This is a genomic window from Leadbetterella sp. DM7, assembly GCF_040829825.2.
In the GTDB taxonomy this organism is placed as follows: domain Bacteria; phylum Bacteroidota; class Bacteroidia; order Cytophagales; family Spirosomataceae; genus Leadbetterella.
Map to the genome: position 1 here is coordinate 361,402 of NZ_JBFOLH020000001.1, position 57,671 is coordinate 419,072.

The window sequence follows — 57,671 nt, forward strand, 5'->3', positions numbered from 1 at the left end:
CGGAAGTATTTCGAAAACGTTTTGGGATTATTAAAGCCTGCTTCATAGGCCACTTCAGCCACGGTCATTCCCGTTTCTTCGAGGAGCCGGGCCGCCCGCTTCAGGCGGATGTTCCGGATAAATTCAGAGGGAGAATAACCGGTTAAGCTGAATACTTTTTTGTAAAGTCCCACCCGGCTGACATTCATTTCATCGGCCAGCATCTCTACAGAGAACAGTGTGTTGGAAATATTTTTTTCGACCACTTCCAGGGTTTTCCGCATAAATTTTTCGTCAAGTGACTCCAGCTCTGTCTCTGCCGGTTCCACCACAAGCTGCTTTTTATAGGTTTTTTCAAAGGAAGTTTTCTGCCGGATATGGCTTTTGATCTTGGAAAGCAGCAGCTCCACATTAAACGGCTTCACAATATAATCGGCCGCCCCGGCCTCGGTTCCCTCCAGCTGGTAATTGTCGGCTGTCAGCGCCGTCAGCAGGATCACCGGAATATGCATGGTGCGCGCATCAGATTTCAGCTTCCGGCAAAGCTCAATGCCCGTATTCCCGGGCATATTCACATCCGAAACAACGATATCCGGGTGAAAAGCCAGGGTCTTTTCCCAGCCTTCGGTGAAATTCCGGGCCTCTTCCACCTGGTAGTGCTCACGGAGGTTATCCAGGATGTAGAACCGGAAATCCTCGTTATCTTCCACCACCAGCACCCGTTTCCCGGTTATCCCGCTTTTAACCTCGGGTTTTACCGGGAACACCGGAGAATTGCCGGCCGTGGCGGGTCCGTTTCCATGCACAGGAAGCGATACCGCAAACCGGCTGCCGGCATCTACTTCACTGTTTACCTCTATGGTTCCGCCCATCAGGTGAATATATTCCCGGGTAATTGACAGCCCTATCCCGCTTCCCTGGTTCAGCAGCGACTGCAGGATGTCATCCTGGTAATACCGCTCAAATATCCTGGAGCGCGACTCTTCCGTAATGCCTATGCCGGTATCCTCCACTTCCAGTTTCAGGCGGTAAGCATCCGTTCCATCTTTTTCCAGTGCTGCGGTAAGGCTTACTTTTCCTCCCACAGGAGTGAACTTAAAGGCATTGGAGAGGAGATTGAACACAATGCGCTCCAGCTTATCCTGGTCAAAGTAACACCTCACGCCTTTGGCAGAGATATCAATAAAGTACTCAATTTCCTTACTTTCTGCCATATCCCGGAAAGAACGGGCATGATCATCTATCTGCGCCATGATATCTCCTTCCGTATTCTGAAGCTGCAATGAGCGCGTATCGATCTTCCTGAAATCCAGCAGCTGGTTTACCAGGTTCAGCAGGCGGCGGGCATTGCGGTGCACCAGGTCAAGGTGCATTTTCCGGGCAGCGTCTTTTTCTTCCCGCGCCAGCTTCTCTATAGGCGAGATAATCAGGCTGACAGGTGTTCTGAATTCGTGACTTACATTGGTGAAAAACCGGGTCTTCAGCTGGTCCAGCTCCTTCAGCCTCCGGGCTTCTTCGCGCTCCTGCTGCAGCACAAAACGGGTGTACTGTCTTCTTCTTTCCATAAGGCGCACGGCAAGCAATACTCCGCCGATGCACAGCAGGTAAAACGCGTAAGCCCAGCCTGTCAGCCAGAAAGGTGGCCGGATAACAATTTTAAGCAGGGTCACCGGCTCGCTCCATTGTTCCCCGTCGGTAGAAGTAATTACTTTAAAGATATATTCCCCGGCATTGAGGTTGGTAAACGTAGCTACCCTTGAACTGGGGTCCAGCTCCAGCCACTCCCGGTTAAAGCCGTCCAGGGTGTACCTGATCCTGACCCGTTCAGGATGCAGGAAATACAGGGGAGAAATACGTAGGCTGAAAACATTCTGATCGTACTTCAGCACAATCTCATCCGTATACTCCATGGCCTGTTTCAGCAGTACCCGGCCCTCCACCACCTCGCCCACACCTACACTCCTGTTAAAAAGAAGCAGATCAGAAATAACGGGACGCGGGAACACCTCTTCATGTGAAATATCTTCCGGACGAATCCGGTTATAGCCTGCAGGCCCGCCGAAAATCAGCTCACCCGACCGCAGCTTCACCGCTGCATTTTCATTAAAGGCTACTGACTGCAGACCGTCATGCTGGTCAAAATTGCGGATCACCCACCCTCCTTCACGGCTGTCTGACAGCACGGAAAGGCCTTTCGAAGTGCTCATCCAGATTTTACCGGCATTATCTTCCAGGAGGGTGTGAATGGTATTGTCACGGAGACCGTCTGTATCTTTAAAAACACGGAATGTTCCGCGCTCAAACAAATTCAGCCCGTCGCGGGTGGCTACCCAGATCCTGCCTTTCGAATCCTGGAGCAGATCGGAAATATAATCATTGCTCAGCCCCCCTTTTTTAGCAGGCTCATACGCGTAACGGGTGATCTTTTGTCCTGATTTATCGCGCACTTCAATGCCGGTAGCCGAGCCAAACCAGAGGTTTCCCTCCCGGTCTTCCATCATGGCGCAGATATAGGTGGCAGAAGGACCGGTAAAATCACCCGGCGGTTTCAGGAAAGTACCTTTACGCCGGTCCATGAGATTGACCCCTCCGAAGAGCGTGCCTACCCAGAAACGCCCCTCTGAATCTTCAAATAGCTCCCATACACTGTTATTACTGATACTTTCCGGGGTCGCAGGGTCATGGACGTAACGTTTAAACCGGCCGTTTCTGAACAGGTTCAGCCCGCCATGGTAGGTACCCACCCAGAGATTATCTTCCCGGTCAAGAAGAAGGCTCACAATCACGTTACTGCCCAGGCTGGAAGGATCATCAGGTGAATGAAGATATTGCCTGTAGGTATTTTTCTGCTTGTCATAAAAGATCAGTCCTCCTCCGTTGGTGCCTATCCACAGGTTTCCGTTCCGGTCTTCGATCACACGGTTCACATCATCATAAGGCAGACTGGCAGGGGCGGTGCTGTGGTGCCGGTACACCGGAAACTGGATCAGGTTATCGTGATAGTAATTCACACCGCCCTTATAGGTTCCTATCCAGATCATGCCGTCAGAGTCGCAGATAACGGTAGACGTGCCGTTGTGGCTCAGGCTCCGGTCATTAAACTCCTCATACATGAGGTAGCTCATTTTCCGGTTTTTAGGATCAAAAAGATTTACCCCGCCATGATCCGTGGCAATCCATACCCGGCCTTCCTGATCCTGGGCCAGGCCCATTACCGTATTATTATTCAGGCGGGCACCGGGCGTGTTAACGGAAAAATGTATGGGAGGCTGGGAAAAATCAGGCCACCAGTACACCCCTGAGGGTGTATTGGCCGTATAAATCCAGGGGTCCTCATTCCGGTCAACCAGGATGCGGAATTCCGAATTCTCCGGGTTGCCGGGTCTCCTGACTGACATGGTCTCCAGCGTAAGCGCATTGACCGTTTCAAACGTGCCATCAGCAAAAATAACCCACACGGTATTTTTCCCTCCGAGTGCCATACCGGTAGGCCGTGAATCCCTCCGGCCGCGGTACGGTATGCTGCGGTTTTGTTTTTCATCATAACGGAAAAGCCCTTCCTCTGCATGCAGAAACCAGAAATAACCGTTTTTATCCCTGCAGATATCCAGGATATTCCCTTCCCTGATCCCCATAGTGCGCAGCAGGCTGTCTGTATTTCCTGAAAAGGCATCCCTGCGGATATCCAGCACATTCAGCCCCAGGCCTGTACGTACCCAGAGGTTCCCTCCGGGCCCTTCAAAAATCTGGGAAACGGAATTGTCTTTCAGAGTGGCCGGACTGCCTGAGCGGTTTTTATACATCCGCACACTGTGGCCGTCAAAGCGGTTCAGCCCGGCCGGGGTACCTATCCAGAGAAAGCCGTCAGACGCCCTGTAGAGGCTGGTGACGTGATTATGGGTCAGCCCTTCGTTAACGGTGATATGCTTGAATTGAACCGACTGCCCGTAACCGGCATAAAGGCCGGATACCAGTAAAAAGAATACGGTATATTTTGCACAAAGGGATGACATGAATTGAATTAGACCCGGAACCCGGAACTCTCCACCCGGAACTCGGAACTCGGAACTCTCCACTCGGAACTACCAATACACCGAATACAGCGCCACCAGCATCAGCACAATGATCAATGAGCCGGCAATGAAGCCCGGATGTGCCCTGAACATACGCTTATCTATTTCCAGGCCTTTCGGTACAATGCCCCTGCGGTTTTCTATTGTACTGATCATGTACATGGCAATAACACAGATCAGGAACACAAAGCCCATCCGGTCAAGGAACGGAATTTCAAATACACCCTCTGCATTCGGAACGGCAAAGCCCATTCCGCTCAGGAAGGAAAGATCGGCAAACTGGGGCAATACTTTAAAGAAAACAGACAGCAGAAATCCTCCCACCGTAGCAAACAGGGCGGCATTTGATGTGGTTTTCTTCCAGAAAAAGCCCAGCAGGAACATCGCAAAAATACCGGGAGAAACAAAACCCGTATATTCCTGGATGTACTGGAAGCCTCCTTTCTTATCGATACCCATATGAGGGGCGATCAAAACCGCCAGGATCATAGACACCACTACGGTGATCTTACCCACATTTACCAGCGACTTCTCGGAAGCTCCCGGGTTAATTTTCTTCCCGAAAATATCCAGCGTAAAGATCGTGGCAATGCTGTTGGCCTTACCCGCCAGCGAAGCCACAATAGCAGCCGTTAATGCCGCAAACGACAGCCCCTTCAGGCCTGACGGCAGCAGGTTCAGCAACACCGGGTAGGCCCGGTCGGGATTCAGCTCTCCGCCTTGCAGCATCTCTGTCTGGAAAAGCCCTTTCTGGTACAGGAAAAAAGCCGCTATCCCCGGCAATACCACAATTACCGGCATCAGCATCTTTAAAAATGCCGCAAAAAGAATCCCGTTCCGGGCAGTAGGCAGGTCAGCACCCAGGGCACGCTGGGTAATATACTGGTTACAACCCCAGTAATTGAGGTTCACGATCCAGAGACCGCCCAGCAGCATGGTCAGCCCGGGAATATCCAGGTAATGCGGGTTGTCGCGTTTAAAGATCATGTGAAAATGATCCGGAACTTCTTTGGTAAGGATAGAAAACCCTTTCATTGCCCCTTCCGCTCCGTGCTTATCGGCCACCAGGTTCAGGGCCAGATACGTGGTGATCAGGCCTCCCAGGATCAGGAAAAACACCTGGATCACATCGGTAAAACCAATAACCTTCATGCCGCCCAGGGTAATAAAGATGGCAAAAACGGCCAGTCCGTACATGCACATGGTGATATCCAGGCCCGATATACTGTTGATGGCCAGCGCCCCCAGGTACAGGATAGACGTAAGGTTGACCACCACATAGAGCAAAAGCCAGAAAATGGCCATGATCATGGCTACCGTACCGTTATACCGCTGATGCAGGAACTGCGGCATGGTAAAAATCTTGTTCTTCAGGTAAACCGGTATGAAGAAGAGGGCCACAATAATCAGTGTTGCTGCGGCCATCCATTCGTATGCTGCAATAGCCAGCCCGAAATTGAACCCCGAACCGCTCATGCCGATAAACTGCTCTGCAGAAATATTGGAGGCAATGAGCGAGGCCCCGATGGCCCACCAGGTCAGCGATCCCTCCGCCAGGAAGTAGTCTTTGGTGCTGCTGCTTTCTTTTTTCTTACGGTTGTAGATCCAGAAACCATAACCGGCTACTATAACAAAGTAGATCAGGAATACGATGTAATCCCGGGCGCTAAGGGAGTTCATTCAGGTTGAATTGGTTTAAAAGATATATCGGTTCACCAGGTTTTCCAGGTACTCCTGCCTGCCGCTCACCAGCCGGGGCTCTCCGTTTGAAGCGGCATAGTCGCGGAGGTCTTCCAGCGACAGCCGGCCTTCTTCAAACGCTTTACCCTGTCCGGAGTCAAACGAAGCGTACCTGTCTTTCCTTAATTTCGCATAATCTGATTTTTGCAGAATTTCCTCTGCCACCAGCAGCGACTTTGCAAATATATCCATTCCTCCGATATGTGCATAAAAAAGATCCTCCCGATCGGTAGAATTTCTTCTGATCTTGGCATCAAAGTTAATTCCACCGCCCTGGAAACCGCCGGCTTCCAGGATGATCAGCATGGATTCCACCAGCTCATTGATATTATTCGGGAACTGATCGGTATCCCAGCCGTTCTGGTAATCGCCCCGGTTGGCATCAATGGAGCCCAGCATTCCCGTGTCTGCAGCTACCTGCAGTTCATGCTGGAAAGTATGCCCGGCCAGGGTGGCATGGTTCACTTCCAGGTTAAGCTTGAAGTCGCCCAGGAGGTCGTACTGCCGCAGGAACCCGATCACCGTTTCCGCGTCGTAATCGTACTGGTGCTTGGAGGGCTCACAGGGCTTGGGCTCAATGAAGAAAGTACCCTTGAACCCATTTTTACGGGCATAGTCTCTGACCGTATGCAGGAAACGGGCAAAATGTTCTTTTTCCCGCTTCATATCGGTATTCAGCAGGGTCATGTACCCCTCTCTTCCCCCCCAGAAAACATAATTCTCACCGCCCAGGGCAATGGTGGCGTCCAGTGCGGCCTTTACCTGCGCTGCCCCGTGACTCAGTACGTGAAAATCGGGGTTGGTGATGGCCCCATTCATGTATCGCCGGTTAGAGAAGAGGTTGGCTGTGCCCCAGAGTAGTTTCACGCCCGATTCCTCCTGCTTCTTCAGCGCATAGTCGGTCAGTACCCGGAGCCGGCGTTCGTTTTCGGCTACATCCGGGCCATAATCCACCATGTCTACATCGTGAAAACAATAGTACGGCAGGTTCATCTTGGTGATGAACTCAAACGCGGCATCCATCTTATCTTTTGCCCGCTCCACCGGGTCGCTTTTTACATCCCAGGGGAAAATATGGGTGGGCTCACCAAAAGGGTCTGACCCGTTGCCGTTAAACGAATGCCAGTATGCACAGGCAAACTTCAGGTATTCTTTCATGGTTTTCCCCTGTACGATCCTGTTTTCATCGTAATACCGGAACGCCAGCGGGTTATCGGTGTCTTTTCCTTCGTATCTGATCTCTCCTATGCCTTCGAAATACTCTTTTTCTCCTTTAACGATTGCCATTTTTTTGTAATTTAAGATTTAAAATTTCTTTCCATTCTTCGTATAGCTCATCGTAGCACCCGGTGGCTTCGGGTTCTACGGTTTTGATTTTTTTCAGGTTGGAAAAGGCCTCTGCCGGCTCTTTAAAATACCCGGTTCCCAGTCCGGCACCCAGGGCGGCCCCCACGCTGCCGTCATTTTCGTAGAGCTCTACCGGTACGCCCGTAGCCCCTACAAAGTCTTTCCGGAAGACCTCGCTCAGGAAGAGGTTGGAATGACCGGCTTTGATCACGGAAGGGGGATACCCGTTGTCGCGCATGATATCCAGGCCGTAGCGGAACGAAAAGGCAATGCCTTCGTTAATGGCTTTCAGGATATGGGCTGCCGAATGCCGGTTGAGATCAATATTTTCGATATGGGCGCCGATGGTCCGGTTCCGGAGAATGCGCTCGGCACCGTTTCCGAAAGGCAGCACGCGCAGGCCGTCTGCTCCCGGGGGCGCCTGCGCCGCCAGGCGGTTCAGCTCGGGGTAGCTGAAATTGCCGGCCAGGATTTTCCGGGCCCAGCTGTACAGGATGCCCGTACCGTTAATGCACAAAAGGATACCCGTACGGATGTGACCGGGCAGGTAATTCACATGGGCAAACGTATTCACCCGCGAGGCCGGGTCATACACCAGCGCGTCACTCACCCCGTAGATCACCCCGGAAGTACCCGCCGTGGCAGCCACTTCGCCCGGCTCCAGCACGTTCAGGGAGAAGGCATTATTGGGCTGATCACCGGCCTTGTACCCGATGGCCGTACCGGGAGACAGCCCCAGCTCTCCGGCTACCTTTTGCGAGACCTCGCCATGTACTGAAAATACGGGTTGTATTTCGGGAAACAGACCGGCAGAAAAACCAAAATAATTCAGGATGCTTTCCGAAAGGGTGTTGGAGCGAAAATCCCAGAATACCCCTTCCGACAAGGCGCTGATGCTGGTGGTCAGGTGACCCGACAGCTTATACGCGATAAAATCACCCGGCAGCATGACCTTGTCGATCTTTTCGTACAGGCCGGGCTCATGTTCTTTTACCCATGCCAGCTTGGCCGCCGTAAAGTTACCCGGAGAATTGAGGTGATGCTCCAGCGAGAAGGCATGGCCCATGGCATCAAAGGCCCGCTCACCGGTTTCTACCGCCCGGCTGTCGCACCAGATAATGGAATTTCTTAACGGGTTTCCCGCAGCATCGGTAATCACCAGCCCGTGCATCTGGTAAGCAATACCGATGGCTTTTATCTGCCGGGGATCGTATGTACCCGTAGCGTGCGACTTCCTGATCGCATTTTTGGTATTCTCCCACCAGGTTTCCGGATCCTGCTCGGCCCAACCGGGCCGGGGACTGAGAATTTCCGCTTCGGTTTCCGGATACCGGACCGAGGAAACAGCCTGCCGGGTTGCAGCATCAATCACTGAAATCTTAACAGAGGAGGTTCCGAGGTCTATTCCTAATAGAAACATACGATAAAAGGCAAGGTTGAAGCGATATTACGCAATCGATTGCATAAAAGTAGCAACGATTTTTTTTTAATCCAAAAGGTTACGGTTTTTTTTAGGTTATTCCTTTCCGGAGATCATTAACGGCCCTGTCATAAAAGTAAACATGTCTCAAAAGTCCACACACCGCTTCCGTATTTTCAGGCAGGGGAGCCTTCTGGCCAGCCTCTTCCCCGGCAATTGCCTTTTCACTCACCCGGTCCGGATCGGACTATGATCAGGGTCGCAAAAAGTGCTTACGCAATCGATTGTGTATAATTTACAGGAAACCGTTACTTTTGTTAAAATTATCTACTTATTTTCAGCGTATCTTTTGAAAAAGAAAGTCACCATCTACGATATAGCCCGGGAGCTGAACATCACCGTTTCTACCGTTTCACGAGCGCTGAACGATTCGAGGAGCATCAGCACCGAAACCAAAGACCAGGTGCGGGCCATGGCCCAGAAGATGAACTACAGCCCCAACAAGCTGGCGGCCTCACTGAAGTCGGGCAAAACGTTTACCATCGGGGTAATCGTGCCGAGCGCCCGCGTCCAGTTTTTTGCCTCGGTGATCCACAGCATAGAGCTGAATTTAAAAGCGGCCGGGTACGGCATTCTTCTCTACCAGACCAACGAAAGCCTGGAGAACGAAAAACAGGGGGTTAAAACGCTGCTGGAAGCCCAGGTAGACGGCATTTTTGCTTCCTTGTCGCTCGAAACATCAGCAGACATCAGCCATTTCGAAGCGGTGGTCAGGCAGGGCAAGGCCCTGGTTCTCTTTGACCGTACCATGGAAAATTTTAATGTGCCATCGGTTACCCTGAACGACTTCAAGGCCGGCTACATGGCTGCTGAGCATTTGCTTAAAAAGAATTTCCGGAACATCACCTTTATTGCCCCGCCCCAGAAGATCAGCATCTTTAAACAGAGGGTGGAAGGCTACCTGGCGGCCCTGCACGATCACTGCATTCCGGCTCATGCCCATACCGTACGCTACGGAACCTTATCTATAGAAGGCGGTAAAGCCCAGATCAAAAGCATGATGGCCGGATGCCCCCTGCCCGATGCGGTAATTGCCGGTGATGACTTTACGGCCCTGGGAGTGCTGCGGCAGCTGAAAGAAGAAGGTGTGCCGGCCGGACGGGTAGCGGTAATGGGGTTTGCCAACGAGGTATTTTCCGAATTCATTACTCCTTCGCTGACCACCATTGAGCAGCAGCCGCACAAAATGGGGGCCGAGTGCGCCCGTATTTTCCTGGCCATGGTCAATAAGAAAAACCCGTATGACAACCCGGAGAAGGTAGTATTAGAACCGATACTGGTGGAGAGAGAAAGCACGGGAGAGTTAAAAGTGAAAAGATAAAAGTGAAAAGTTGCGGTACATTAATTTTAATACTAATTGTACCGCAACTTTTCACTTTTAGTTTTTAGTTTTTAACTAAATCCTCATTTCGCTGCCGAAAACCTCTTCGCTACCGCATCCCAGCTCACCACATTCCAGAATGCATCAATGTAGTCCGGGCGTTTGTTCTGGTATTTCAGGTAATACGCGTGCTCCCACACGTCGATACCCAGGAGAGGTGTTCCTTTCACTTCTGCAATATCCATCAGGGGATTGTCCTGGTTAGGCGTGGAAGTAATGGCCAGGGAGCCGTCAGCTTTTACAATCAGCCAGGCCCATCCTGAACCGAAACGCGAAGTACCAGCTGCTTTAAACTGGGCTTTGAACTCATCTACCGAACCAAAAGCCGCTTCAATGGCTGCTTTGAGATCACCTGAAAGCTCACCGCCTTTACCGGCCGGTGCCAGGATGTTCCAGAACAGGTCATGGTTGTAATGGCCACCACCGTTATTTCTTACGGCAGGTGATGCCTTACTCACGTTGGCCAGGATTTCTTCAATACTCTGCTTATCTAAATCGGTGCCGGCAATGGCTGCATTCAGATTGGTAACGTACGCATTGTGGTGACGATCATGGTGGATTTCCATGGTTTGCGCGTCAAAATAAGGCTCCAATGCATTGTTTGCATAAGGGAGCGGTGCTAATGTAAAGGCCATAACTCGTTTATTTTAATTAATTTGAATCTGTATTACTTATAAAACAACCCCATTCTTTAATCCGTTCCCCTTCACCGTGTCTTCTTACCCGGGTCTCAGCTTCTTAAAGAACGCCTTCATCAGCTGACCGGCTTCATCAGCCAGCACCCCGGAAATCAGGTTGGTTTTCGGATGCAGAACACCCGGCGACCAGAGAGAAAATCCCCGTTTGGCATCGGAGGCTCCGTAAACCACCGTACTGATCTGCGACCAGGCCAAAGCGCCCGCGCACATCAGGCAGGGTTCTAAAGTAACGTACAAAGTACAATCTTTGAGATATTTTCCGCCTAAAAAGTTGGAAGCGGCAGAAAGGGCCAGCATTTCGGCATGTGCGGTAACATCCGTCAGCTTCTCGGTCTGGTTGTAGCCTTTCCCGATAATCTTCTTCCCGTCAGCCACTACAATAGCTCCCACGGGTATCTCATCCTGCTGAAATGCCTCTTCTGCCAGCACAAGTGCTTTATGCATGAAGTATTCATGCGAGAATACCGGGTATGCATTTTTTGCCAAAATCAAAACGGCTTAAAAACAAAGGCTGGCTGCTCCCAGCAGGCCGGCATCATTGGCCAGTGTAGCCCGGCGGATGTCCAGCGTTTTGGTATAATAAGGTGTCAGCCAGTAATGCAGCTGGCGGTTAACGGCCGGCATGATGTATTCAAAAGAAGCCGAAAGTCCTCCGCCGATCAATACAGTGGTGATATCCAGGATACGGATCATGCTCACCAGGCCATCGCCCAGCAGCGAGCCTACCTTATCAAAGATCTTCAGTGCCAGCTCATCGCCTTCTGAAGCGGCCGCTACGAGTCCGGTGGTAGAAATGCTGCCGTCGGCCGGGAGCTTCGTTTCACCGGTAAATTCGCTGCGCATTCTGTTGGCCATGTCAAGGAGCTCATTTTTACCGATATTCCTCTCCAGCACTTTCCCGTTCTCTGAAGGCATGTGACCGGGCTCCATAGCGTTACCGCCCCCGCCTTTGAACACCCGCTTGTCAATAATGGCCGCACCGCCCACACCGGTACCCAGGGTAACAAAGATGTAATCTTCGGGAAGCTTCTCTTCTCCGAAATAATATTCGCCCAATGCCGCTGCATTGGCATCATTTTCCAGGAAAAAATCATGGTCCGGGAACCGATCTTTTAATACCGGGATGATGTGAATACCGTTGGTTTCCGGGATAGCCGTGATCTCTACGAGGGTATTCCGGTCTCTGGTAATCAGGCCGGGTACGCCGATACCCACTTTCTTTACTTCCGGGTTTTCTTTCAGCTGAAGCACAATGGCATCGCCCAGGCGCTCCACAAACCTCCCGGAGGCCCGCCATGAGCTGGTCTCATGACTATAGAAGTTCTTAATATTACCTGTTTCGGAATCTACGATTCCCATTTTTACATTTGTTCCTCCAATATCTATTCCAAGGTATTCTGTCGCCATTATTTAGTTGTTACTGTAGAACACAAATATATATTAAAATAATTTAAAAACTACTGAATACAATCTCTTCAATTAATCCGAGCATTTCAATTTTCCCGCTTTTCTTCTCGGAAGAGGTAATAAAATACTCCGGAAGTATGCCCCAATCCCGGCTAAGTGCCTCTCTGAAAGCGGTTATATTGCGTTGCCCTTCCATTGTTTTCACTTTATCTTCTTTCGTAAAAATTATTTTAATGGCAATCCCGTTTTCCCCCAGTTTCCGGATAAACTCAAGGTCGCTTTTCTGCGGACTTACCCGGATATCTACCAGCACAAAAACATACAGGAGGGTTTTTCGCTCCAGGATATAGTCCCAGGTCATCTTTTCCCATTTGGCTTTTTCAGACAACGGCACCTTGGCGTAGCCGTAGCCGGGGAGGTCAACCAGGTACCAGGCATTATCTACCAGGTAGTGATTGATCAGCTGGGTCTTTCCCGGCGTGGAGGAGGTCTTGGCCAGGTTTTTTACCCCTGTCAGCATATTGATCAGGGAAGATTTTCCTACATTGGATCTCCCGATAAAGGCAATTTCCGGCAGGTTGTCCTGCGGGCACTGCTCTATTTTGGTGGAACTCTTGCTGAAAACGGCGCTTTTAATCTGGTACATACGTGACTTTATTTACAATTCGGGCATATCCCCTGCACCAGGATATTCACTTCTTCTTTTTGGTAACCTTCGGGCAGGCTGATTTCGGGGATCAGGTGGTTTTCAAGACAGGTGGTTTCCTGGCACACCGAGCATTTGAAATGCAGGTGATCATGGTGATGATGCCCGGGATGGCACTCTTCTTTGCACAAAGCATATTTGACCCCGCCTTTATCGTCCAGTATTTTATGGATGATCCCTTTTTCCACAAAGGTTTTCAGTGTCCGGTAAACGGTTACCCGGTCAATGTCGTCGCCCAGCTCGTTTTCCATATCGCTCTGCGAAATGGCAGCGGTTTTCTCCCGGAAACGTTCCAGGATCACCTGCCGGGTTTCGGTTACCCGCAGCCCGGTGCTTTTCAGTATTTCATTCAGCTCACTCATACCTTTTCTTTAGGGTTTACGAGAACATCAAATTGCATCTTAACCAGCTGCGCATAAACGCCCTCTGAATCAGATAACAAATTTTCATGGGTTCCGGATTCCACAATGCGGCCTTCTTCCAGAACATAAATGCGGTCAACATGCTGAATCGTGGCCAGCCGGTGCGCTATAATAATGGAGGTCCGGTTTTTCATCAGCTCTTTCAAAGCCTCCTGGATCAGCCGCTCGGAGTGCGAATCCAGTGCGCTGGTGGCTTCATCCAGGATCAGTACGGCCGGGTCTTTCAGGATAGCCCGGGCAATGGCGATCCGCTGCTTCTGTCCGCCCGAAAGCTTGATTCCCCGCTCGCCCACACGGGTCTCCAACCCTTCCGGGAACCGGTCAATGAATTCGAGGGCATTGGCCTTACGGGCCGCTTCCCTGATTTCTTCTTCTGTAGCGCCGGGCTTACCGTATTCAATGTTTTCCCGGATAGAGCCGCCGAAAAGCAGCACCTCCTGCGGAACAATGGCCATATTGCTTCGCAGCTCGGTAACATTGATCTCGCTTATGCTTTTCCCGTCCATCAGGATATCCCCTTCTTCGAGGGGATAGTATTTCATCAGGAGCTGTACAATGGTGGATTTCCCGGCCCCTGAATGCCCCACCAGGGCTATCTTCTGCCCTGCCGGGACAGAAAGATCAATATCTTTAAGAACCGGGACATCTTTTCTGGACGGGTACGAAAAGCATACATCCCGGAAACGGATCTCTCCTTTATACCTCAAGCGCTGCGGTTCGTCGTCCATATCTACTTCCGAAGGCTCTTCCAGGATCTCAAACAACCGCTCCGATGCCCCGATAGAACGCTGTACCGACGCATAGATTTCGCCCAGGCCTGCCAGTGAGCCGGCTATAAACAGCGACTGCAGCAGGAAAGCCACCAGGTCTGAGAGGATCAGGTGCCCTTCGAGCACCAGGTTACCACCAAACCAGATCACCAGGCAGACCCCGCCGAATAATCCTACAATAAAAAACGAGATGAAAATACCCCGGTAACGGGCCAGCTTGATCGAAAGCTTCACCACTTCACCGATCAGGCCGGAATAGCGGTTGTATTCCAGCTTCTCATTGGTATAGGCTTTTACGGTAGAAACCGACTGAAAGCTTTCATCGACCACAATATTGGCCTCCGCCAGCCGGGCCTGCACCTCGCGCGACAAGCGGCGCACAAACCGGCCGAATATCAGCGCCGCCAGTACCGTAACCGGGAAAGTGGCCAGCATAAACAACGTAAGCTGCCACGAAACGTAAAACAGGTAGGCCAGGCCCAGTACCAGCGTAGCGATCTGCCGGAAAAACTCGGCCACCGTGGTAGTCAGCACGTTCTGTATGGCCGCTACATCTGACGACAGGCGGCTGATAAGATCGCCCACCCGGTTGTTTTCAAAAAAGGGAATCGACGTGGTAATAATTTTTTTGTAGACCAGCTTACGGATGTCGGCCGTTGCCTTTTCACTGACCACAGCAAAGAACACCACCCGGAAATAGGAAAAAACACCTTGTGAAAGCAAAACTATACCAAATACCATGGCCACCTGGTTCAGGCTGAAGCCCGATTTCCCCTCCAGCACCTTGGTCATTTCACCAACCAGGATAGGAAACAGCAATGTAGTGAGAGTAGAAAATACCAGCATCACCATACCGACCAGGTACAGTGCTTTATAAGGGCTTAAAAACCGGAAAAGCTTTAAGGCTTCTTTCATGCCCTTAAGGCTGAGCCGGGGCTTGTTGTTTTCAGAGGAAGGGTTTGTCATTTATTTGTCTTTTTGGCCGCGGTATTTTGAGCCTCTCAAAATAGCCTGGGCATCTTCATTTTGCATTAATTCCGGGATGCTTACCTCCGGATGGTTCATCCGGTACATCTCTACTATTCTCCATCCCAGCCACTGGCCTATGCGGCCGGGGCAATCGGGCCCGATCTCTCCCATATACGGCCTTTCGCCGAAATACCGGACATTTACCGCCGGGTTCTTACTGTTCAGCAGCTCCCGCTCTATGACATGCGCCCAGATCACGTCCTGGTGCTCATAGGCATTCTGCATTTCCCGGTTGGTATAGCCGATAAGGAGAGAGTCTTCTACATGCGGCAGCACGGCACGGCTGAATTCCAGCGACTTCCCGAAAAAGATCATGTCGGCCGTGAAGGAGTCGTTGCTGAAGTCTGTTTTATTAAAGCGGTTGGATAAGAACCGGATCACATTGGGCACTATATACTCCGGGGCAAACCGCCGCAGCATGTATTCGGGCTGGTCGGGCCGGTAGAGGGCTTTGGGACCGATGAACGACTCAAGCGATATGACCACCAGCGAGTCGGTCACCGCCATATCATTCCTGAGCCCGCTGAAGCCGGCCACAATACGGGGCGGTGTGAAATCGGGATACAGCCTCCGGATCTCACCAAACGCCCGGGCAAAGCTCTGCTCCATAGCCTTCAGATCACCGAAAGTTTCCCCTACCTGCCCGTAAAGCTTCCGGGCGTCAGCATGCTGTGTCATGTGAAAAACATCGCCCGTGAAAGACGTATCAGACGGAGAGGCCCCAAACAGCAGATCACATACCGAACGGTTCTCTTCCAGCAGCTTTTTAAGTTCTGCTTCCGACTTCACGTCCATGAGCTGCCGGTCAAACCGTTCAATGGTTACCGCAGCCTCCGGCGTATCCGACCCCCTGCCGCATCCGAACACCACAGCGGCCAGCAGCAACAGGAACACTCTTTTAAACATCTCTGTGTAAAATTATAAAACGCAAATTTACGGATTTAATGGCGAATGGTGGCAAAACAAATTTACGGAAGCAAATACTTGGTCTTTTCAAAAGAATTTGTATCTTTGTATGGAAACACACAGCGTTTATGAAATTTGAAATTATATTCCTGACCGAAGCCAGAGAGTTTCTCTTACAATTAGATGAAAAAGCCGCGATAAAATTATCTTTAATATCGATAAGGCAAAAGCAACCCTTGACAAGGAATTATTCAAAAAACTAAAAGATGAAATCTGGGAGTTCAGAACTTTTTACAATAAAACGTATTACCGGATTTTTACATTCTGGGATAAAGAAAACAAACACAACACTTTGGTACTGGCAACGCATGGGATCGTAAAGAAAACCGCCAAAGTCCCTGAAAAAGAAATAAAAAGGGCCCAGCAAATAAGGCTGAATTATTTTGAGTTAAAAAACAACAGAAAAAAATGAAAGAGTTAAAAATGTTCACTTTTAGCCAGATAAAAGATGAGTTTATCGGTAAAATCGGAACGGATAAAAGAACTGCTTATGAGCAGGAGCTTCAGCTGGAAATCCTTGGAGATATCATACGTAAAGTCAGGTTGGAAAGAAACCTCACCCAGGAAGAGCTGGGCAGGCTTATAGGGGTTCAACGGGCGCAGATATCAAAACTGGAAAACAACACTACCAATATTACTATGGAAACATTGCTGAGAGTTTTCAAAGCACTCAATGCAAAAGTAAACTTCAACGTGGAACTTTTAAACAATGGAGTTTCTATAGCACAATAATCAATCAATCCGCCTATTCAAAAGCGATTTCCGGCCCTACAACTCATTCAGCCGCTTCCCCTCCAGGAACGAAAACCGCTCATGCTTGGGCTCACCGATAACCTGTTTGCTGTAAATACTGTTATGCCCGGATAGCAGATAGGAAACCACGCAGGCCAGGGCCACATATACGCCGCATTCGGCACCGAACAGCTCCAGGGCCATTAAGCTGCAGGCAATGGGCGTATTGGTAGCGCCGGCAAATACCGCCACAAATCCCATTCCGGCCAGGAGCCCTACCGGTAAAGGGATAAAAAAGGCCAGGGAGCTTCCCAGTGTAGCCCCAATAAAAAACAGGGGTGTCACCTCTCCGCCTTTAAAACCGGCCGACAGCGTAATGATGGTAAAGATCATTTTCAGGGCAAAATCATAGGCCGGCAGGGGCTGCTCAAAAGCGCTGAGTATGGTAGGAATACCCAGGCCGATGTATTGGGGGGTACCCATCATCCACACAGCCAGGGCCACAATAATCCCGCCGGCTACCGGGCGCAACGGCGGATAAGCGATTTTTGCTTTAAAAAACCGGCTGGTGCGATGAATTAATTTACTGAACGTAGCGGCACATAATCCGAAAAACACACCCGCAATGACTGCATAAATGATGTTGACAAATGAAATATCCGGGACCAGGCTGATCGAATAATGCGTATGACGGGCCTGCCAGAGCCGGGTAACCCGGTCGGCAATAACGGCGGTCATCAATGCCGGGAAAATGGCATTGTAGCGGATCCGGCCGATCAGGAAAAACTCCAGGCCAAACAGCGTGCCCGCCAGCGGTGTGCCGAATATAGAACCAAAGCCCCCGGCAATGGCTGAAATCATCAGCAGGACCCTGTCGCCGGAAGAAAGCCGGAACGGCTTCGAGAACTGGTCGGCAATGGCACCGGCCATCTGCAAAGCCGTACCTTCCCGGCCTGCCGAGCCTCCGAAAAAATGCGTAACAATGGTTCCGATATACACCAGCGGGGCCATACGGAACGGAACCACCTTCTCCGGGCGGTGAATGGTATCAATCAGGAGATTATTCCCGGTTTCTGCCTCTTGTCCGAAATAATAATAAAGCAGGCCCACCAGGAACCCGCCCACCGGCAGTAAGGCGATCAGCCACAAGTGGCTTTCCCGAAAATGGGTGGCCCAATCGAGTGAAATGAGAAAACCGGCGGAAGCACTGCCAATGCAGGCACCGATAACCAGGGAAATGCCTGTCCATTTAAGAATATACGGGAAGGCCGGATATTTCCGGAAAAAGAATTGAGTAGAGATCTTTGCTTTTTTACCGAATGATTTAGACATAAGAGGCCTGATTAAATTGGTTAACATTTAATTAATCAGGCGTCATCAGCTCCGGAGAAGCGGTTGGGTAAGGAAGAACACCATTTCCTTTTTTATCTGCTGCAAAAATATGAAATTATATCGGAGTATGTAACAAAGAAAACCCCTTTACCCGCAATAATTACAGATTTTTTTTGTAACTTACACAGGATATTTCAAACTTACGTGCTGTGAGTTAATCCGCGATACGAAAATGAATGTGGAAACAGAGAAAGTGACTACGGAATACTATTCCGAATCCGAGAAGAAAGAGATTGCCAAGCGCTACAGGAAGATCCTGAAGGCCGCCAAAAGCCTTATTAAAGACGGCGATGCCAAAATGATCCGGAAGGCCTTATCGGTCAGTATGGATGCACATAAGGAAATGCGGCGCAAGTCGGGCGAGCCCTACATTTATCATCCGCTTGAAGTAGCCCTGATCTGCGTGGAGGAAATCGGTCTGGGCCCCACTTCGCTGGTCTGCGCATTGCTCCATGATGTGGTGGAAGACACCAGCATTACGCTGAAAGATATCGAGAAGGATTTCGGCCCGAAAGTAGCGCAGATTATCGACGGGCTCACCAAAATCAGCGAAAGCTTCGAGCAAACCCAGTCGGCACAGGCCGAGAACTTCCGGAAAATGCTCCTGACACTCTCGCAGGATGTGCGCGTGATCCTGATCAAGCTGGCCGACCGCCTCCACAACATGCGTACGCTGGACAGCATGGCCAGGAACTCGCAGCTCAAGATTTCCAATGAAACCATTTATATCTATGCGCCCCTGGCGCACCGCCTGGGGTTGTACCAGATCAAGTCGGAGCTGGAAGACCTGTACCTGAAGTATACCCACCCCGAGGAGTTCAAAGACATCACCGCCAAGCTGAGTTCCAGCAAGGCTTCAAGAAAAAGGCTCATCGACAATTTCATGAAGCCCATCAAAAAAAGGCTGGAAGAGGCCAGCCTGGATTTTTACATCAAGGGCCGGCCCAAGCACATTTATTCGATCTGGAAAAAGCTGCAGAACACCAATATCCCTTTTGAGGGCATTTATGACCTTTTCGCCATCCGGATTATCCTGAAGGGGATTCCCATTGACGAAAAAGACAAGGAAAAAGCCGCCTGCTGGCAGGCGTATTCTATTGTTACGGACGAATACCGCCCTAATCCCGACCGCCTGAAAGACTGGATCTCCACGCCCCGGTCTAACGGGTATGAATCGCTCCATACCACCGTTATGAGCAACGCAGGGGTGTGGGTGGAAGTACAGATCCGAACCGAGCGTATGGATGAAATAGCTGAAAAAGGTTATGCTGCCCACTGGAAATACAAGGGCAACAGCACCTCGCTCGACAAACCCCTGGATCAGTGGATCAACCAGGTGCGCGATACGCTGGAAAGCGGCGACTCTTCGGCCATTGAGTTTATTGAAGATTTCCAGAGCAACCTCTTTAACGAAGAAATTTTCATTTTCACCCCCAAAGGTGACCTGAAAGTGCTCCGGAAAGGAGCTACTGTACTTGATTTCGCTTTTGATATTCATACCGAAATCGGCAGAAGGTGCACCGCCGGTAAGGTAAACGGCACCCTTATGCCGATCAGCCATGTGCTCCAGAGCGGCGACCAGGTGGAAATCCTGACCACCAAAAACCAGAAACCATCAGAAGACTGGCTGCGTTTTGTGGTGACCTCTAAAGCCAAAGCCCGTATCAAAGACCTCCTGAAAGAATTTAACAAGGGCTATATCAGTGAAGGAAAAGAGATCATTGCCCGGAAGCTGAAAAACCTGGGCATGGAAAATAACCTGGAGACGATCAACCAGCTCCGGGCCTACTTCAACAAAAAAGATTACAACGACCTCTTCTATGCCTTTGGCAAAGGGCATAACCTGCCTGACGAGATCAGCAAGTTCAAAAAAGAAAAAGAAGCCCAGGCCAACCGGCAGAAAAAAATTGAGCTTGATGAGAAGGCGTTCAAAGATGCCAAATCTTTTGAGCGGGAATTTAAGAAAGTTCAGGGAAATGACACGCTGCTGATCGGTGACGACATGCAGCAGATTGACTATACCCTGGCGCGCTGCTGCAACCCCATTCCAGGTGATAATGTTTTCGGTTTCCTGACCATCAACGAAGGCATAAAAATTCACCGGAACAGCTGTCCCAATGCCCACCAGCTGCTTTCCAATTACGGCAACCGGGTAATCAAGGCCCGCTGGGCCAGCCAGATTGAAAAATCATACCTGGTCACTATTAAGTTGAATGGTATAGACCGGGTAGGACTGATCCAGGACATTTCAAAAGTTATCTCCAATGAGCTTCATATTAATATGCGGGGTATTTCTGTTGAAACTTTTGATGGTATATTTGAGGGAAAAATCAAAGTTTACGTTTTTGACACCAAACACCTGGATGAGCTTCTTCACCGCCTTGAGATCATAGAAGGCGTCAGCAATGTATCAAGAGATGAAACCGCATAACCCGAATGAATAAACGCATAATTCTTTCATTACTCCTGTTTTTATCCGCAGAGCTGGCTGCCCAGGAAACCTCGGATACGCTTACCGTAAAAAGGAGGGTTTTTACTTCAACAGCCTACCGGCAGGGGATCAGGCAGAACAATTCCATGCTTTATGATCTCTATGCAAAATCAAAAGCCTACGACGCCGAAAGGCAGATGAAGCACGCCCGGGTTCTGACCCCGGCGGGGGCTGCCGTTTCTGTTGCCGGCCTTGCCCTCAGCATTAATGCCCTCATAGGGGTAAAAAAGACCACCGTTATTGATAATGTGGAGTACTCCTACTTTAAAAGGCCGGTGGCAAACGCCCTGGGCGGGGTAGCCCTGCTGGCAGCCGGGGTCTGCCTGATGGAATTCGGCAGCGACAAAAAGGAGCAGTCGGTTGATTTATACAACAAAAAGAAAAAGCACGATGCCCTTACCACAAGCGTTGGCCTGAACAAAGAAGGCCGGCTGGGCTTAAAGCTGTCGTTTTAAACCCCGTAAGCCCTCTGACCAATAACATGCAGATATTTAGATCAATTCTAAGTACTTAATTATTAATTTTGTAAGACCATCTATATAAAATTATATATGATCGCTGAAAAAAATAATATTCAGGCGGTAAAGCAAATTTTTACGGCATATCTGGAAAACAAACAACTTCGGAAAACTCCCGAGCGCTACGCCATTCTCGAAGAGATCTACAGCAGAGACGATCACTTTGATGTGGAAGATCTGTATATTTCCATGAAAAACAAGAAATACCAGGTGAGCCGCGCTACGGTTTACAATACCTTGGATCTGCTGGTAGAGTGCGACCTGGTGACCAAACACCAGTTCGGGAAGAATCTGGCACAATATGAAAAATCCTACGGATTTAAGCAACATGACCACTTAATTTGCCTAGATTGCAACAAAGTTTTGGAATTCTGTGACCCCCGGGTTCAATCCATTCAAAACATGGTGGGTGATCATTTGAATTTCAACGTTTTACACCATTCCCTGATTTTTTACGGCTCTTGCCGTAATTCAGAATGTGAAAACAAAATTGGCAAATAAATTAAATAACTGGTTTCAAAAATGGTTGATATTCTGCTAGGCCTTCAATGGGGAGATGAAGGTAAAGGGAAGATTGTGGATGTTCTGGCTCCGGAGTACAAAGTGGTAGCCCGTTTTCAGGGCGGTCCCAACGCCGGGCACACGCTCGAATTTGAAGGAAAAAAACATGTTTTACACCAGATACCTTCGGGTATCTTCCGGCCCGACAGCATAAACATTATCGGAAACGGAGTAGTACTGGATCCCATTATCTTTAAAAAGGAAATAGAGGCCCTTGCTCCTTACCAGATCAATTTCAGCAAAACCCTGTTCATTTCCAAAAAAACAGCCATTATCATTCCGTCGCACCGGCTGCTCGATGCCGCGTCGGAAAAAGCCAAGGCGGAAGCCAAAATCGGCTCTACCCTGAAAGGCATAGGCCCGGCTTATGCCGACAAAGTATCACGCCAGGGCCTGCGCCTCGGTGACGCCCTGTCGCCTTCATTCAAAGACAAATACAACAAGCTGGTGGAGTCGCATAAAAGAATGCTGGACTTTTACCGGTTTGAATACGACCTCGCGGAAGCCGAGCAGGAGTTCTTCCGGGCCCTGGAATTTATCAAAGGCTTTAATCTTATTGAAAGCGAATACCTGATCAACAAAAAGCTGGCCGAACCCGGCACCCGGGTGCTGGCAGAAGGAGCCCAGGGCTCCCTGCTGGACATTGATTTCGGCTCGTACCCTTTTGTCACCAGCTCCAATACTACGGCTGCCGGGGTTTGCTCCGGCCTGGGGGTTTCACCGTCTAAGATCAACGACGTATACGGCATATTCAAGGCCTACTGTACCCGTGTGGGCTCAGGGCCTTTCCCTACCGAGCTGCTTGACGAAACCGGTGAGAGAATGCGCCAGGAAGGCCGGGAGTTCGGCAGCACCACCGGAAGACCGAGAAGATGCGGCTGGATAGACCTGCCTACCCTGAAATACTCTATCATGCTGAACGGGGTTACCCAGCTGGTGATGATGAAGGTAGACGTGCTAAATATCTTTGATGAGATAAGCGTATGTACGCACTATGAGCTGCCTGACGGCACCATCACCGACGAGCTGCCTTACGACATGACCGATACCCCGCTGAAGCCGGTATACGTCACCCTGCCGGGCTGGAAGCAGTCGCTGGAGGGCATTACCTCATTCGAAGACATGCCTGATGCGCTCAAAGCCTATACCGCTTACCTCGAACGCGAACTTAACACCCCCATTACGTTTGTTTCTACCGGCCCGGACAGGAATGCCACGCTGGCCAGAAAATCCGGATTATGAACCGAGCCTTAGCTTCTTTTGTATTTACCGGCGAGACCCTTTTTAACCTGAAGGGCCCGGTAGCTGCTGAAGAAGCTAAGCCGCCCGTGCTTCCGCCCCGGAAAAACCCGGAAAAACGTACGCTTATCCTGGTTGATTTCTTACCCGATGCCGACCGGGAGCTGCTCACCAGGATCATGGCCTCAGTGGGAGTTACCCCGGATGATATAGAAGTGCTGCACCAGCAGCAGTTCCCCGAATACGACCTGCAAACCCTCGGCCGGGTAGAGCAGGTGATCACTTTCGGTGATTTTTCAGAAGTGCTTCAATGGACCGAAAAGCCGGTAAAATACCGGTTGGCTGCTCATGCCGGCAAAAAAATTCTCCTGGCAGATCCCCTCACTATGGTAGGCCGCAACCTGGCCGGTGAGAAGCGGAATTTATGGGCTGCACTGAAAGAAATGTTCGGCCTGAGCTGATTATCTTTTTTATTCCCGTAACATATTGCTAATTTTGCACCTTCCGTTATAATGGAGTCGATATGCTAAGGAATTTCTTATTTGTACTGGTAATCCTTTCCGCAACGGCCTGTGCGAAAAGGACAACTCCCTCCGGAAGCGGCTCTTCAGGGCAGGTTTCCGGCTATTCGGAAGATATACGCCATCTTCTTCCTCAATATGACGACCTGGAAACCGATGGAAAAGCGGCTGACGGAAAGGAAACGGGCAAAGCAGAACCCGTTAATGTGGCTTTTTCAGATGACAACGAGAAAGTGAATGCTTCACTCGATAAGATCATTGAGCATAACAAGACTTTTAACAACGGTCAGGGATTCAGGATCCAGGTTTTTTCGGGCAATTCACGGGCCGACTTTGAAAATGCCAAAAGCTACCTGCTCAGGAATTTCCCGCAGCTGGAAATTTATGAGTCGTACAGTCAGCCCACCTACCGGATCCGGGCAGGTGACTTTCTTTACTACCAGGATGCCGAAAAGTACAGCGGCTTACTCCGGCAGAGGTTTGGAACGACACGCATAGTGAATGAAAAAATAAACATAAAAAAGGCACTGAACTCGAAGTGAAAAAAGCATTAATTACCGGGATAACCGGACAAGACGGGGCCTACCTGGCCGAATTCCTTCTCCAGAAAGGATACGAAGTACACGGCATTAAAAGAAGAGCCTCTTTATTTAACACCGACAGGATAGATCACCTGTACAGGGATCTGCACGAAAGTAATATTCACTTTAAGCTGCATTACGGCGACCTGAGTGACTCTACCAACATCATCCGGATTATACAGGAAGTACAACCGGACGAGATCTATAACCTGGGCGCCATGTCGCACGTGAAAGTGAGCTTTGACGAGCCCGAATATACCGCCCAGGTAGACGGTATAGGCACCCTCCGTATACTGGAAGCCGTACGCCTGCTGGGCCTTATTGAAAAAACCCGGATTTACCAGGCCTCCACCTCTGAGTTATACGGCCTGGTGCAGGAAGTACCGCAGTCGGAAAAAACACCGTTCTATCCCCGCTCTCCGTACGCCGTGGCCAAGCTTTACGGGTACTGGATAACCGTTAATTACCGTGAAGCATACAACATGTACGCCTGCAACGGTATTCTCTTTAACCACGAATCACCGCTGCGGGGCGAGACCTTCGTGACCCGTAAAATTACCCGTGCAGTGGCACAGATCGCTCTCGGACAGGACGATTGCCTTTACCTGGGGAACCTCGATGCCAAACGCGACTGGGGGCATGCCCGTGACTATATTGAGGCCATGTGGCTTATCCTGCAGCAGGAGCAGCCGGAAGACTTCGTGATTGCCACCGGTATTACCACCACCGTTCGTGACTTTGTCAGGATGGCATTTGAAAAAGCAGGGATCTCCCTTGAATTCAAAGGAAAAGAAGAAAAAGAAGAAGCTTACGTGACGGCCTGCGCCCATCCCGATTACCAGCTGCCCGTTGGTAAAAAGGTATTGGCCGTAGATCCCATATATTACCGGCCTACAGAAGTGGAATTGCTTATCGGTGATCCGACCAAGGCAAAAACCAAACTGAACTGGCAACCGAAATACGACCTGGCCGGCCTCATTGATGAAATGGTAACGGCTGACCTGGAATATTTCAGAAACCGGCCTGCCTATAATAAAGCGGGCATTAAAGTAGACTAAAACCCGTAAGGGAAAGTTTGTCAATCCGGATAATTGAATTCAATTATTCATTTTTCAATTTAACTGATATGATCTATCCCATCATAGGATACGGAGCATCTGTCTTACGAAAAAAATGTACCGACATCACCCCGGGTGAGCTGGACGTGAAGCAGATCTCTGATAATATGTTTGAAACCATGCACAGCGCCTCCGGGGTAGGCCTGGCCGGCCCGCAGGTAAACCTGGCTTACCGGATCTTCGTGGTAGACGGCGAAGTGATCAATAACGGGGCTGAGACAGAAGAAGATATTGACCCCGACCTGGTGGGCTTTAAGAAAACCTTCATCAACGCCCGTATCCTTGAAGAAACCGGCGAACCCTGGGGGTATGAAGAAGGCTGCCTGAGCATTCCGGGTGTACGGGCGGATGTTTACCGGAAACCCGTTATCACCATTCGTTACTACGATACCGACTGGGTAGAGCACACCGATACCTTCAAGGGAATGGCTGCCCGTATTATCCAGCACGAGTACGACCACATTGAAGGCGTACTTTTCACCGACCACCTCGCTCCCCTGAAAAAACAGATGCTTAAGAAAAAGCTGGGCATGATCCAGAAGGGAATCGTAGACGCCGACTACAAAATGAAGTTTCTTTGAAACCTCTCTTAAACATAGCGCTCCTGCAGGAAGACCTGGCCTGGGAAGACCCCGAAGCCAACCACCGCCTGGCGGAGCGCTATTTTACGGCAGATTCTCCCTCCACCGACCTCGTTGTTCTTCCCGAAATGTTTTCCTCGGGCTTTACCCGCGATTTCTCGGAAACGGCGCCTTACCCTTCTCTTTCCTGGATGAAAACACTGGCAGCCGCCCAAAGCTGCGCCGTGTACGGCAGTGTGGCAGTCACTGAGGATCAGGCAGCCTTTAACCGGGGTTTCTGGGTGAGCCCGGACGGTTCTTTTGAACAGTATGATAAACGCCATCTTTTCACCTATGGCAAAGAGCACCTGACCTTTCAGCCGGGCAATACCCTTCTTCGCACCGGTCTGGGCCAATGGACCTTCCGGCCGCTGATCTGCTATGATCTCCGTTTCCCGGTCTGGAGCCGGAATGTGAAGCCGTATTACGATGTGCTGATCTACATTGCTTCCTGGCCTGCTGTGAGAAAAGAAGCCTGGAAAGCCCTTCTGAAAGCCCGGGCCATTGAAAACCAGTGCTATGTGATCGGTGTAAACCGGGTAGGTACAGACGGCTACGGGCTGGATTATTCGGGCGACTCCTGCGTCATTGATTTCAAAGGAGACCTGCTGCTGGATGCCGGTGATCAGAAAGGCCGCTTTGATATTTCTCTCTCCTGGCAGGATCTTCATGATTTCCGCCGGACATTCCCTTTCCTGGAAGATGCTGACGAGTGGATGTTCAGGAATTAACATTCAGCTCTTTTATAACTTTGTCAACATCGTTTTCAAAAAGCTTATCCCGGATAATCCTGTATTTCTCAAATTCTTTCCCGGCAAGTGCCAATACCACTTCACGGGCTACTTCAACGCCAGATGGTTATAATCGTTCAGCAGCTTTCTCAAAAATACGGAATCAGGTTCTTCTGAACTGATTTCCAGAAGTTCTTTTATCCGTTTGGAAAGCTTATCCAGCAGCTCTTCGTCATAATGATGCTCCGATTTTTCCAGCAGGTTTTTCACCAGGGTCATGTCTTTATCCGAGAACCGGATCACCTCAGGGTAGGTCACCACATAATTCTGCTTATGGTTCACATACGAGTAAATGGTATCTTCTACCGTGAAATATTCATCCTGTGTATTGACCACAAAGGTACCGGCGGCCAGATCGCCGAAGCGCTGCCGGTAGGGCGAACGCTCTATCCGGAGTATACCCACCAGCGGGCCGAAAGGTGTTAAAACAACCACCCATGAATTCATAAACGCCAGCAGCAGAGTGCCATAGGCATCGGCAAAGAGAAATATCCAGCGCACCAGGCATTGCGCTGCCGAAGGCGGGTTGCCATCCGGCCCTGCTACTTTTATCTTCATCAGCATCTTACCGGGCGTTTGTCCACGAAAAAACCATTCCGATAAAAACGAATAAAAGTAAACGGGTAAAAACAGGGCAATAACCGGCAACACAGTATCTCCTGCATAGCGAGCCGGCCCCCAATAGGCCATCAGCAGTATATACGCTCCCTTGAACATCCAGTCAATGGTAAAGGCAAAATACCTTTTCCAGGTACCGGCCAGTGGAATGCTCAGCTCCACATTCAGGAAAGTAGGAATCTTCAGTGTATCCATAACTGCATGCTATGCTGCAAAACTAAAGGTATTTTTATATCTTTGGAAAAGTCTTGGATCAAAGAATACCATAACTCTTGTGAGAGAAAGCACATTTATAGACCGTAACCGATCCAAATGGGAAGAAATTGAGGATTTTGAAAAGAAAGATCCCGACGAAACGGCATCTGATTTTGTGGAGATCATCAGCGACCTCTCGTATGCGCAAACCCGGTATCCCCACAGCAAAATCAACAGCTACCTGAACCACCTGGCCATAAGCACGTACCGGTCGGTTTACCGGGCTAAAAAAAAGCAGCCCCTGCTTGAGTTCTGGAGAACCACCTTTCCGCTGATCCTGGGTAAAAACAGGAAAACCCTATGGCTGGCTTCCGCCCTTTTCCTGGCCTTCTGTACCCTGGGAGCGGTATGCGCCAGCCTGGAACCTGAATTCGTGGAATCGGTCATGGGCAGCGAGTACATTGCCATGACAGAAGAAAACATTGCCAGTGGAGAACCGTTCGGTGTTTACAATACGGAAAACCCCATGCAGATGTTCTTCAGCATATTGGCCAACAACCTGTTTGTAGGATTGCTGGTGTTCATTTCCGGGATATTTATGGGCATAGGATCGGTTTACCATACCTTCAAAAATGCCATTATGGTGGGCAGCTTCTTTCATCTCTTTTTCCGGGCAGACCTGGGTTTCAACGCATTGGTGGTGATCGGCCTGCACGGCACACTGGAGCTCATGGGTCTGGTGCTGGAATGCATGGCCGGCATGATCCTGGGGCTCAGCGCCCTGTTTCCCGGTACACTAACCCGCCGGCAGGCCTTCCGTAAAGGACTGAACCAGTCGGTACGCATCTACCTGGGCACAGTTCCGTTTACTCTCATCGCCGCATTTATAGAAAGCTACATTACCCGCTACGGAAGCGACGGCCTTACATCCGGCAATGCACTGCTGACCGCCCTGCTTCTCCTGGTTTTTGTACTGAGCTGGATGATCCTTATCTGGTACTTTTTTATTTATAGCCGCCGCGTAGCCCGCTCCGTGCCCGATGGCCTGTATCAGAATACGTTATGGTGAAACAGCTTTTTCTCTTCCTGCTGATCGTATCGGGCGCCGCTTCTTTCGCACAGCGCCCCTCAGAAGACGCCCAAAAGCTTAAAAACAGCCGGCGTGACCTCTGGTATGCCGACAGCAGCTTTGCCCGGTCAGACCAAAACAAGGATACAAATGAAGGGGCGGCCACCCAAAAGAGAACGCCCGACTCCCGCATGCTTAACAAAATCACGGCTGTGCTCGGCGGCCTCGTCGGCGCCCTCATACTGGGTGCGCTGGGCTATGCTTTTTATACCTTTTCAAATCCCGGAAAGAAAAAACAAAAAAAGGAAAAAACGAAAGCCCCGGACAGCCCGGCCATTGAAACCGCCGATGCCCTCCACCAAACCGATTTCACCGCTCTTATACAGGCAGCCGAAACCCGGAACGACTACCGCCTGGCCCTGCGTTATCATTATCTCCGCCTGCTGCAGGAGTTTTCCAGGCAGGGCCTCATCCGCTATGAAAAGAATAAAACCAACCGGCAATATGCCGAAGAAATAAGACATCATAAATGGGGCCCTGACTTTCAACTGGCCACCCGTTATTACAACTTTGTCTGGTACGGAGAATACCCCCTCCACGAAGACAGCTACCGGTCGCTGGTTATCCACTTTAACAAAATGCTTCCGTATGAATAAGTGGGCATACCTCCTGTGCGGCATCGGGCTGGTAGCGGGCATCTTTCTCATTACCCGGGTTTCCCGTCCGAAATCCTTTGACAGAACCATCAGCTACAGCCCGAAAACATTCCGGCCCTACGATACCCGCTTCTTTTTTCTTACGCTGAAAAAGAATACCCGCCTGGCCACCAACACCCGTATACCGGGAGGGAAACGTTTCTCCGGTACCGGTAAAACCTACGTGGTCTGCAGCCCGTACTTCCTGCCTGACGTAAACGAAAAAAACAAGATCCTGCAGTTTGTGTCGCAGGGAAATACCCTTTTACTGAGCAGCTTCGACATAGCCCCTCATTTCCTGAAAACCCTGAACATCCAGGGACAGTCGCTCATAAAACCCCTTAAGGCCACCGATGACTCGCTGAAGATTGTATGGAATACCGGGGAAAGCTGGGCTTATCCCGGTTCTGCGGCCGGGCCCGGCCTGCTCCTGTCTTCATCGCATCCGGCGCGGATCGTAGCTTCTGACGGACGGAGATTCCCGGCACTTATCCGGATAAGCTACGGCAAAGGAACCATCTGGCTCCAGAACCAGCCCATGGCTTTTTCCAATTATTTTCTCCTGCACAAGAACAATTCCACCTATCTCGACAGGATAATGGAAGAACTGAACCTCAGCGGCGCTACCCTGATCTGGGATAACTATTACCCCGGCCTGAAAAGTGCGGCCGACCGGAAAGCCCGCCAGAAGAGCAACCCTCCCGAAGGCAAAAGCTTCTTTGTGGAAATGGTCAGGAGGCATCCGCCGCTGCAATGGGCCGTGTTTACCTTTCTGGCGGGAACCCTGCTCTTTGTTTTCAATTACGCCCGCCGGCTCCGTCAGCCCGCTGAGCAGCTGCCTGACACAGAAAACACCTCGCTTGAGTTCACCAAAGCCATTGCCGGCCTGTACCGCGAGAACAAAGATAATGCCGCCATTGCACAGAAGATCCGCCTGCAGCTGCAGGATCACCTTCTTAATGCCTACAAAATACCGGCTCACGACCTGACCCCGGAAAACGCCGGTGCCATCAGCCGGAAAACCGGCAAGCCGCCGGAAGATATCACCCGGCTGGCCGAACTCCTGCCCCGGCTGCAGGAAAAAGTTTCTGATAAGACATTGACTGAATTTTACAGACTTGTTTATAAATTTATATACAAATGACAGAACCGTTGTTCAATAACCGACTGGAGCTTACAGAGCTGAACGAGGCCGTCAGCCAGATCAAAGCTGAAGTAGGAAAAGTGATTATAGGCCAGGAGCAAAACCTCGACTTCCTGTTGATCTGCCTTCTCTGCCACGGCCATGCCCTGTTGGAGGGGGTGCCGGGTGTAGCCAAAACACTCACGGCCAAGCTGCTTTCCAAAACCGTTAACGGCTCTTTCAAGCGGCTGCAGTTCACCCCTGACCTCATGCCGTCCGACATCCTGGGCACCTCTGTATTTAACCCCAAAACACTGGAATTTGAATACAAAGCCGGCCCGGTTTTCTGCAATCTCATTCTTATTGATGAGATCAACCGTTCACCGGCCAAGACCCAGGCAGCCCTTTTTGAGCTCATGGAAGAACGCCAGGTGACCATAGACGGTCACACCTATTTTATGCCGGATCCCTTTGTGGTGATTGCTACCCAAAACCCGGTGGAGCAGGAAGGCACCTACCGCCTGCCGGAAGCTCAGCTCGACCGCTTCCTGATGAAAATACAGGTAGGGTACCCCGGCCGCGAAGAAGAGCTGGACCTCTTGCGCCGTTTCAACACCCACCTCCAGACCGACCTCTCCGCTACCGTCAACCCGGTGATATCTACCCAAAGGCTGGTAGAATTACGAAACCTGGTGCACCGGGTGCTGCTTGAAGATCATCTTCTGAAATTCATTGCCGACCTTATCCATGCCACGCGCAATCATAAAATGATCGAGCTGGGCGCATCGCCCAGGGCATCGCTGGCGCTTATGCATGCGGCCAAGGCCATGGCAGCCATTTCCGGGCGCGACTTTGTGCTGCCCGAAGATATAAAAGCAGTAGCCATGCCCGTGCTATCGCACCGGATTGTGCTCACGCCGGAAGCCGAGATGGAGGGCATTACCGAAGAAGAAGTACTGAACAGCCTGCTGTCAGGCATTGAAATTCCCCGGTAATGCTGAAACGGGTTTATCTGACATCCATCACCTTTTACCTCATCGGGCTGGCGGCCGTGCTGTTTATGTTCGGGCTGTTGTATGATATTTCCTACCGGCTGGGTTTCGGGGTACTGATAACGGTGGTGATCCTCATTATACGGGATATTTTTCTCCTGTTTATTGTGGGATCGCCCGTTGAGTTCACCCGCCGGACCCCGCAAAAGCTCAGCAACGGCGATCCCAACCTGATAGGGGTGGAATTCAGCAACCCCAACTCCCTGAAGCTGCGGGTAAAGCTTATTGAAAACCTGCCGTACCAGCTTCAGACGTTTGATTTCGAAAGAAACTACCGGCTGGCTCCCGGTGAAACCCTGAAAACGGCTTATGCTGTTACACCCCATTTACGCGGTGAATACACCTGGGGATCGGCGGTGCTGCTTACCCGGCCGCAATTCGGGGGGCTGCTGGCCCGGAAAGAAGAATTCGATACCGGGCAATCTGCTCCCTGCTATCCTTCATTTATGCAATTTGCCCACCTGCAGCTGAGCACACAGGGCCATAAATCTTCGCCAAACGACATCCGGAAAATCGGGCAGAGCCTGGAATTTGAGCAGATCAGAGAATACGCCACCGGCGATGACCACCGGCATATCAACTGGAAAGCCACGGCCCGGCGCGGCCAGCTCATGCTCAATCGCTACCGGGATGAGCGCAGCCAGGATATTTATTGTGCCATAGACATGGGCAGAACCATGAAAATGCCCTTCCACCACCATACCCTGCTCGACTACGCCATCAATGCCGCCGTGGCTCTCTCAAAAACCATTATTGCCACCCACGACAAAGCAGGTATTCTGGCCTTTGCCCATGAGAAGAACGAGTTTCTCCCGCCCGCAAAAGACTGGCGGCAATTCGGCAGGATCAACGAGTTTCTTTATAAGCTGGAAACGGGCTTCCTGGAATCTGATTTCGAGCACCTTTACAAGTTTGTCCGGGCCCATATCCGGCGCCGGAGCCTCATTATCCTGTTTACTAATTTTGATTCGGAAAACGCTTTGAAGCGTAATTTTCGTTATATAAAAGATATGGCCCGGCACCACCTGCTGGTAGTGGTTTTCTTTGAAGATTCACAGGCCCGTGAGCTGGTAGAAGCCGAAGCAGCTGATATCACAGCCATTTATGAAAAAGCGGTAAGCTTTGATAAAATGCACAAAAGCCGCCTGCTGGCGCGTGAGCTGCGGAAGGCCGGTATCCGTACGGTTCTGAGCCCGCCTGAAAAGCTGGGCGTTCAGGTCATTAACGAATATCTCGGTATTAAAAAACAGCAGATACTTTAACCAAAATACGTATTTTTGCACAAAAACAAGTCTGTATGGTAATAAAAACACTTGCTTTCCTCCTGATTACTACGATTGCTTTCGCCCAGGCACCCATTGGTGCCGATACCCTGATGAAAAGCTATGCCATCAAAACCCGTACCCAGCTGGCCTGTGACGCCAACGGGCAGAACTGCAAACCCGAAATCATCTCTCATTACGACAGTACGGGCTGCCTGATCTTAAAAGAAACGTTTGCCGGTGATACCCTGGCCGAAACCAACCGGTATGAATACAATACCGCCCGCCTGGCCCGTGCGGTATACACCACTTACGGCCAAGGCAACGAGTTTCTTAATATCAAATACATTTACGACGGCCAGAACAACCTGATCAGCTTCCAGGCCTGCTATCCCGGCGGGAAATGCGAGCCTTTTGAAAAATACCGGTACCGGCCTGACGGGAAGCTCCTTTCCAGGACCCGCTACCGCGACGGTAAATATTTTTACGAATACCAGCACAAATACAACCGGCAGGGCAATAATACCGAAGTGCTTATTCTCTCCAATGACTCCGACTCCGGAGAACGGGAACTCAAAACCTATGACGCCAAAAATCACCATATCCGGTCGAAATGGATAGATTACAGGGGCGAAGAGATCGACAATGCAGAATATACCTACGATGAGGCCGGCCGGCTGATAAAAGACAAATGGATCGGCGGATTAAGCACGGAAAAATTATACGAATACGATGCCCTGGGCAACAACATCAGATATACTTCCATTGACTATAACGGGCAGGTAGATGACCTCCGGGAAATGACCTATGAAGGGCGCCTGATCACCAGGCGCGTCCGGTATGACGGGGCAAAAATTATACATTACTGGAAATTTGAATACGAAAAATGGTGATCAGCTGTGCAGCTCAAATTCTTCCCCGTTTTTATCCAGGAAATGGTATTCCATAAGCCCCAGCGTAGAATCTTTGATCAGGTTAATCCACCTTTTGTATTTGAAGAACCAACGCATCTGCCGTGAGATGAGACCTTCTTTGTAATAAGCGTAAACAAACGGATGCACCATGATGCTCACCTTCGGCTCGTTCTGCTTCAGCAGCAGGTGCTCCAGGTGATTTTCGATCTGGTCAGTTACCGAAATGCTGGCCTGGATAGTTCCCGTACCGCCACAGGTAGGGCAGGTTTCGCGGGTATCCACGCTGATCTCGGGTCTTACCCGCTGACGCGTGATCTGGGAAAGGCCGAATTTGGAGATAGGCAGAATGGTGTACTTGGAGCGGTCGCCTTTCATCTCTTCGCGGAGAACCTCGTGCACCTCTTTCTTGTTCTCCACTTTCTTCATGTCAATGAAGTCTACCACCACAATCCCGCCCATATCGCGTAAACGGAGCTGGCGGGCAATTTCCACTGCGGCTTCCTTATTCACATTCAGCGCGGTGGCCTCCTGGTTCGGCTCGGAGCTGGCTTTGTTCCCGCTGTTGACATCAATAACGTGCAAAGCCTCGGTATGTTCAATGACCAGGTAACCGCCGCCGGGCAGCGTAACCGTTCTTCCGAACAGCGACTTGAGCTGCTTTTCTATACCGTAGTGCTCAAATATTTTTGATTTCCCCTGGTGGAGCTTAAGAATCTTTTCTTTCTGGGGAGCAATAGAGTGCAGCAGGCTTTTGATCTTATCGTACGACTCGCGGGTATCTACCACGATCGAATCGAAGTCATCGTTCAGCATGTCTCTCAGGATAGAAGCGGCCCTGTCCATTTCCGAAACCACGCGGTCACGCGGCATGGCATTCTTCAGCGCCTTTACGCCGTTTTCCCACTTCTCAATGCAATGCTCCAGGTCGCGCCGCAGATCTTCCACATCCATATTCTCAGCCACTGTGCGCACAATCACCCCGAAGTTCTCGGGTTTCACGGAAGACATCAGCTTATGCAGGCGCTGCCGCTCCTGCTTGCTGGTGATTTTCTTCGAGATGTTAATGGAATTGCTGAACGGAACCAGCACAATGTACCGGCCGGCTATGGAAATATCGCACGAAAGCCGTGGCCCTTTGGAAGAGATAGGCTCTTTTACCACCTGGGCCAGGATAGGCATATTCTTGCTCAGAACATCACTGATCTTTCCCTGCTTTTCAATCTGGGGCTCAGGCTTGAACCCTTTCAGGCGGGGGCTTACCGGGCGTTTGGCAATCACATCTTTCGTGAAACGGATCAGCGAAAGAATATTCGGGCTCAGGTCATGGTAATGCAGAAAAGCATCCTTTTCATGGCCTATATCAATAAATGCCGCGTTATTGCCGGAAACTACCTTTTTAACCGTACCAAAATAAATATCACCTACCGCAAAATGATGTTCGGTCTCATCAATGTGGTACTCAATGAGCCGCTTATTACGGACTAAAGCAATACGGTCTCCCTTAGGGGTGGCGGATATGTATATCTCGTTACTCAAGTTCTGAGAAAGGAACAGGGACTAACAAAGTAAAGATACTACTATCTTGAATAAAACGATACCAGTATTCAAAATTTTAATAAAAAAAGTAAGCGGTACAGAAACCGCTTACCTCCTACTGACTACGTAGTATATAGCTGATTATTTCTTCTTATGACGGTTCTTTCTCAGACGCTTCTTTCTTTTGTGAGTAGCCATCTTATGTCTTTTTCTTTTCTTTCCGCAAGGCATAATCTTATTATTTTAAATATCTGAAATCTTTTTGGGACTGCAAAAGTAATAATTTATTTTAAATTATTCAAAGTTTTTCTTACTTCATCTTTTACAACCGGGTCAATATCTTCATCCAGCAGCTCATTTAACAGAGTTTTGGCGTCTGCTGTTTTTCCTAACTCGATATAACTGTACGCCAGCCCGATCTTGCCGTCCATGTTTTTATTGTCAATGCGCAATACTTCTTTAAAGCGCTCTGCCGCCTTATCGTACTGTCCTGACTGCATGGAGAGTTTGCCCAGGCTGATAATAGCCGGCAGGTAGTTGGGCTGCTGTTCCAGCACCTCCCGCAGGATGGTGATGGCCCGCATGGGGTTCGACGAATTTACGTAGGTAAGCGCCGTATTGGTCCGGGCGTGCAGGTTAGACGGGTCAAGCTTCAGGGCCTGGGCATAGGACTCCCGGGTTTTATCGGCCAGCTCTTCTGCCCTGGCGGCATTCAGCGTCAGCGTAAATGCCTGGAGGTAGGCGTCACCCGAGCGGAGCCAGTTTTCCACACCGGGATTCCCGATAGCGATCTGCTCAAAATAGTAGGCAGAGCTGTCAAAAACAGACGCTTTGTAGAACATTTCACCCAATTCCCGGTAAGCGTTCAGAGGGTTCGCGTCTGTAGCATATTTTTGCCTGATCCCGGCGGCCATGCGGCCGGCCTCAGGGTTCATGGTGTGGGTATCCCCTTTATTTACTTCGGGGGTATCGGAAGAAACGGCCTTAACCTCATCTTTTACTACCGTTTTAGGTCTGCTGATCAAAAAAGCAAAGCACACAAGTGCCACACCTGAAAGGATCAGAAAATGTAATCTGGGATTAAGGCCGTTTTTCATCATTAAATTTTCACATTCTTTTTAACTTCTTCCACAAACTCTTTGGATGGTTTGAAGCTTGGGATAAAATGAGCAGGTACCGTAACCGTAGTTTTCTTAGAGATGTTACGCGCTTTTTTCTCCGCTCTCTTTTTATTGACAAAACTACCGAATCCTCTTACATAAATAGCCTCGCCTCCCGATAATTGTTCTTTTACTGTTTCGAAAAACGCCTCTATCGTCGCTGAAGTGGCAGCTTTATCTACTCCCGTCTTTTCCGAAATAATTGAAATTACCTCTGCTTTCGTCACGATTAAAATTATTTAAAAGTTAAAAAAAATACGATTATTTTTACCGTCTGATTAGTATAAGACTGCAAAGATAATTTATTGGCCTTAATAAGCACAATATTTATCATCTTTTTTAAAATAAATATTTAATTATAAAGCAGTTAAGCAACCTTTTCCGAAAGAACTGCCTGCACCCTGGGAATGATTCAAAATAAAATTATATCGTGGTATCTGAAGAACAAGCGAACTTTACCATGGCGAAATACACAAAATCCATATTTTATTTGGCTTTCTGAAATTATACTTCAGCAAACCCGTGTTGCCCAGGGGCTGCCCTACTACGAAAAATTCACCCGGAAATACCCTACCGTGACCGACCTCGCTGACGCTGCCGAAGAGGAGGTTCTGAGGCTCTGGCAGGGGCTGGGCTATTATTCAAGGGGACGTAACCTGCACGCCACTGCCCGCCATATTGCCTATGAGCAGGCCGGCCGCTTTCCCGGTTCTTTCGATGCCCTTACCCGGCTTAAGGGGATCGGGCAGTATACCGCTGCCGCCATTGCTTCTTTTGCGTTCAAAGAAAGCGTTCCGGCCATTGACGGAAATGCGATCCGGGTGATTGCCCGGTTATACCGTATCGATAAACCGGTGGATATGCCTGCCACTCTGCAGGAGATCCGGGAGATCTCTGCCGGGCTCATTGCTACTGTAGAACCCGATCTTTATAACCAGGCCATCATGGAATTCGGAGCCATGCTCTGTACACCCAAAAATCCGAAGTGCGATATCTGCCCCGTGCAGGCGGAGTGCCTCTCTTTCCCGCAGAAAGATTTCCTGCGTATTCCGTATAAATCCAAAAAAACCAAAGTCCTGGAACGCAGCCTCCATTACCTGGTTCCGGAACACGGGGGGAGCTTCTTCATGAAGCAGCGAACCGGTGCTGACATCTGGAAAAACCTGTTTGACTTTCCCGAAGTTTCCCCGGAAGAGCTTCCCGGCCTGCTTCAGCGCCTGGGCGCCGACCCGGCCTGTACCTCCGCCCCGGTGACGCACCTCCTTTCGCACAGGAAGCTGACCATATATTTTACCACCTGTACCGTTCCCGGCCGGGACATCCCGCTGGAAGGCGCCTGGTTTACGGCAGAAGAAGCCGAAAAGCTGGCCAAGCCCAAGGTGATCGTTGATTTTTTATCTGCCTGTACCGGTTAAATCTTTTCCATCCGCAGCACCCGGAATTCCGTACGGCGGTTCCGGGCATGCTCGCTCTCGGTACACTGCACCCCGTCACCGCATTTATTCAGCGGCTCGGTTTCTCCCATTCCCATTGCCCTGATCCTGTCTTTGTCAATAAAACGGGCCAGGAAATTCCGTACTTCTTTTGCCCTCCGGTCTGATAAGAGCTGGTTGGCCAGCGCGCTCCCGCGCGAGTCGGTATGGGATTTCACTTCAATGACCATATCAGGGTATTTCTTCATGACCTCTGCCAGGCGCGTCAGCTCGCTGCGGGCCGCCTGGTTCAGCTTATAGTCATCGGCAGCGTAGTAAATATTTTCCAGCCGTATTACATCACCTACCTTATATAGCTTACTGTTAAAAAGGCTTGCACTTACGGGGCGGGTGATCTTTTTACCAAAAAAAGTTTTTCTTACCACTTTCTCTATGAGGTCGCGGCTCACAGCATACCCGTCCTTTACTGATACCAGGTCGTAATCGCATTCCAGGTCACGGGTAAATTCTACGGTACCGTCGCTCCGGGTCATCATTTCCTCTACCCGGCCGTCGCATCGGCTGATCCACCTCACCCTTACGCCGGGCAGCGGGGTACCGTTACCGTCGGTCACCACGGCCCGGAACGAGGTGGTATGCCCCACCGTCCATTTATTGATCAGGCGTCCTTCTTTACGGCTGACGGTTACACTATCTTTTCCGGGCAGCACGGCAGCTGCCTTCTTCAAGGCCACCACCAGGGTGTCGGGCTCAAAGTCAGACGACAGGGAATTGGAATAGGCTACCGACCGGCTTTCGTAGCCCTCCTGCTCAAAACCGAACATAAACTGCTGATCAGCCTCCAGGCACAAAGCGGCCATGCCCTGTTTGCCCGTGGTGGCACGGGCTTCTGAACCGCCGGTTTCATACCGGAATTGTACATTCTCCAGTACCCGGTTATCACCTGCATCACGCACCAGCACCACCAGGTCGCGACAACCGTACAGCGGCCCGGTACGTGTAAACCGGTAAATATCATCGTCACTCCCGCCTCTTTTGCGGTTGCTGCTGAAATAGCCGGTGCGCCGCTCGTTGTCGGTTAGAATTCCGAAATCGTCATATTGCGAGTTCAAAGGTGCGCCCAGGTTCCTGACAGGAGAAACGACCGCGTGCGTGACCGGGTCTATCCGGGCAACAAAGAGATCGAGTGAGCCCAGGCCGGGCAGACCGTCAGAAGAGTAGTACAGGTTGCCTGCCCGGTCAAGAAACGGGAACAGCTCATCTCCGGCCGAATTGATCCTGGGCCCCGCATTGACGGGGACACCCCACCGGCCGTGGGCAAATACGACGTAATAAATATCGGTTCCCCCGAAACCACCGGGCATATCCGACACAAAAAACAGCAGGCGCCCGTCTTCACTGATCGCCGGGTGGCCGCAGGAGTACGCATCGCTGTTAAACGGAAGCGGCTGGATATTCGTCCAGTCTTTCCCTTTTCTTTCAGCAGAAAAAAGCTTCAGCCGGGTAATTTCTTCCCCTTTGATCTTGCTCCACAGGGTGCTGTTGGCGGGTGGGGCGTTCCGGGTAAAAATAATCTTGTTGCCCTTATCGTAAAACACACAGGGGCCTTCGTGATACTTGCTGTTGATCTTTTTGGAAAACCCGACCGACGGTACCGTAGGAGCCTCCCTGTATCCTTTTGATCCCGATATCATTTCACTCCCGGTGTGGCCTATGGTAACGGCGTCATTAGATGTAGGCGGGGTGTAGTAGTCTTTTCCCAGCGCATCCCGGCCGCCTGCCGTTCCGTACGCGCTGGTATTGCTCCCGCCTACCCCGAGAACGGCCCCTGAAGGTTCTTCCTTGTGCAGAAGCTTCTCATCTTCCACATAATAAAGGTCCAGGAAATTGGAATTGTCCCAGCTGAACACCCGTTTGATGCTCCTGTTCTGTGTTCTGCCCGACACAAACACCAGCCCGTCTTTATAATATACGGGACTGAACTCCGGGAAACCCGAATTCAGGCCGATATACTCTACCTTATAGCTTTCCTGGTTCCGCAGCAGCGGCTCAGGGCGGGCATACAGCCGGGCAAATTGCCGGCTCCGCTTATCACTTTCATTAAATTCAAGGTATTTCTCCCAGAAAAAACGGGAGTCCTGGTATTTTCCTACGGCAGCCAGTACCTGGGCAAACCGTTTGTAGGCATTGAGGTCATCGCCCTTCAAAACCGGTAGCGACTGCAGGGCATCGTGGTATACCCGCTCGGCGTTCCCGTTATCCCTGGTAAAATAATAGGCTTCGGCCAGCCCCAGCCGGGCTCTCAGCAAATCGCGGTCATTCAGGTCTCCGGGCCGCTTCAACAGGCTTTCATAGGCTTCAATGGCCCCGGCATACGACAGGTTTTTACGAAGATCTTCAGCCCGCTTCAGGGTTTTTGCCGTACCCTGTGCCCATGCCGGTTTCCCGCACACTAAGAAGAAAATAAGCAGGGGGACGACCAACCTCATTTACAGGATATCAAATATTCTCAAAAAAATAAATTTACAGCAAAAATCATGCCTCGCGGCGCAAATCTGTCCGCCGAAACGCTTCCTGCCGCAACCGCGAAGCCCTTCCGCCTATATTTCGGGAAACTTCTTCCTTCTGCGCCTATTTTTTACCGATATTTGCCGAAAAAATACGAGCATTTTGAAACTTTGGCAGAAAGACGGATCGCAACCGACCAACCGGCTGATTGAATCTTTTACAGTAGGAAAAGACAGGGAACTGGATGTTTTGCTGGCCCCCTTTGATCTTCTCGGCTCCATAGCCCATTCCATTATGCTGGAAAAGGCAGGTCTGCTGGAAAGCGGCGAGCTGAAGCAGATTCTTGAAGAATGTACGCGCATTTTCCGGGAAGAAATAGAAACCGGCCGCTTTGAGATAGAAGAAGGAATAGAAGATGTGCATTCGCAGATCGAATTCATGCTCACCCGGCGCATAGGCGACACCGGCAAAAAGATTCACAGCGGGCGATCCCGTAACGACCAGGTGCTCGTAGACCTGAAAATGTACTTCAGAGACCGGGTGGAGACCATCGTTACCCGGGTTTCAAAACTTTTTGACACGCTTCAGCAGCGCAGCGAAGAACACAAAGCCGACCTCCTGCCGGGCTATACCCACCTGCAGATCGCCATGCCTTCTTCTTTCGGGCTCTGGTTTGGCGCTTATGCGGAAAGCCTGGTCGATGACCTGACCGTTTTGCAGGGCGTTTATCGCATTATCAATAAAAACCCCCTGGGTTCGGGAGCCGGTTACGGATCGGGCTTCCCGCTCGACAGAAGATATACCACCGAGCTCCTGGGCTTTGATGACCTGAACTATAACGTAGTGTATGCCCAGATGACCCGGGGCAAGGTGGAATTTGCCCTGGCGCAGGCTCTCGGGCTGTTTGCCGGCACGCTGTCGCGCCTGGCCATGGACGTCTGCCTGTACAACAGCCAGAATTTCAGCTTCCTGCTCCTGCCGGAAGAAATGACCACGGGCTCAAGCATCATGCCCCACAAAAAAAACCCGGATGTAGCGGAGATCCTGCGCGGTAAAACCAACCGTCTGAAAGGCCTGGCCACTGAAATTGCCTTTGTACAATCTAACCTGCCCTCCGGTTATCACCGCGAGTTCCAGATCATTAAAGAGGTGCTGCTCCCGGCACTCGACGAGTTCGCGGAATGCCTCGAAATTGCCGAATTTATGATCAGTCGTCTGCGTGTTAAACCTGACCTCCTGGAAGACCCGAAATTTGACCTGCTTTTCAGCGTGGAAAATGTAAACCGGAAAGTAGTGGAAGGCATGCCCTTCAGAGACGCTTACCGCACTGTGGGCAACGAGATCGAAAACGGAAGCTATGTGCCTTTGCGCAACCTGAACCATACCTTACTCGGGAGCATCGGAAACCCCGCAAATGAAGAGATCCGGGCAGCTATGAACCAGGTGATTTCCGGTTTCTGCTTTGAGAAAACGCACGCTGCGTATGAGAAGCTTCTTAGCTGGGTGGTTAAAACAAGTCATCAGTAAACCAGACAGAAACTCACTTCTTCCGGTCTATGGTAAATTGAACCAGGCCCCTTAACGAAGTCTTATACCGGCTTTCCGGAAACCCGTCCATAATCTCAAAGGCCTCATCCACATACCTTTGCATCACCTGCGTAGCATATTCCATCCCGCCCGACTGTTTCACGAATTCAATGACCTCCGCTACCTTTTCGGGCTTGTTCGAATGGTTTTTGATCAGGTTGATGATATGCCTCTTGGTACTCCAGGTTGCTTTATTTAAGGCAAAAATCAGGGGCAGGGTCATCTTCTTCTCCTTGATGTCAATGCCGGTAGGCTTACCGATCTCGTCTGTACCGAAATCAAAAAGATCATCTTTGATCTGGAAGGCCATACCGATCTTCTCGCCCAGCATACGGGCCTTTTCTACATCGGCCTTGTCCCGTTCTGCCGAAGCCGCACCCACCGCGCAGCAGGCAGCAATCAGGGTGGCCGTCTTCTGCCGGATCACTTCGTAATATACTTCTTCGGTAATATCAAGCTTCCTGGCTTTTTCAATCTGCAGAAGCTCGCCTTCACTCATTTCCCGCACGGCTGTGGATACAATTTTCAACAGCTCAAAGTCTTCATTCTCCACGCTCAGCAGCAGCCCTTTGGCCAGCAGGTAGTCGCCCACCAGAACGGCGATCTTATTCTTCCACAAGGCATTGACAGAAAAAAAGCCCCGCCGGTAATTGGCCTCGTCCACTACGTCATCATGTACCAGCGTAGCTGTATGAAGCAGCTCAATCAGGGCTGCTCCCCGGTAAGTAGATTCCCGGATCCCGCCCAGCGCCCCCGCCGTGAGGAATACAAACATAGGCCTGATCTGCTTTCCTTTCCGGTGAATAATATACTTCATGATCTGATCAAGAAGCATAACATGGGTTTTCATGGATTTCCGGAACTTCTTCTCAAAACTCTTCATTTCCTCCACAATGGGAGCTTGAATGGCATCAATGGTAATGGGCATAAGAGCCTGCATACGTAAGTTTTTCGTGAAAATGCAGGCACAAACATATTGATTTATTGTTCAAATACCTAACACGCAGCTAAATTAACTCGCTTTCCGCTCCCGGGATATGGCTATCGCTAAACCCGCAAAGGCATGCTGCCTCCTGATTGACCGCTCCCGCCGTACCGGTTTACTGCTTCCCGCCAAAAACACCAGAAAAATCTTGATTTCCCGGCTAAAAACTCCTATCTTAGCATCAAATATTAATTGATTTTAATATTTTAAAGATTTTTTCCTGACAAATTTAGCATCAAAATATACCCGGCTTTTTGTCGGGTTTTATTTTTGCTCACATAAATACCCATGAAGGTTCCCGAAGTAGCAATTATCAAATACAACGCAGGTAATATCCGCTCGGTCATGATTGCCCTCGAAAGGCTGGGCGTGAACAGTGTGCTTACCGATGACCCCGAAGAGCTGGCCGGAGCGAAACGAATTATTTTTCCGGGAGTAGGAGAAGCCGGAACGGCCATGAAAAGCCTCCGGCAAAAAGCGCTTGACCGCCTTATCCCTACCCTCACGCAGCCTTTTCTGGGCACCTGCGTGGGCATGCAGCTGCTCTGCCGCTATTCGGAAGAGAGTGATACAACCTGCCTGGGCATCTTTGACCTGGACGTAAAGCGCTTTGTGCCCGCTGCGGGCGAGAAGATCCCGCAGACAGGCTGGAACCAGATTTCCGGGTACCGTACCCCTCTGTGCGACGGTCTTAAAGAAGGTGCCTTTGTGTATTACAACCATGGCTATTACGCCCCGTTAAGCCCGTACACGGTAGCCGAAACCGACTACATTCACCCGTATTCGGCTATTCTTCAGAAAGATAATTTTTTCGCCTGCCAGTTTCACTCCGAAATCAGCGGCGCCGTGGGCGAGCAGATCTTTAAGAATTTTTTGAAGCTGTAAATCTGTTTTTTTGTTTTTTCGTAAAGTCGTTTTCACAAAACCACCTCATGATCCAGATTATCCCGGCCATTGACATCATTGACGGAAAGTGCGTCAGGCTGACGCAGGGCGATTACGCCCGGAAAAAGATTTATAACGAGAATCCGCTGGAAGTAGCGCTCAGCTTCCAGGATGCCGGCATTCAGCGCCTGCACCTGGTAGACCTTGACGGCGCCAGGGAAAAACACATCGTCAACTATAAGGTACTGGAAAGCATTGCCGGCCGGACCCGGCTGAAAATTGATTTCGGCGGCGGCCTGCAGTCAGACGAAGACCTGAAAGTGGCTTTTGAATCAGGCGCAACCCAGGTAACCGGCGGCAGCATAGCCGTGAAGGCGCCCGGGGTTTTCCTTGGCTGGCTGGAGAAGTTCGGCAACGACAGGATCATCCTGGGGGCAGATGCCCGCAACGGCACCATCGCGGTTTCCGGATGGCAGGAAGACAGCGGAATTTCCCTCTTTGAATTCCTGGAAGGATATGTATCGAAAGGTATTAAATACACCATCAGCACTGACGTATCCAAAGACGGCCTGCTGCAGGGACCTGCCACTGATCTTTATCGGGAAATGGGCGAAAAATTTCCCGGACTATCCGTTATTGCCAGTGGAGGGATAAGCCAAATGAGCGACATCCGGGCCCTGGATGCCCTGAATATTTACGGCGTGATTGTAGGAAAAGCCCTCTACGAAAACAGGATTTCCCTCAAAGAAATAGAACAATTTTATGCTGACTAAACGAATTATCCCCTGCCTGGACATCAAAGACGGGCGAACCGTAAAAGGAACCAACTTTGTTAACCTGAAAGATGCCGGCGACCCCGTAGAGCTGGCCCGGATCTACGCCGGCGAAGGGGCCGATGAGCTGGTATTTCTCGACATTACCGCCACGGTTGAAAACCGGAAGACCCTGCTGCACCTGGTTGACCGCGTGGCGCATGCCATAAACATTCCTTTTACGGTAGGCGGCGGTATTGGCAGCGTGGCCGATGTATCGGACCTGCTCCAGGCCGGAGCCGACAAGATCTCGGTTAACTCCTCTGCTGTCAGGAACCCGGAGCTGGTGGCCGGGCTGTCGCAGGAATTCGGCAGCCAGTGCATTGTGGTAGCCATTGACACCCGGTATACTTACGGGCAGCACCGGGTACATACCCACGGCGGCCGGAAAGCCACTGAACTGGAAACCGTAGCGTGGGCCCAACGGGTAAATGAGCTGGGCGCCGGTGAGATCCTCCTGACCTCTATGGATGCCGACGGCACCAAAAACGGCTTTGCCCTTGAAATCACCTCCCGCATCTCCCAAAGCGTGAGCATCCCGGTGATCGCTTCCGGCGGTGCAGGCACTATGGAGCATTTCTATGACGTGTTTACAACCGGGCATGCCGATGCCGCACTGGCAGCCAGTATCTTTCATTTTAAAGAAATTGCCATACCCGATTTAAAAAGCTACCTGCTGAAAAAAAATCTGCCCGTAAGGTTTTAAAAAACTGCCATTTTGCCATTATATTTATCCATGGCATAGGGTTTGACCGTTATATATACCGCACAGTGCTTACCATTTAATGTGCCAACAGGACAAAAACCAAAAAAGAAGCCAATGCTAGACTTTGATCAGGCCGGGTTATCCGGTAAAAATATAGAAAGTGTGGAAATGATCGAGATCAGCTCACCGGAAGAGGTGATTAACGATGAAAAAAATCTCCCGGCCATTCTCTCCATACTCCCTTTACGGAACACCGTTCTTTTCCCGGGTATTGTTATCCCGGTTACGGTGACCCGTACCAAAGGCATTAAACTCGTAAAAAAGGCCTATAAAGGCGACAAGACCCTGGGTATTCTCTCCCAGATCAAACAAACCAGTGAAGAACCGGCAGGTGAAGACCTCTATAAGGTGGGTACCATTGCCAATATTCTGAAAATGCTCGTTCTGCCTGACGGAAACGTCACCATCATTCTCCAGGGACGCCGGCGGTTCAGGGTAGAAGAATATATCCAGGAAGAGCCGCATCTGCGGGCGCGGGTGGAGTATCTTCCCGATAATTTCCCCAACCCCAAGAAAAAAGAGACCAAAGCGCTTACCCAAAGCCTGAAGGAAGCCGCGGTGAACCTCACCAACCTGAACCCCGAGATCCCGAAAGATGCCCAGATAGCCATCAATAACATTGATTCGCTGGTGTTTCTTACGCACTTCCTTTCTTCCAACCTGAACGTGGCATTATCAGACAAGCAGGTGCTTCTCGAAACCCTTGACGGCTACGAGCATGCTACCCGACTGCTGGAACATATGCACAAGGAAATAGAAGTGCTGGAGATCAAGAAAGACATCCAGAGCAAGGCCTCTTTTGATATTGACCAGCAGCAACGCGAATACTACCTGCGGCAACAGATCAAGGTATTGCAGGAAGAGCTGGGCATGGACTCTCCCGACCAGGAAGTGGAGAAGCTGCGTGCCAGGGGCGCCAAGAAGAAATGGCCGGCCGATACCAATGAGCATTTCAACCGGGAGCTGAACAAGATCATGCGTACCAACTCCATGTCGCCGGAATACGGTATAGCGCTAAGCTATGCGGAATTGCTGGCCGACCTGCCCTGGAATGAGTACAGCAAAGACAATTTCTCCCTGAGCCGCGCCAAAAGAATTCTCGACAGCGACCACTTCGGTCTTACCAAAGTAAAAGAAAGGATACTGGAATACCTGGCCGTGCTGAAGCTTCGCAACGACATGAAAGCGCCGTTGCTCTGCCTTTACGGCCCTCCGGGGGTGGGAAAAACCTCGCTGGGGAAATCCATTGCCAAAGCGCTGGGCCGCAAATACGTGCGGATGGCCCTGGGCGGCCTTCACGATGAGGCGGAGATCCGCGGTCACCGCAAAACGTATATCGGCGCCATGCCGGGAAAAATCATCCAGAATATCCAGAAAGCCGGCTCGGGCAACCCCGTTTTTGTGCTTGACGAGATCGATAAAATTTCCCGCGATCTCCGGGGGGATCCGTCGAGCGCCCTGCTCGAAGTACTGGACCCCGAGCAGAACAGCGCGTTTAAAGACAATTACCTGGAGGTGGAGTACGATCTTTCGAAAGTGATGTTTATTGCTACGGCCAACTCGCTCGACACTATTCAGCCGGCCCTTCGTGACAGGATGGAGATCATTGAGCTGAGCGGTTATACCGTTGAAGAAAAGCTGGAAATAGCCAAACGCCACCTGCTTCCCAAACAACTGGAGCTCCACGGCCTGAAGTCTTCCGACCTGAAACTGAACAATGCAGCTCTTGTCAGGATCATAGAGGGCTACACCCGTGAATCGGGTGTCAGAAGCCTCGAACAAAAGATCGGCAGCGTGGTACGGAAAATTGCGAAGTCGGTAGCCCTGAATGAGCCGTACAATACCAGCCTGACGCCCGCTGACATAGAAACACTTTTGGGAAACCCCGTTTTTGACAAAGATTTATACGAAGGAAATGAGTTTGCCGGTGTGGTCACCGGCCTGGCCTGGACACCCGTGGGCGGCGATATTCTCTTTATTGAATCGAACGTAAGCCGGGGCAAAGGACAGCTCACGCTTTCCGGGCAGCTGGGGGATGTCATGAAAGAATCGGCCATGACCGCTCTTTCGTACCTTAAGGCGCATGCAGAAGACCTCGGGATCGACTACCGCGTATTCTCCAACTACGACCTGCATATTCACGTACCCCAGGGCGCCGTACCGAAAGACGGGCCCTCGGCCGGGATCACCATGCTTACTTCCATGGCCTCGATCTTTACGCAACGGAAAGTAAAGAACAACCTGGCCATGACCGGAGAGATCACGCTGCGTGGAAAAGTGCTTCCGGTAGGCGGGATCAAAGAGAAAATTCTTGCGGCCAAACGGGCCAACATCAAAGAAATCGTGATGTGCTACAAGAACCGGAAAGACGTGGAAGAGATAGGAGCAGAATACACCAGGGGCCTTACTTTTCATTACGTCAACTACGTGGAAGAAGTGCTGGAAGCAGCCCTGCTGAAAGAAAAAGTAAAAAAACCGGTTATTTTTATGTACAAAGAGGAGGACAAAAAATAATCCGGTCCTCCTCCATACGAAAAAATACCCCTACCGGAAAACTGATTGTTATCATTGTTTTTTTATTTCAAATACCCTAACTTTGAGATAAAAGCGAAGCAGTTATGACACAATCCGAAACGGTGCAATCTCTCATTGAATCGTCAAAAATCTATCAGATGGTCACTGAAAGACTGGATCTGATTGAAAACGAACCTCTGAATTTTGAGTCGGAGCTGATGGAGCTCATCCTCGAATTCTACAGCAATGACGAGTCGGAGCTTCCTGTTGAAAAGCTCCGGAAATTCTCTATGATGCAGGTGATGTACTACCTTCAGGCCTCGCATAAGCTGTATATCTCCAAAACACTTCCGGAAATCGAGCAGTCTATGGCGCACATCCAGCGCCGGTACTACGATACACCGCAGGTCCTGGATGCGCTGGTCTTGTTCTTCAACCATTACAAAACCCATTTCCTGGAGCACATCCGGATGGAGGAAAGAGATTTTTTCCCCTACCTGAAAAAGCTCTATAATGCCTATACGGGTGACCTCAGCCGCGAAGAGGTGCAAAAGCTGCTCAACAACACCTCTATTGACCAGTTTATTGATGATCACGATGCCGTGGAAGATGAGCTCAGGCACGTATCTACCATTATACACGATTACTCGGCGTACGAGAGCATCCCGCTTCCCTTTAAAGTTTTTCTGAACCAGGTAGAGCTTTTTGAAATGGACCTCCGCAAGCATGCCATCATTGAAGATCATGTGCTGGTGCCCATGGCTCAGAAAATAGAAAAAGAACTTCGTGAGCGGTTTTAAGATCCGGCGCAAACCCCTGACCTTCCTGCCGGGAATTCCTTTGTACCTATGAAAACACTATTGACTGTCCTGTTGTTTATTTCAGCCTGTTGCCAGGCCCAGGATTTCAGGATCATCGGCTATTACATGCCCTCCAAAGACCCTATTCCTCTCCAATACTATACCCATATCAACTATTCGTTTGCCATACCGGCCAAAACCGGAGACACCCTGCTACCCCTGCGTAACCCCGAACATGCACGGGAAGTGATCAGCCGGGTTCATGCGCATAACAAACAAATATTTCTTTCGATAGGCGGCTGGGGAATAGGCGATGCCGGCGGAGACGATACCCGCTTTCACAAAATGGCCGAAACGGCGCAGGGCCGCCGGGCTTTCCTGGAAAGCACCCTGAAAATGGTCAGTGAATTCGGCTTTGACGGGGTAGACCTCGACTGGGAATATCCCGACGAAGACTCGCCCTCTGCTGATCAGTACGTGCTGCTGGTCAATGACCTGGCCGATGCCCTCCACAAGCAGAACAAGCAGCTGACCGCAGCGGTTATTTCTTACGGGAAAAAGGGGTACGGCATCAAAAAAGAGGCCTTTGACAAAATGGACTGGCTCAATCTTATGGCCTATGACGACGATTACGGCCCCGATTACGTCAGGGCCCATTCTCCCTACTCGCTGGCCCTGAAATCACTGGATTACTGGCTCAATGAGCGGGGGCTGCCTGCTCACAAAGCCGTACTCGGGTTGCCCTACTACTCGAAAAGAGGCATGGGCAATTACGGCCCGTCATACAAAGATCTCCTGAAAGACGGAGCCAGCCCGTACGACGACTACTGGAAAGGCGCTTTCTACAACGGCATTCCTACCATCCGGCTGAAAACCCGGCTGGCCCTGGAGCGCGGGCTGGGAGGTGTGATGATCTGGGAGGTACGAAACGACAGCAATGATGAATTCTCGTTGGGTAAAGCCATTTACGAGACCGTACAGCAGCGGTAGTGTAAAACAGAGCCCCCCCAACCTTTCTTATTTTTTTAACGTGCTCTTTCGGGGTAACTTTGATTATCTGCTAACTCTCAACATCATAATCCTGCAATAACAGTCCCTATGTATGCTTTTTATTTACTATCTCATTTTCCATTGTTCTTCAGGGTTAATAATACTTCGTCAAGATTTTCCAGTGCCATTGTAAATCCTTCTTTAAAGCCCATTTTTATCATCTCTTCAATATCTTCAAAGCTGTTGTGCGTTGAAATAATGGTAACAAGCGTTTTTCCGCCGGCTTCGCTAAACACATTTTCAAATCTGCCTTTCGGAAGTTCAGGATTGACAAATCCATTCTCATCACAAAAAACATCGGTGCCTGAAAAATATTCATGCAACGCAATTTTTTCAAAATCCTGCCTGCCCCAGTGCTTTTGATTTTCGGGAATGATCATTGCATACAACCAAAAACCGCCTTCACGAAAATCCATTGTTTTGGTTTCTGCTATGCAAGGTTTGGGGGCCCACCATTGGTCAAGGATTTCGGGATTTGTCCACGCTTCCCAAACCAATGCAAGGTCTGCTGCAAATTCACGTTTTACAACGATCGTGTTGTTCTCTTTGTTTACTACAAAGTCAAATTTTAAATTACTGTTCATTTTTTCTTGTTTTTAATGATACCAATACTTCATCAAGCTGGCTAAACCGTGCTTCCCAAATTTCGCGGAACTGATTAAGCCACTTGTCAATTTCCTTCATTTTATCAATTACGAGCTGATAATAAATTTCCCTGCCCTGTTGCTTTTGCCTCACCAACTCGCATTCAGTCAAAATCTGCAGGTGTTTGGAAATGGCTTGCCGTGTTGTGTCGAAATGTTCTGCAATGGCATTGGGAGTCATTGCCTGTAATGCAACGAGTGCGATAATGGCCCGTCTTGTCGGGTCGGCTATTGCCTGAAAAATATCTCTTCTTGTTTTCATTATGCAAACATTCAGTTGCAAATATAAATGCAATTATTTAGTCGCACATTTTTTTTATTACTTTTTTGATGTAATTAATGAAGGGAGGATAGAACAAGGTTATTTTGTTATATCCATTTTTGAAGCTAACCAGGTTATTCGGCTTTCAATTATAGGGCGACCAACCCGTTATGGCTGCTTTTTCACCACAATCCGGAATCAGTGGCCCCCTTTGGCCGGAATACGCACAATAAAAAGCCCGGAATTGCCGGGCCTTTTTTATTGTTATGGATTATAAATAAAATGATATTTATTTCTTTTTTGTATTTCGATAGACACAGTACAGTCCAATAAATAAATTCACCAATACGGCAAAGAAAATAATAAAGTATTGTTGGTTAGATAAACATGGCGAACAATCCGCTCCATCAAGACAAGGTTCGCACAACGGTTGATAATACCTAAATAACATCAGCAATACCAAGTCTATTAGTAAGAGTTTTAACAAACAACTCTTAATGATTTTCTTTATTAGGGGTATTTGTATTGATTTCATATCTAAAAATTCAGTTCAAATTTGTCTATCTGTTGTGGATAATCCCATATTACAAAAACAGTTTCTTCATTAGGATATTTATCAAAAATAAATCCTCTTAAATCATTCCCCTCAATTTCTACGCTAAATACTTCTTCAGAAGTTAATACTTTTCTAGCTTCTACAAAAAAACGGGAATTAGTCTTTATCCCATACTTCTTTTCTAACTGATAGGTTAATTCTGATAACTCATCACTGGAAACAGGTTCATAAATCAACTTTTTTCCTGCCTCCTTTGTAAATATATCTTCTTTAAATTTCTCCATTTTAATCAAAAATCATCCATATATCGTCATATTTGTCACTAAATATTGCTATTTCGGAAACAATCTCTGGATTAGAAGAGTTGAGATTGATTTCTATTTCTCCCTTTTCATTCTCAAATACGAGCTTCAGTGATTCATTTTCAATATGTTCTATTTTTGAAACAAGTAACCCGATTAATGAACATAATTTATTACGATATGCATCATGATCAATGGAGTACCTCCTATTGTCAATTATTATCTTGGGCCAAACATAAATTATAAAATACTTGTCATCAAAATGTAATTGTAAATAGTCTTGTACAAACTCAACAGAACTAAGTTGTTCTCCTATTAATTTTTCTCCTAAAATACAAACCTCAGCCATGCTACTAAAAAGGTACTATTTCTTTTCTACAATTAATTCAGATGAGTTATCTTCCAATGAATTATATCTATCAAAATGCAAATGGGTGTTAGAGGGAACACTATCTTGAGCTAAATTTATAAGGTGATTTGCTAAAGATAAAAGCCCTTCCTTATTCGCAACTATTATCACAACTCCATTGCTTTCTTGTACTTCAATCTCAAAACCATCTTCCCACTTATACTGGAAACCATCGTTAGCATTATATTCTGGTATTTTAACTTCTACTTTCTTCATTTTTGAACTAATCTTTCAAATAAATATGATAATTTTTATCTACAATCATTTTCCCTGGTTTTGCAGAATTTGGTTTTAATGTTTCAAAATTCACGTGTGGCCCACCACCATGCGCTCCTGTAATATCACTTTTCCCCATTCTAAAAACTCTAGTTCCATCTTCGGATACATATCTACCACTACCAGAAATTGGTTCTTTATAACCTTTTCCCAAAAATCTTTCTCCTAATTCTAAAGCTTTAGTTGAACTAACTTTCATCCCATCTTTTAAACCAAGGTCAGTCGCAGATTCAAAAGTATTTTTTACAGCTCTCGCCCCCTGTGATTTACTGGTTTGGGCAAATATTTTTCCTGTTGTATTACCTCCGGGAACAATCATTGCTGCATCAGCTACCGTTGCAACTACCTCGTTAATTATTCCGGACGCTGAATTATCAGCTTGTTTTCTGGTAAAGGAGGTTTCAAAAACTTCCTGTCCGTTTTCAACCTTATAGCCTGCTCTTAAATCAGAACCAAAAACTCTAAGGGCAGTATTATACACTGCGTGCTTGGCATCATAAAAGGCCGTTACTGCAAGTTTCGCAAATAAAAACTGGTCTTTCGTGGGATCATCGCCGCAGCAGGGTTCATCCAAAGCCCCTGTAGGATCAATGCGATTAACGGGGTTATTGCTGTTATAATTATAGGGTGTGAGAGAATATCTTTGTTCACTTAGTGGATCCACCCGGTCAAACCGCCCGATCGTCGGGTTATAAACTCTGGCCCCAAAGTCTATCCTATTGAGGTTAAAGGTAGATTCTTTTTCCTTCCCCTGCAACTCCCAACGGTTCTGGAAGCTGTTCACCACACCCGTATCATTCAGCCTCACCCCCCACGGATCAAAGTTACTGCCCATTTAAAAGAACTTTCTGCATTTGCTAAGCGCCGCATTTGCAAGATACTTTCTTCTTTTCATTCGGCCGGCGTTCCTGTGAAAAAATAAAGGTGGTTCATTTCTGTTTCAGGCAGCTAAGAGACCTTAAAAAACTTTCTCAGAAGGAAGTCTCCACACACAGCTCCATCCCTCAAAGCCAGTACAGCCGCATCCAAAACGGCCCTCTATCTCTACCCTGGAAAACTGGCTGAGGTATTTGAAGTGGATATAGCCGCGTTCTTTAAGTCCGATGAACTGGACCAGGAAGTCAACCTGCCCCTGATGTAAAAAATAAAGCTGATCGATGCCCTGGCTGCTGACGAGCAGTAGGAACTGCTTAAAATGATCGATCTAGCACTGGCCAATAAAAGAATGAAAGACAATCTACAGTCGATTATTGAACAATAATGAAAAAGGCCAGGCTAAACAGCCCGGCCTTCTGACGTTGCTTTAAGAGTACTTTTCCATTTCAGAACAGTGTCATTCTTTATCTCGAATTTTCTGTCTTGCCTTAGAAAGAATTTCTTGATAATTACTATCAAAAATGGCAGAAGTAACCTCTTCTAATTCAGCTTGCATATCCCATAAAACCCTTTGTTCTGCTTGATCCTGAAATAAAGCAGGGTGTTCATTTTCATTGAAGTTGTGTAGCCATTCAAGTAATACAAGGGCTTCATCTTCACTAAAGGTTACTTTAATAGTTCTGTTTTCAATATTTGCTTTCATATCTATAATCCTCCGTGTTTAAGAACATTTTGTAACTGTGCAGGGTTGAGCTTCCAACCACTTATAAAGTGTCCTGATGGGCTTGATATTACATTTAATCCTGTATTCGGATTTACATAGTGTATTACCGATTGCCCCCTATATAATCCATTAATACTTTGAACACCTGCGGAATTAATATGTTGATTAATGGCAGAACTATATCTACCTGCATTTGCCTTACTATAATTACCAGCTACACCAAAATCACCTGCATGTTTAAACTTGGCTTGTAGTTGTTTTGAAGTATTTAACAGGATATTGCTACTTTCCCTAGCTGCAACATTACTCACACCTCCTTCTACTACCACTTCAACCGCTCCCTTGCTTGCAAGACCAGTGGCTCCTTTAGTTAATAATGCCCCTACCGTTACTTCCGCTGCCAGCTCTCCTAATACTACCTGACTTTCATAACCAGGGTCGCTACTACCAGCTACTCTGTTTACATAGCCTTCTAAAGCTTCCCCTCCCGTCCTGGTGATTGTGTTAGCTAAATTTCCGCCATCCAGATTTACAAAGTTACTCAACCCTTGGGCAACTCCTTGTCCAATTCCTCCCAAAGTTCCTCCGGGATTTGAAAACAAAGACCTACCGAAAGATAATATACTTTTTCCATAATTTATAAAACCTTGTACCAGCGGGTCTTCCTTTTTCTTACTACCCGGTGGATCGGGTTCTTCAGCAAACATACCTGAAGGATCTATAAATTTTGAGGGTGAGTTGTATACAAAGTGATATGACGTCCAGCTAACAGCATATTCCGCCAGTGGATCGACCCGGTCAAAGCGCCCGATCGTCGGGTTATAAACTCTGGCTCCGAAGTTGACTCTGTTAAGCCCGAAGGTCATTTCCTTTTCTTTGCCCTGCAACTCCCAACGGTTCTGGAAGCTGTTCACCACACCCGTACCATTCAGCCTCACCCCCCACGGATCAAAGTCTGTGGCGGCCGTTCTTTGTAACGTGCTGCCGCTGGCCCCAAAGCTCACACGCGTGTTACCCAGGTGATCCTGGTAATCAAATTCATAAAGCCAGCTGCCCCCTGAGTAGACAGCACGGCCCTCCGGTACGGTCATCTGGTAAGGCGAGCCGTTCTTAAACACAAATATATCCGCATATTCCCAATATTCACCGGTACTGTACCCGGCTTTCAGCAGCTCATCGTTCCCGTTATAGGTGTACTTGATCCAACGACTGGAAGTCAGGCTGATCTCATCCGGCTGGTTGAGGTAGCTGTTGTAGCTGATGTTGGTGATCTGGCTGTGGTCATCTGTTTTCAGGTTGCCGTTGGCTTCATACGTATAATTCCCGCTACCGTGTGGAATAAGGTCTACGTCGTAACCCGTGATAACCGTATCAATCACATTGGTGAGACGGTTACCGCTATAGGTGTAGCCCAGCCGGTCTATGGCCCCGTACGTGCTGCTCCCTGTCTTTCCCCAACGCTGCAGGCCCATAATGTTTCCGTTGAAATCATACTTCATGTTCAGAAGAGAGTAGTTTTCGCTTCCTAACCCGGAATACGTAGCTTTCCCGAGCTGCTTGGCGGCATCGTAGGAAAAAGTATATGACCGCAGCCCCACTGCACTGTTGCTCACCACATGGTTCCACTGCTGCCGACCAACGGTACCGTCCCAACGGCCCGCCGTTTCGTATTCCAGCTTATAGCTGAACAAATCTCCCTGCGAAACATTCGGAACAGCATTGCCTGAACCGTTAAGATTGATACCGCTTAAACCGCCCCGGATATGCCACCCGTAATCAATGGTCTGGAGGCCGTTGATAGAAGTGCCCGAAGCGGTGTATGTACCGTTCGGCATGTATTTCTTCTGGCTCATACGGCCTGCCTCGTCATAGCTGTAACGCACAATCTCTGCAGGAGATGTGTTGATGCCATGATAAATTTTGATCAGCCGCCCTCTGTAATCGTAGACGTTGTGTGTCTTTACCTCTACCGTTCCTGTTGGAAAAGGATAGGTAACATATTCTTTCAGCACTTCTCCTGAAAAACTGTACTGGTAGTTTTTTACAATTACGTTGCTGTGGTTGGTAATGCTTTTCTGATGAACATGCTGTGTCTGGATCCGGCGGCTGAAATCATCGTAATAATAGGTATCGGTATAATAGACGGCATCGTCACGGCTGTTGCGCTTGGCCACCCCCGTAAGAAGCCCCACAGCGTTGGTTTTTTGCGGGTGAAACGCTCCTGACGGCTTAAAGGCAAACTCGGATGCAATGAACAGGTAATTGTCATAAAAATAATATCGTTCTATTTCTTCCGGCAGGGGTTTTAGTGAAGTGGGAAAACTCAGCTCCGTATATGCCCAGTCTTCCCAGCGTTCGCAGGTAATGGTTTGCGCATCAAAAAGTGCCTGTGCCGAAGCCCGGGTGGTGGTTTTCTGCATCTCTCCTTTGGCAATTTCCCGGCTAAAGGCATCGTACTGCCAGAACGTCCACCGGTTCAGAGCCTTCTGACGGGCATTTTGCTGCATCACCGGCCGGTCTGCCTTATCGTAAACAATTTCTGTCCACCCCTCTCCCGGGATGTGCTTCCTGATTACCCGGTTTCTCAGGTCATATTCATAGCCGAAGACATATTTCTGCCAGGTATCTGAATCTTTTGTGATCGAAAGTCCGAAGTTATACGCCTGCGGCTGGATCACCGCTGCCAGCCGGTCACGACCGTCATACACATATAAGGTGAGCTGGTTGAGCGCATCCCGCGTTTCTACCACGCGGCCGTTCATATCGGTTACCTTTGTAGCCTGGTTATTTTGTTCATCGGTCACTATTTCTGTCCAGTAACGCCCGAAAGCTATATAACGGTTATTGAAGACCAGGTTTCCGGAACCGTCCACAGTGATCAGTTTTATGTTGCTACCGCTATACGATGCAGTCTTTACCGTACGACCGGCGGTTTTCCAGGCCTGGCCCGGCCCCCGCGCTTCCCGCACTTCACCCAGAGGCGAGAGGTCAAACCGCAGGGTTTCGTCATACGGTACGGTATCTCCGTAAAAAGACTGGGCCGGGCTCAGCACCGAGCTCTGGTAATCGCCGGTACCTGTAGTCATGGGAAATGCCAGGTAGCTTCTTACCGGTTGCAGTCCCCGGTTATATTCCGTACTACTCAGCACGATATCTTTTCCGGCAGGACTTTGCCTGTATCCCACGGTCTGCATGAGGTTTCCGAGCCCGTCAAAATATTGCAGGGTAGTTATCGCATTGGTGTCGTTGGGAACTCCGCCCGAGTCGGCACTACGAAAACGCGAGTGTACAATAGCTGCCCGGCCCGATGTGGGGGCAACCTGTGCGTACAGGTCACCACATAGCAGAACCGTTACTATCAACAAAAGGGATCTTTTCATGTCAGTTGGAGATTAAAGTTAAAGCATTCTGATACGTGTAGAGGTCTACTTCTTTGCCGTTACGATCTTTCACCTTTCTGAGGCGGTTCATGCCGTCATATTCATAACTGAAGATCATACCGTCAGGGCTGATCAGCTGCTTTACGCCTATACCCGGATAATAAATGGCCGATGTGATTAGCGAATAGGCCAGGCTACCCCGCAAAGCCGACAGGGCAGAAACGATACTGCTTTCATTGGTCAATGCCCCGAAAGTTTCGATACTCCCGATAACAGCGGTCACCTCTGTTTCCGTAGCATTTGAGATCAGCGCTACAGGATGGGTAAAATTATAGCTCCAGAGGTAAACATAGCTTATGCCGTCATGGGTGGTAAACCCACTGAGAAGACCCTGGGAGTTGTAGGTACGTGTTTCTTCCAGCTTAAAATCAGAACCGGGGTATACCGCCGGGTTGTGGATATGATTAGCGTCGCTCTCATACCGGTAAACCTGTATAGGTTTACCGTTGGTATCGTAACCGGCCAGCTCTCCGCTAACGGTTTGAGAGCCGATGGTCTCCACTACCTTTAGGGGCTTACCAACGATGTGCTTGCTTTTAAGCGCAGCAATATTCGTTCCTGAAATGTTATTAAAATCTTCTGCATAATAGGTGGTTTGCTCGCTGATTTGACCGTCGCTCCGTGCCCTTTTCACCTTATAGGGTTGCCAACGGGCA

At 49.4% G+C, this 57,671-nt stretch carries 54 protein-coding genes and 1 riboswitch (2 of these 55 only partly in view); of the genes, 27 read left to right on the forward strand and 27 right to left on the reverse strand.

Features of this window, described 5'->3' with window-relative positions; all coding sequences use genetic code 11:
- From AB2U10_RS01515 to AB2U10_RS01530, 4 genes are all read right to left on the reverse strand, one after another.
- Positions 1 to 3,992: the 5' portion of a two-component regulator propeller domain-containing protein gene (locus AB2U10_RS01515; protein ID WP_367914482.1), read on the reverse strand. The gene continues 46 nt to the left of window position 1, outside the view; only the first 3,992 of its 4,038 coding nucleotides appear in the window; the start codon lies at positions 3,990 to 3,992; its stop codon lies off the left edge, out of view.
- A 69-nt stretch (positions 3,993 to 4,061) separates the two neighbouring features.
- Positions 4,062 to 5,732, reverse strand: a complete 1,671-nt coding sequence (locus AB2U10_RS01520; protein ID WP_367914481.1) for a sodium/sugar symporter — start codon at positions 5,730 to 5,732, stop codon at positions 4,062 to 4,064.
- A 15-nt stretch (positions 5,733 to 5,747) separates the two neighbouring features.
- Positions 5,748 to 7,079, reverse strand: coding sequence for a xylose isomerase (gene xylA, locus AB2U10_RS01525; RefSeq protein ID WP_367914480.1), 1,332 nt, complete (start codon positions 7,077 to 7,079; stop codon positions 5,748 to 5,750).
- On the reverse strand, positions 7,066 to 8,559 hold the full coding sequence (locus tag AB2U10_RS01530) for a xylulokinase (protein ID WP_367914479.1): 1,494 nt from the start codon (positions 8,557 to 8,559) through the stop codon (positions 7,066 to 7,068). The genes xylA and AB2U10_RS01530 overlap by 14 nt, the downstream gene beginning before the upstream one ends.
- A gap of 349 nt (positions 8,560 to 8,908) precedes the next feature.
- Here AB2U10_RS01530 and AB2U10_RS01535 point away from each other — a divergent pair, with 349 nt between their 5' ends.
- Positions 8,909 to 9,940, forward strand: a complete 1,032-nt coding sequence (locus AB2U10_RS01535; protein ID WP_367914478.1) for a LacI family DNA-binding transcriptional regulator — start codon at positions 8,909 to 8,911, stop codon at positions 9,938 to 9,940.
- An 83-nt stretch (positions 9,941 to 10,023) separates the two neighbouring features.
- On the opposite strand, the gene AB2U10_RS01540 is transcribed toward AB2U10_RS01535, so the two are convergent.
- From AB2U10_RS01540 to AB2U10_RS01570, 7 genes are all read right to left on the reverse strand, one after another.
- Positions 10,024 to 10,635: a superoxide dismutase gene (locus tag AB2U10_RS01540; RefSeq protein WP_367914477.1), complete on the reverse strand. Its 612-nt coding sequence runs from the start codon at positions 10,633 to 10,635 to the stop codon at positions 10,024 to 10,026.
- An 84-nt stretch (positions 10,636 to 10,719) separates the two neighbouring features.
- Entirely contained in the window at positions 10,720 to 11,184 is a 465-nt protein-coding gene (locus AB2U10_RS01545) for a nucleoside deaminase (RefSeq protein WP_367914476.1), read from the reverse strand.
- A 12-nt stretch (positions 11,185 to 11,196) separates the two neighbouring features.
- A complete protein-coding gene (locus AB2U10_RS01550) occupies positions 11,197 to 12,105 on the reverse strand; it encodes an ROK family protein (protein ID WP_367914475.1) in 909 nt (302 codons plus the stop codon).
- 43 nt (positions 12,106 to 12,148) lie between these two features.
- A complete protein-coding gene (yihA, locus tag AB2U10_RS01555; protein ID WP_367914474.1) occupies positions 12,149 to 12,751 on the reverse strand; it encodes a ribosome biogenesis GTP-binding protein YihA/YsxC in 603 nt (200 codons plus the stop codon).
- 8 nt (positions 12,752 to 12,759) lie between these two features.
- Positions 12,760 to 13,173 carry a Fur family transcriptional regulator gene (locus AB2U10_RS01560; protein ID WP_367914473.1) on the reverse strand — a complete coding sequence of 138 codons (414 nt, stop codon included), beginning with the start codon at positions 13,171 to 13,173 and terminating at the stop codon, positions 12,760 to 12,762.
- The gene (locus AB2U10_RS01565) at positions 13,170 to 14,969 is read right to left on the reverse strand and encodes an ABC transporter ATP-binding protein (protein WP_367914472.1); all 1,800 of its coding nucleotides are present in this window, start codon (positions 14,967 to 14,969) and stop codon (positions 13,170 to 13,172) included. Before AB2U10_RS01565 ends, AB2U10_RS01560 begins: the two co-directional genes overlap by 4 nt.
- Entirely contained in the window at positions 14,970 to 15,938 is a 969-nt protein-coding gene (locus tag AB2U10_RS01570; RefSeq protein ID WP_367914471.1) for a gliding motility protein GldB-related protein, read from the reverse strand.
- Between the two features lie 214 nt (positions 15,939 to 16,152).
- On the opposite strand from AB2U10_RS01570, the gene AB2U10_RS01575 reads away from it, so the two are divergent.
- Both AB2U10_RS01575 and AB2U10_RS01580 read left to right on the forward strand, forming a co-directional pair.
- A complete protein-coding gene (locus tag AB2U10_RS01575) occupies positions 16,153 to 16,410 on the forward strand; it encodes a type II toxin-antitoxin system RelE/ParE family toxin (protein ID WP_493820085.1) in 258 nt (85 codons plus the stop codon).
- A complete protein-coding gene (locus tag AB2U10_RS01580; protein WP_367914470.1) occupies positions 16,407 to 16,730 on the forward strand; it encodes a helix-turn-helix domain-containing protein in 324 nt (107 codons plus the stop codon). The genes AB2U10_RS01575 and AB2U10_RS01580 overlap by 4 nt, the downstream gene beginning before the upstream one ends.
- Before the next feature lie 36 nt (positions 16,731 to 16,766).
- Here AB2U10_RS01580 and AB2U10_RS01585 read toward each other — a convergent pair whose 3' ends face one another.
- Complete coding sequence (locus AB2U10_RS01585; protein WP_367914469.1) at positions 16,767 to 18,062, reverse strand: voltage-gated chloride channel family protein; 1,296 nt, start codon at positions 18,060 to 18,062, stop codon at positions 16,767 to 16,769.
- 29 nt (positions 18,063 to 18,091) lie between these two features.
- Positions 18,092 to 18,159, reverse strand: a riboswitch (Fluoride riboswitch).
- A gap of 135 nt (positions 18,160 to 18,294) precedes the next feature.
- Here AB2U10_RS01585 and AB2U10_RS01590 point away from each other — a divergent pair.
- The 9 genes from AB2U10_RS01590 (at position 18,295) to AB2U10_RS01630 (ending at position 26,502) form a co-directional block, all read left to right on the forward strand.
- Positions 18,295 to 20,553, forward strand: a complete 2,259-nt coding sequence (locus AB2U10_RS01590; RefSeq protein ID WP_367914468.1) for a RelA/SpoT family protein — start codon at positions 18,295 to 18,297, stop codon at positions 20,551 to 20,553.
- Positions 20,554 to 20,558: 5 nt separating this feature from the next.
- Positions 20,559 to 21,068 carry a hypothetical protein gene (locus tag AB2U10_RS01595; protein ID WP_367914467.1) on the forward strand — a complete coding sequence of 170 codons (510 nt, stop codon included), beginning with the start codon at positions 20,559 to 20,561 and terminating at the stop codon, positions 21,066 to 21,068.
- A gap of 96 nt (positions 21,069 to 21,164) precedes the next feature.
- The gene (locus tag AB2U10_RS01600) at positions 21,165 to 21,632 is read left to right on the forward strand and encodes a Fur family transcriptional regulator (protein ID WP_367914466.1); all 468 of its coding nucleotides are present in this window, start codon (positions 21,165 to 21,167) and stop codon (positions 21,630 to 21,632) included.
- A 21-nt stretch (positions 21,633 to 21,653) separates the two neighbouring features.
- Positions 21,654 to 22,934, forward strand: coding sequence for an adenylosuccinate synthase (locus tag AB2U10_RS01605; protein WP_367914465.1), 1,281 nt, complete (start codon positions 21,654 to 21,656; stop codon positions 22,932 to 22,934).
- A complete protein-coding gene (locus AB2U10_RS01610; RefSeq protein WP_367914464.1) occupies positions 22,931 to 23,392 on the forward strand; it encodes a hypothetical protein in 462 nt (153 codons plus the stop codon). The genes AB2U10_RS01605 and AB2U10_RS01610 overlap by 4 nt, the downstream gene beginning before the upstream one ends.
- 62 nt (positions 23,393 to 23,454) lie before the next feature.
- A complete protein-coding gene (locus AB2U10_RS01615; RefSeq protein ID WP_367914463.1) occupies positions 23,455 to 23,994 on the forward strand; it encodes an SPOR domain-containing protein in 540 nt (179 codons plus the stop codon).
- Positions 23,991 to 25,091: a GDP-mannose 4,6-dehydratase gene (gene gmd / locus AB2U10_RS01620; protein WP_367914462.1), complete on the forward strand. Its 1,101-nt coding sequence runs from the start codon at positions 23,991 to 23,993 to the stop codon at positions 25,089 to 25,091. The genes AB2U10_RS01615 and gmd overlap by 4 nt, the downstream gene beginning before the upstream one ends.
- A gap of 68 nt (positions 25,092 to 25,159) precedes the next feature.
- Positions 25,160 to 25,732 carry a peptide deformylase gene (def, locus tag AB2U10_RS01625; protein WP_367914461.1) on the forward strand — a complete coding sequence of 191 codons (573 nt, stop codon included), beginning with the start codon at positions 25,160 to 25,162 and terminating at the stop codon, positions 25,730 to 25,732.
- A complete protein-coding gene (locus AB2U10_RS01630; protein ID WP_367914460.1) occupies positions 25,729 to 26,502 on the forward strand; it encodes a nitrilase-related carbon-nitrogen hydrolase in 774 nt (257 codons plus the stop codon). Before def ends, AB2U10_RS01630 begins: the two co-directional genes overlap by 4 nt.
- Before the next feature lie 108 nt (positions 26,503 to 26,610).
- On the opposite strand, the gene AB2U10_RS01635 is transcribed toward AB2U10_RS01630, so the two are convergent.
- Entirely contained in the window at positions 26,611 to 27,375 is a 765-nt protein-coding gene (locus AB2U10_RS01635) for an RDD family protein (protein ID WP_367914459.1), read from the reverse strand.
- 79 nt (positions 27,376 to 27,454) lie between these two features.
- On the opposite strand from AB2U10_RS01635, the gene AB2U10_RS01640 reads away from it, so the two are divergent.
- From AB2U10_RS01640 to AB2U10_RS01665, 6 genes are read left to right on the forward strand one after another with little or no spacing between them, the layout of a single operon-like run.
- The gene (locus tag AB2U10_RS01640; protein ID WP_367914458.1) at positions 27,455 to 28,444 is read left to right on the forward strand and encodes a stage II sporulation protein M; all 990 of its coding nucleotides are present in this window, start codon (positions 27,455 to 27,457) and stop codon (positions 28,442 to 28,444) included.
- On the forward strand, positions 28,438 to 29,100 hold the full coding sequence (locus AB2U10_RS01645; RefSeq protein ID WP_367914457.1) for a DUF4129 domain-containing protein: 663 nt from the start codon (positions 28,438 to 28,440) through the stop codon (positions 29,098 to 29,100). Before AB2U10_RS01640 ends, AB2U10_RS01645 begins: the two co-directional genes overlap by 7 nt.
- Positions 29,093 to 30,283, forward strand: coding sequence for a DUF4350 domain-containing protein (locus tag AB2U10_RS01650; protein ID WP_367914456.1), 1,191 nt, complete (start codon positions 29,093 to 29,095; stop codon positions 30,281 to 30,283). Before AB2U10_RS01645 ends, AB2U10_RS01650 begins: the two co-directional genes overlap by 8 nt.
- Positions 30,280 to 31,257, forward strand: a complete 978-nt coding sequence (locus tag AB2U10_RS01655; RefSeq protein WP_367914455.1) for an AAA family ATPase — start codon at positions 30,280 to 30,282, stop codon at positions 31,255 to 31,257. Before AB2U10_RS01650 ends, AB2U10_RS01655 begins: the two co-directional genes overlap by 4 nt.
- On the forward strand, positions 31,257 to 32,576 hold the full coding sequence (locus AB2U10_RS01660; RefSeq protein ID WP_367914454.1) for a DUF58 domain-containing protein: 1,320 nt from the start codon (positions 31,257 to 31,259) through the stop codon (positions 32,574 to 32,576). The genes AB2U10_RS01655 and AB2U10_RS01660 overlap by 1 nt, the downstream gene beginning before the upstream one ends.
- A gap of 35 nt (positions 32,577 to 32,611) precedes the next feature.
- Positions 32,612 to 33,469 (forward strand): hypothetical protein, encoded by an 858-nt coding sequence (locus AB2U10_RS01665; RefSeq protein WP_367914453.1) that lies wholly within the window; start codon positions 32,612 to 32,614, stop codon positions 33,467 to 33,469.
- Here AB2U10_RS01665 and AB2U10_RS01670 read toward each other — a convergent pair whose 3' ends face one another.
- The 3 genes from AB2U10_RS01670 to AB2U10_RS01680 form a co-directional block, all read right to left on the reverse strand.
- Positions 33,470 to 35,026: an Rne/Rng family ribonuclease gene (locus AB2U10_RS01670; protein WP_367914452.1), complete on the reverse strand. Its 1,557-nt coding sequence runs from the start codon at positions 35,024 to 35,026 to the stop codon at positions 33,470 to 33,472.
- A 284-nt stretch (positions 35,027 to 35,310) separates the two neighbouring features.
- Positions 35,311 to 36,051: a tetratricopeptide repeat protein gene (locus AB2U10_RS01675; protein ID WP_367914451.1), complete on the reverse strand. Its 741-nt coding sequence runs from the start codon at positions 36,049 to 36,051 to the stop codon at positions 35,311 to 35,313.
- Positions 36,052 to 36,125: 74 nt separating this feature from the next.
- Positions 36,126 to 36,413, reverse strand: coding sequence for an HU family DNA-binding protein (locus AB2U10_RS01680; RefSeq protein WP_367914450.1), 288 nt, complete (start codon positions 36,411 to 36,413; stop codon positions 36,126 to 36,128).
- A gap of 180 nt (positions 36,414 to 36,593) precedes the next feature.
- Between AB2U10_RS01680 and mutY the strand changes: the two genes are divergently transcribed.
- A complete protein-coding gene (gene mutY, locus AB2U10_RS01685; protein WP_367914449.1) occupies positions 36,594 to 37,601 on the forward strand; it encodes an A/G-specific adenine glycosylase in 1,008 nt (335 codons plus the stop codon).
- On the opposite strand, the gene AB2U10_RS01690 is transcribed toward mutY, so the two are convergent.
- Entirely contained in the window at positions 37,598 to 40,108 is a 2,511-nt protein-coding gene (locus AB2U10_RS01690; protein WP_367914448.1) for an OmpA family protein, read from the reverse strand. The two genes, mutY and AB2U10_RS01690, sit on opposite strands and share 4 nt — an antisense overlap.
- Before the next feature lie 181 nt (positions 40,109 to 40,289).
- Here AB2U10_RS01690 and argH point away from each other — a divergent pair, with 181 nt between their 5' ends.
- A complete protein-coding gene (gene argH / locus AB2U10_RS01695; protein ID WP_367914447.1) occupies positions 40,290 to 41,654 on the forward strand; it encodes an argininosuccinate lyase in 1,365 nt (454 codons plus the stop codon).
- Positions 41,655 to 41,667: 13 nt separating this feature from the next.
- Here argH and AB2U10_RS01700 read toward each other — a convergent pair whose 3' ends face one another.
- A complete protein-coding gene (locus AB2U10_RS01700) occupies positions 41,668 to 42,642 on the reverse strand; it encodes a polyprenyl synthetase family protein (protein ID WP_367914575.1) in 975 nt (324 codons plus the stop codon).
- A gap of 345 nt (positions 42,643 to 42,987) precedes the next feature.
- Between AB2U10_RS01700 and hisH the strand changes: the two genes are divergently transcribed.
- The 6 genes from hisH to AB2U10_RS01730 all read left to right on the forward strand — a co-directional run bounded on the left by hisH (position 42,988) and on the right by AB2U10_RS01730 (position 49,466).
- Positions 42,988 to 43,584: an imidazole glycerol phosphate synthase subunit HisH gene (gene hisH / locus AB2U10_RS01705; protein ID WP_367914446.1), complete on the forward strand. Its 597-nt coding sequence runs from the start codon at positions 42,988 to 42,990 to the stop codon at positions 43,582 to 43,584.
- A gap of 47 nt (positions 43,585 to 43,631) precedes the next feature.
- Positions 43,632 to 44,357, forward strand: a complete 726-nt coding sequence (gene hisA, locus AB2U10_RS01710) for a 1-(5-phosphoribosyl)-5-[(5-phosphoribosylamino)methylideneamino]imidazole-4-carboxamide isomerase (RefSeq protein WP_367914445.1) — start codon at positions 43,632 to 43,634, stop codon at positions 44,355 to 44,357.
- Positions 44,347 to 45,102 (forward strand): imidazole glycerol phosphate synthase subunit HisF, encoded by a 756-nt coding sequence (gene hisF, locus AB2U10_RS01715; RefSeq protein WP_367914444.1) that lies wholly within the window; start codon positions 44,347 to 44,349, stop codon positions 45,100 to 45,102. Before hisA ends, hisF begins: the two co-directional genes overlap by 11 nt.
- Positions 45,103 to 45,216: 114 nt before the next feature.
- The gene (lon, locus tag AB2U10_RS01720) at positions 45,217 to 47,676 is read left to right on the forward strand and encodes an endopeptidase La (protein WP_367914443.1); all 2,460 of its coding nucleotides are present in this window, start codon (positions 45,217 to 45,219) and stop codon (positions 47,674 to 47,676) included.
- A gap of 104 nt (positions 47,677 to 47,780) precedes the next feature.
- Positions 47,781 to 48,476, forward strand: coding sequence for a hemerythrin domain-containing protein (locus AB2U10_RS01725; RefSeq protein WP_493820078.1), 696 nt, complete (start codon positions 47,781 to 47,783; stop codon positions 48,474 to 48,476).
- A 48-nt stretch (positions 48,477 to 48,524) separates the two neighbouring features.
- Positions 48,525 to 49,466 carry a glycosyl hydrolase family 18 protein gene (locus AB2U10_RS01730; RefSeq protein ID WP_367914441.1) on the forward strand — a complete coding sequence of 314 codons (942 nt, stop codon included), beginning with the start codon at positions 48,525 to 48,527 and terminating at the stop codon, positions 49,464 to 49,466.
- Positions 49,467 to 49,597: 131 nt separating this feature from the next.
- Here the strand turns inward: AB2U10_RS01730 and AB2U10_RS01735 are convergent, their stop codons facing one another.
- From AB2U10_RS01735 to AB2U10_RS01760, 6 genes are all read right to left on the reverse strand, one after another.
- Positions 49,598 to 50,110, reverse strand: a complete 513-nt coding sequence (locus AB2U10_RS01735) for an SRPBCC family protein (RefSeq protein WP_367914440.1) — start codon at positions 50,108 to 50,110, stop codon at positions 49,598 to 49,600.
- Positions 50,100 to 50,432 (reverse strand): ArsR/SmtB family transcription factor, encoded by a 333-nt coding sequence (locus AB2U10_RS01740; RefSeq protein WP_367914439.1) that lies wholly within the window; start codon positions 50,430 to 50,432, stop codon positions 50,100 to 50,102. The genes AB2U10_RS01735 and AB2U10_RS01740 overlap by 11 nt, the downstream gene beginning before the upstream one ends.
- A 537-nt stretch (positions 50,433 to 50,969) precedes the next feature.
- Positions 50,970 to 51,272 carry a hypothetical protein gene (locus AB2U10_RS01745; RefSeq protein ID WP_367914438.1) on the reverse strand — a complete coding sequence of 101 codons (303 nt, stop codon included), beginning with the start codon at positions 51,270 to 51,272 and terminating at the stop codon, positions 50,970 to 50,972.
- A 1-nt stretch (position 51,273) separates the two neighbouring features.
- Positions 51,274 to 51,639 (reverse strand): hypothetical protein, encoded by a 366-nt coding sequence (locus AB2U10_RS01750; protein ID WP_367914437.1) that lies wholly within the window; start codon positions 51,637 to 51,639, stop codon positions 51,274 to 51,276.
- A 15-nt stretch (positions 51,640 to 51,654) separates the two neighbouring features.
- A complete protein-coding gene (locus AB2U10_RS01755) occupies positions 51,655 to 51,915 on the reverse strand; it encodes an Imm32 family immunity protein (protein WP_367914436.1) in 261 nt (86 codons plus the stop codon).
- Positions 51,916 to 51,922: 7 nt separating this feature from the next.
- Complete coding sequence (locus tag AB2U10_RS01760; RefSeq protein ID WP_367914435.1) at positions 51,923 to 52,810, reverse strand: RHS repeat-associated core domain-containing protein; 888 nt, start codon at positions 52,808 to 52,810, stop codon at positions 51,923 to 51,925.
- Positions 52,811 to 52,899: 89 nt separating this feature from the next.
- On the opposite strand from AB2U10_RS01760, the gene AB2U10_RS01765 reads away from it, so the two are divergent.
- Positions 52,900 to 53,040 carry a helix-turn-helix domain-containing protein gene (locus tag AB2U10_RS01765; protein WP_367914574.1) on the forward strand — a complete coding sequence of 47 codons (141 nt, stop codon included), beginning with the start codon at positions 52,900 to 52,902 and terminating at the stop codon, positions 53,038 to 53,040.
- Positions 53,041 to 53,308: 268 nt separating this feature from the next.
- Here the strand turns inward: AB2U10_RS01765 and AB2U10_RS01770 are convergent, their stop codons facing one another.
- The 3 genes in view from AB2U10_RS01770 to AB2U10_RS01780 are tightly spaced (at most 2 nt apart) and all read right to left on the reverse strand, a layout consistent with a single transcriptional unit that may run on beyond the window.
- Positions 53,309 to 53,554 (reverse strand): hypothetical protein, encoded by a 246-nt coding sequence (locus tag AB2U10_RS01770; protein WP_367914434.1) that lies wholly within the window; start codon positions 53,552 to 53,554, stop codon positions 53,309 to 53,311.
- Positions 53,555 to 53,556: 2 nt separating this feature from the next.
- Positions 53,557 to 56,955 (reverse strand): DUF6443 domain-containing protein, encoded by a 3,399-nt coding sequence (locus AB2U10_RS01775; protein ID WP_367914433.1) that lies wholly within the window; start codon positions 56,953 to 56,955, stop codon positions 53,557 to 53,559.
- A 1-nt stretch (position 56,956) separates the two neighbouring features.
- A protein-coding gene (locus AB2U10_RS01780; RefSeq protein WP_367914432.1) for a hypothetical protein crosses the window boundary here: on the reverse strand, positions 56,957 to 57,671 show its 3' portion. 632 nt of this gene lie beyond the right edge of the window; only the last 715 of its 1,347 coding nucleotides appear in the window; the start codon falls outside the window, past its right edge — the gene reads right to left on this strand; it ends in the stop codon at positions 56,957 to 56,959.

Excerpts from the sequence above, each read along its gene's own strand:
- AB2U10_RS01755 (WP_367914436.1), bottom strand. The coding sequence starts at position 51,915 with ATGAAGAAAGTAGAAGTTAAAATACCAGAATATAATGCTAACGATGGT.
- AB2U10_RS01540 (WP_367914477.1), bottom strand. The coding sequence starts at position 10,635 with ATGGCCTTTACATTAGCACCGCTCCCTTATGCAAACAATGCATTGGAG.
- AB2U10_RS01610 (WP_367914464.1), top strand. The coding sequence starts at position 22,931 with ATGAACCGAGCCTTAGCTTCTTTTGTATTTACCGGCGAGACCCTTTTT.
- AB2U10_RS01700 (WP_367914575.1), bottom strand. The coding sequence starts at position 42,642 with ATGCCCATTACCATTGATGCCATTCAAGCTCCCATTGTGGAGGAAATG.
- xylA (WP_367914480.1), bottom strand. The coding sequence starts at position 7,079 with ATGGCAATCGTTAAAGGAGAAAAAGAGTATTTCGAAGGCATAGGAGAG.
- AB2U10_RS01775 (WP_367914433.1), bottom strand. The coding sequence starts at position 56,955 with ATGAAAAGATCCCTTTTGTTGATAGTAACGGTTCTGCTATGTGGTGAC.
- mutY (WP_367914449.1), top strand. The coding sequence starts at position 36,594 with ATGATTCAAAATAAAATTATATCGTGGTATCTGAAGAACAAGCGAACT.
- AB2U10_RS01660 (WP_367914454.1), top strand. The coding sequence starts at position 31,257 with ATGCTGAAACGGGTTTATCTGACATCCATCACCTTTTACCTCATCGGG.
- lon (WP_367914443.1), top strand. The coding sequence starts at position 45,217 with ATGCTAGACTTTGATCAGGCCGGGTTATCCGGTAAAAATATAGAAAGT.
- AB2U10_RS01520 (WP_367914481.1), bottom strand. The coding sequence starts at position 5,732 with ATGAACTCCCTTAGCGCCCGGGATTACATCGTATTCCTGATCTACTTT.
- AB2U10_RS01615 (WP_367914463.1), top strand. The coding sequence starts at position 23,455 with ATGCTAAGGAATTTCTTATTTGTACTGGTAATCCTTTCCGCAACGGCC.
- AB2U10_RS01750 (WP_367914437.1), bottom strand. The coding sequence starts at position 51,639 with ATGGCTGAGGTTTGTATTTTAGGAGAAAAATTAATAGGAGAACAACTT.
- AB2U10_RS01560 (WP_367914473.1), bottom strand. The coding sequence starts at position 13,173 with ATGAGTGAGCTGAATGAAATACTGAAAAGCACCGGGCTGCGGGTAACC.
- AB2U10_RS01745 (WP_367914438.1), bottom strand. The coding sequence starts at position 51,272 with ATGGAGAAATTTAAAGAAGATATATTTACAAAGGAGGCAGGAAAAAAG.
- AB2U10_RS01635 (WP_367914459.1), bottom strand. The coding sequence starts at position 27,375 with ATGGATACACTGAAGATTCCTACTTTCCTGAATGTGGAGCTGAGCATT.
- AB2U10_RS01740 (WP_367914439.1), bottom strand. The coding sequence starts at position 50,432 with ATGAAAACAAGAAGAGATATTTTTCAGGCAATAGCCGACCCGACAAGA.
- AB2U10_RS01655 (WP_367914455.1), top strand. The coding sequence starts at position 30,280 with ATGACAGAACCGTTGTTCAATAACCGACTGGAGCTTACAGAGCTGAAC.
- hisA (WP_367914445.1), top strand. The coding sequence starts at position 43,632 with ATGATCCAGATTATCCCGGCCATTGACATCATTGACGGAAAGTGCGTC.
- AB2U10_RS01585 (WP_367914469.1), bottom strand. The coding sequence starts at position 18,062 with ATGTCTAAATCATTCGGTAAAAAAGCAAAGATCTCTACTCAATTCTTT.
- AB2U10_RS01600 (WP_367914466.1), top strand. The coding sequence starts at position 21,165 with ATGATCGCTGAAAAAAATAATATTCAGGCGGTAAAGCAAATTTTTACG.
- AB2U10_RS01550 (WP_367914475.1), bottom strand. The coding sequence starts at position 12,105 with ATGGCGACAGAATACCTTGGAATAGATATTGGAGGAACAAATGTAAAA.
- AB2U10_RS01595 (WP_367914467.1), top strand. The coding sequence starts at position 20,559 with ATGAATAAACGCATAATTCTTTCATTACTCCTGTTTTTATCCGCAGAG.
- AB2U10_RS01570 (WP_367914471.1), bottom strand. The coding sequence starts at position 15,938 with ATGTTTAAAAGAGTGTTCCTGTTGCTGCTGGCCGCTGTGGTGTTCGGA.
- AB2U10_RS01735 (WP_367914440.1), bottom strand. The coding sequence starts at position 50,110 with ATGAACAGTAATTTAAAATTTGACTTTGTAGTAAACAAAGAGAACAAC.
- AB2U10_RS01590 (WP_367914468.1), top strand. The coding sequence starts at position 18,295 with ATGAATGTGGAAACAGAGAAAGTGACTACGGAATACTATTCCGAATCC.
- AB2U10_RS01565 (WP_367914472.1), bottom strand. The coding sequence starts at position 14,969 with ATGACAAACCCTTCCTCTGAAAACAACAAGCCCCGGCTCAGCCTTAAG.
- AB2U10_RS01605 (WP_367914465.1), top strand. The coding sequence starts at position 21,654 with ATGGTTGATATTCTGCTAGGCCTTCAATGGGGAGATGAAGGTAAAGGG.
- AB2U10_RS01645 (WP_367914457.1), top strand. The coding sequence starts at position 28,438 with ATGGTGAAACAGCTTTTTCTCTTCCTGCTGATCGTATCGGGCGCCGCT.
- AB2U10_RS01580 (WP_367914470.1), top strand. The coding sequence starts at position 16,407 with ATGAAAGAGTTAAAAATGTTCACTTTTAGCCAGATAAAAGATGAGTTT.
- AB2U10_RS01770 (WP_367914434.1), bottom strand. The coding sequence starts at position 53,554 with ATGAAAGCAAATATTGAAAACAGAACTATTAAAGTAACCTTTAGTGAA.
- AB2U10_RS01730 (WP_367914441.1), top strand. The coding sequence starts at position 48,525 with ATGAAAACACTATTGACTGTCCTGTTGTTTATTTCAGCCTGTTGCCAG.
- AB2U10_RS01690 (WP_367914448.1), bottom strand. The coding sequence starts at position 40,108 with ATGAGGTTGGTCGTCCCCCTGCTTATTTTCTTCTTAGTGTGCGGGAAA.
- AB2U10_RS01650 (WP_367914456.1), top strand. The coding sequence starts at position 29,093 with ATGAATAAGTGGGCATACCTCCTGTGCGGCATCGGGCTGGTAGCGGGC.
- def (WP_367914461.1), top strand. The coding sequence starts at position 25,160 with ATGATCTATCCCATCATAGGATACGGAGCATCTGTCTTACGAAAAAAA.
- AB2U10_RS01665 (WP_367914453.1), top strand. The coding sequence starts at position 32,612 with ATGGTAATAAAAACACTTGCTTTCCTCCTGATTACTACGATTGCTTTC.
- yihA (WP_367914474.1), bottom strand. The coding sequence starts at position 12,751 with ATGTACCAGATTAAAAGCGCCGTTTTCAGCAAGAGTTCCACCAAAATA.
- AB2U10_RS01725 (WP_493820078.1), top strand. The coding sequence starts at position 47,781 with ATGACACAATCCGAAACGGTGCAATCTCTCATTGAATCGTCAAAAATC.
- hisF (WP_367914444.1), top strand. The coding sequence starts at position 44,347 with ATGCTGACTAAACGAATTATCCCCTGCCTGGACATCAAAGACGGGCGA.
- hisH (WP_367914446.1), top strand. The coding sequence starts at position 42,988 with ATGAAGGTTCCCGAAGTAGCAATTATCAAATACAACGCAGGTAATATC.
- AB2U10_RS01530 (WP_367914479.1), bottom strand. The coding sequence starts at position 8,559 with ATGTTTCTATTAGGAATAGACCTCGGAACCTCCTCTGTTAAGATTTCA.
- AB2U10_RS01760 (WP_367914435.1), bottom strand. The coding sequence starts at position 52,810 with ATGGGCAGTAACTTTGATCCGTGGGGGGTGAGGCTGAATGATACGGGT.